This window comes from Enterococcus sp. ZQ21 (assembly GCF_030053755.1).
Taxonomy (GTDB): domain Bacteria; phylum Bacillota; class Bacilli; order Lactobacillales; family Enterococcaceae; genus Enterococcus_B; species Enterococcus_B lactis.
In genome coordinates, this window is sequence record NZ_CP125658.1 from 2,278,187 (window position 1) to 2,325,000 (window position 46,814).

Annotated in this window: 43 protein-coding genes and 1 other RNA gene (2 of these 44 running past the window's edge); 12 read left to right on the forward strand and 32 right to left on the reverse strand. The window is 38.7% G+C overall.

Features of this window, described 5'->3' with window-relative positions; genetic code table 11:
- On the forward strand, window positions 1-162 hold the 3' portion of the coding sequence (locus QK255_RS11050) for an HAD family hydrolase (protein ID WP_002309968.1). It extends 546 nt beyond the left edge of the window; the window shows 162 of its 708 coding nt (coding positions 547-708); its start codon lies off the left edge, out of view; the stop codon is at window positions 160-162.
- Window positions 163-307: 145 nt separating this feature from the next.
- Here QK255_RS11050 and QK255_RS11055 read toward each other — a convergent pair whose 3' ends face one another.
- The 4 genes from QK255_RS11055 to QK255_RS11070 all read right to left on the reverse strand — a co-directional run bounded on the left by QK255_RS11055 (window position 308) and on the right by QK255_RS11070 (window position 8,588).
- Entirely contained in the window at window positions 308-3,502 is a 3,195-nt protein-coding gene (locus tag QK255_RS11055) for a DEAD/DEAH box helicase (protein ID WP_002328911.1), read from the reverse strand.
- 18 nt (window positions 3,503-3,520) lie between these two features.
- On the reverse strand, window positions 3,521-6,649 hold the full coding sequence (locus QK255_RS11060) for an AAA family ATPase (RefSeq protein ID WP_002328910.1): 3,129 nt from the start codon (window positions 6,647-6,649) through the stop codon (window positions 3,521-3,523).
- A 6-nt stretch (window positions 6,650-6,655) separates the two neighbouring features.
- Window positions 6,656-7,777 (reverse strand): exonuclease SbcCD subunit D, encoded by a 1,122-nt coding sequence (locus QK255_RS11065; RefSeq protein WP_002328909.1) that lies wholly within the window; start codon window positions 7,775-7,777, stop codon window positions 6,656-6,658.
- A gap of 187 nt (window positions 7,778-7,964) precedes the next feature.
- Window positions 7,965-8,588 (reverse strand): lysophospholipid acyltransferase family protein, encoded by a 624-nt coding sequence (locus tag QK255_RS11070; RefSeq protein WP_002309961.1) that lies wholly within the window; start codon window positions 8,586-8,588, stop codon window positions 7,965-7,967.
- Between the two features lie 128 nt (window positions 8,589-8,716).
- Here QK255_RS11070 and QK255_RS11075 point away from each other — a divergent pair, with 128 nt between their 5' ends.
- Both QK255_RS11075 and QK255_RS11080 read left to right on the forward strand, forming a co-directional pair.
- The gene (locus QK255_RS11075; protein ID WP_002328908.1) at window positions 8,717-9,451 is read left to right on the forward strand and encodes a tRNA1(Val) (adenine(37)-N6)-methyltransferase; all 735 of its coding nucleotides are present in this window, start codon (window positions 8,717-8,719) and stop codon (window positions 9,449-9,451) included.
- Complete coding sequence (locus QK255_RS11080) at window positions 9,441-9,725, forward strand: GIY-YIG nuclease family protein (protein ID WP_002309959.1); 285 nt, start codon at window positions 9,441-9,443, stop codon at window positions 9,723-9,725. The genes QK255_RS11075 and QK255_RS11080 overlap by 11 nt, the downstream gene beginning before the upstream one ends.
- 67 nt (window positions 9,726-9,792) lie before the next feature.
- Here QK255_RS11080 and QK255_RS11085 read toward each other — a convergent pair whose 3' ends face one another.
- The 4 genes from QK255_RS11085 to hisS all read right to left on the reverse strand — a co-directional run bounded on the left by QK255_RS11085 (window position 9,793) and on the right by hisS (window position 16,002).
- Window positions 9,793-11,676: an acyltransferase family protein gene (locus tag QK255_RS11085; RefSeq protein ID WP_002335455.1), complete on the reverse strand. Its 1,884-nt coding sequence runs from the start codon at window positions 11,674-11,676 to the stop codon at window positions 9,793-9,795.
- Window positions 11,677-11,942: 266 nt separating this feature from the next.
- The gene (locus QK255_RS11090; protein WP_002291388.1) at window positions 11,943-12,818 is read right to left on the reverse strand and encodes a YitT family protein; all 876 of its coding nucleotides are present in this window, start codon (window positions 12,816-12,818) and stop codon (window positions 11,943-11,945) included.
- Window positions 12,819-12,926: 108 nt separating this feature from the next.
- Window positions 12,927-14,696: an aspartate--tRNA ligase gene (gene aspS / locus QK255_RS11095; RefSeq protein ID WP_002291387.1), complete on the reverse strand. Its 1,770-nt coding sequence runs from the start codon at window positions 14,694-14,696 to the stop codon at window positions 12,927-12,929.
- Between the two features lie 13 nt (window positions 14,697-14,709).
- Window positions 14,710-16,002: a histidine--tRNA ligase gene (hisS, locus tag QK255_RS11100; protein ID WP_002291383.1), complete on the reverse strand. Its 1,293-nt coding sequence runs from the start codon at window positions 16,000-16,002 to the stop codon at window positions 14,710-14,712.
- A 395-nt stretch (window positions 16,003-16,397) separates the two neighbouring features.
- On the opposite strand from hisS, the gene QK255_RS11105 reads away from it, so the two are divergent.
- Entirely contained in the window at window positions 16,398-17,345 is a 948-nt protein-coding gene (locus tag QK255_RS11105) for an aldo/keto reductase (RefSeq protein WP_002291381.1), read from the forward strand.
- Between the two features lie 87 nt (window positions 17,346-17,432).
- Here the strand turns inward: QK255_RS11105 and QK255_RS11110 are convergent, their stop codons facing one another.
- The 7 genes from QK255_RS11110 to QK255_RS11140 form a co-directional block, all read right to left on the reverse strand.
- Window positions 17,433-18,692, reverse strand: coding sequence for a cytochrome P450 (locus tag QK255_RS11110; protein ID WP_002291378.1), 1,260 nt, complete (start codon window positions 18,690-18,692; stop codon window positions 17,433-17,435).
- A 170-nt stretch (window positions 18,693-18,862) separates the two neighbouring features.
- Window positions 18,863-19,309 carry a D-aminoacyl-tRNA deacylase gene (dtd, locus tag QK255_RS11115; protein WP_002291377.1) on the reverse strand — a complete coding sequence of 149 codons (447 nt, stop codon included), beginning with the start codon at window positions 19,307-19,309 and terminating at the stop codon, window positions 18,863-18,865.
- An 11-nt stretch (window positions 19,310-19,320) separates the two neighbouring features.
- Entirely contained in the window at window positions 19,321-21,534 is a 2,214-nt protein-coding gene (locus QK255_RS11120; RefSeq protein WP_002315645.1) for a RelA/SpoT family protein, read from the reverse strand.
- Window positions 21,535-21,765: 231 nt separating this feature from the next.
- Window positions 21,766-22,530: a 16S rRNA (uracil(1498)-N(3))-methyltransferase gene (locus tag QK255_RS11125; RefSeq protein WP_002291369.1), complete on the reverse strand. Its 765-nt coding sequence runs from the start codon at window positions 22,528-22,530 to the stop codon at window positions 21,766-21,768.
- Window positions 22,531-23,478 carry a 50S ribosomal protein L11 methyltransferase gene (prmA, locus tag QK255_RS11130; protein WP_002291367.1) on the reverse strand — a complete coding sequence of 316 codons (948 nt, stop codon included), beginning with the start codon at window positions 23,476-23,478 and terminating at the stop codon, window positions 22,531-22,533. It lies immediately after the preceding gene.
- 12 nt (window positions 23,479-23,490) lie between these two features.
- Window positions 23,491-23,979 carry a DUF3013 family protein gene (locus tag QK255_RS11135; RefSeq protein ID WP_002291366.1) on the reverse strand — a complete coding sequence of 163 codons (489 nt, stop codon included), beginning with the start codon at window positions 23,977-23,979 and terminating at the stop codon, window positions 23,491-23,493.
- Window positions 23,945-24,616, reverse strand: a complete 672-nt coding sequence (locus QK255_RS11140) for a DNA-3-methyladenine glycosylase (RefSeq protein WP_002291364.1) — start codon at window positions 24,614-24,616, stop codon at window positions 23,945-23,947. The genes QK255_RS11135 and QK255_RS11140 overlap by 35 nt, the downstream gene beginning before the upstream one ends.
- A gap of 137 nt (window positions 24,617-24,753) precedes the next feature.
- On the opposite strand from QK255_RS11140, the gene QK255_RS11145 reads away from it, so the two are divergent.
- The 4 genes from QK255_RS11145 (at window position 24,754) to QK255_RS11160 (ending at window position 27,211) form a co-directional block, all read left to right on the forward strand.
- Window positions 24,754-26,040: a replication-associated recombination protein A gene (locus tag QK255_RS11145; protein ID WP_002328905.1), complete on the forward strand. Its 1,287-nt coding sequence runs from the start codon at window positions 24,754-24,756 to the stop codon at window positions 26,038-26,040.
- Window positions 26,041-26,111: 71 nt separating this feature from the next.
- Window positions 26,112-26,306: non-coding RNA, 6S RNA (gene ssrS, locus QK255_RS11150), on the forward strand.
- A 77-nt stretch (window positions 26,307-26,383) separates the two neighbouring features.
- Window positions 26,384-26,668 (forward strand): hypothetical protein, encoded by a 285-nt coding sequence (locus QK255_RS11155; protein WP_002291361.1) that lies wholly within the window; start codon window positions 26,384-26,386, stop codon window positions 26,666-26,668.
- 72 nt (window positions 26,669-26,740) lie between these two features.
- A complete protein-coding gene (locus QK255_RS11160) occupies window positions 26,741-27,211 on the forward strand; it encodes a universal stress protein (RefSeq protein ID WP_002291356.1) in 471 nt (156 codons plus the stop codon).
- Window positions 27,212-27,464: 253 nt separating this feature from the next.
- Here the strand turns inward: QK255_RS11160 and QK255_RS11165 are convergent, their stop codons facing one another.
- From QK255_RS11165 to comGA, 9 genes are all read right to left on the reverse strand, one after another.
- Window positions 27,465-28,649, reverse strand: a complete 1,185-nt coding sequence (locus QK255_RS11165) for an acetate/propionate family kinase (RefSeq protein ID WP_002291355.1) — start codon at window positions 28,647-28,649, stop codon at window positions 27,465-27,467.
- Between the two features lie 24 nt (window positions 28,650-28,673).
- Complete coding sequence (locus tag QK255_RS11170) at window positions 28,674-29,681, reverse strand: class I SAM-dependent methyltransferase (RefSeq protein WP_002291354.1); 1,008 nt, start codon at window positions 29,679-29,681, stop codon at window positions 28,674-28,676.
- Between the two features lie 171 nt (window positions 29,682-29,852).
- Complete coding sequence (gene comGG / locus QK255_RS11175; protein ID WP_002291353.1) at window positions 29,853-30,212, reverse strand: competence type IV pilus minor pilin ComGG; 360 nt, start codon at window positions 30,210-30,212, stop codon at window positions 29,853-29,855.
- On the reverse strand, window positions 30,184-30,609 hold the full coding sequence (comGF, locus tag QK255_RS11180) for a competence type IV pilus minor pilin ComGF (RefSeq protein WP_002328904.1): 426 nt from the start codon (window positions 30,607-30,609) through the stop codon (window positions 30,184-30,186). Before comGF ends, comGG begins: the two co-directional genes overlap by 29 nt.
- A complete protein-coding gene (locus QK255_RS11185) occupies window positions 30,572-30,919 on the reverse strand; it encodes a hypothetical protein (protein WP_002291351.1) in 348 nt (115 codons plus the stop codon). Before QK255_RS11185 ends, comGF begins: the two co-directional genes overlap by 38 nt.
- Window positions 30,891-31,361 (reverse strand): competence type IV pilus minor pilin ComGD, encoded by a 471-nt coding sequence (gene comGD / locus QK255_RS11190; protein WP_002291349.1) that lies wholly within the window; start codon window positions 31,359-31,361, stop codon window positions 30,891-30,893. Before comGD ends, QK255_RS11185 begins: the two co-directional genes overlap by 29 nt.
- Complete coding sequence (gene comGC / locus QK255_RS11195; RefSeq protein ID WP_002291348.1) at window positions 31,336-31,614, reverse strand: competence type IV pilus major pilin ComGC; 279 nt, start codon at window positions 31,612-31,614, stop codon at window positions 31,336-31,338. The genes comGD and comGC overlap by 26 nt, the downstream gene beginning before the upstream one ends.
- Window positions 31,611-32,660, reverse strand: a complete 1,050-nt coding sequence (gene comGB / locus QK255_RS11200) for a competence type IV pilus assembly protein ComGB (protein WP_002291347.1) — start codon at window positions 32,658-32,660, stop codon at window positions 31,611-31,613. The genes comGC and comGB overlap by 4 nt, the downstream gene beginning before the upstream one ends.
- Complete coding sequence (gene comGA / locus QK255_RS11205; protein ID WP_002291346.1) at window positions 32,617-33,546, reverse strand: competence type IV pilus ATPase ComGA; 930 nt, start codon at window positions 33,544-33,546, stop codon at window positions 32,617-32,619. The genes comGB and comGA overlap by 44 nt, the downstream gene beginning before the upstream one ends.
- Before the next feature lie 131 nt (window positions 33,547-33,677).
- Between comGA and ade the strand changes: the two genes are divergently transcribed.
- Complete coding sequence (ade, locus tag QK255_RS11210; RefSeq protein WP_002291345.1) at window positions 33,678-35,405, forward strand: adenine deaminase; 1,728 nt, start codon at window positions 33,678-33,680, stop codon at window positions 35,403-35,405.
- Window positions 35,406-35,518: 113 nt separating this feature from the next.
- Here ade and trmB read toward each other — a convergent pair whose 3' ends face one another.
- From trmB to QK255_RS11230, 4 genes are all read right to left on the reverse strand, one after another.
- A complete protein-coding gene (gene trmB, locus QK255_RS11215) occupies window positions 35,519-36,181 on the reverse strand; it encodes a tRNA (guanosine(46)-N7)-methyltransferase TrmB (protein ID WP_002291343.1) in 663 nt (220 codons plus the stop codon).
- 68 nt (window positions 36,182-36,249) lie between these two features.
- Window positions 36,250-37,032 carry a phosphotransferase family protein gene (locus QK255_RS11220; protein WP_002291341.1) on the reverse strand — a complete coding sequence of 261 codons (783 nt, stop codon included), beginning with the start codon at window positions 37,030-37,032 and terminating at the stop codon, window positions 36,250-36,252.
- A 204-nt stretch (window positions 37,033-37,236) separates the two neighbouring features.
- Window positions 37,237-38,448 (reverse strand): ABC transporter permease, encoded by a 1,212-nt coding sequence (locus QK255_RS11225; protein WP_283341549.1) that lies wholly within the window; start codon window positions 38,446-38,448, stop codon window positions 37,237-37,239.
- Window positions 38,441-39,178 carry an ABC transporter ATP-binding protein gene (locus tag QK255_RS11230; RefSeq protein ID WP_002291338.1) on the reverse strand — a complete coding sequence of 246 codons (738 nt, stop codon included), beginning with the start codon at window positions 39,176-39,178 and terminating at the stop codon, window positions 38,441-38,443. The genes QK255_RS11225 and QK255_RS11230 overlap by 8 nt, the downstream gene beginning before the upstream one ends.
- Before the next feature lie 137 nt (window positions 39,179-39,315).
- Here QK255_RS11230 and QK255_RS11235 point away from each other — a divergent pair, with 137 nt between their 5' ends.
- From QK255_RS11235 to QK255_RS11245, 3 genes are all read left to right on the forward strand, one after another.
- On the forward strand, window positions 39,316-39,750 hold the full coding sequence (locus QK255_RS11235; RefSeq protein ID WP_002291337.1) for an HIT family protein: 435 nt from the start codon (window positions 39,316-39,318) through the stop codon (window positions 39,748-39,750).
- A complete protein-coding gene (locus tag QK255_RS11240; protein WP_002291336.1) occupies window positions 39,743-40,090 on the forward strand; it encodes a YtxH domain-containing protein in 348 nt (115 codons plus the stop codon). The genes QK255_RS11235 and QK255_RS11240 overlap by 8 nt, the downstream gene beginning before the upstream one ends.
- A 177-nt stretch (window positions 40,091-40,267) precedes the next feature.
- The gene (locus tag QK255_RS11245; protein WP_002291335.1) at window positions 40,268-41,278 is read left to right on the forward strand and encodes a peptidylprolyl isomerase; all 1,011 of its coding nucleotides are present in this window, start codon (window positions 40,268-40,270) and stop codon (window positions 41,276-41,278) included.
- Between the two features lie 67 nt (window positions 41,279-41,345).
- Here the strand turns inward: QK255_RS11245 and QK255_RS11250 are convergent, their stop codons facing one another.
- From QK255_RS11250 to QK255_RS11265, 4 genes are all read right to left on the reverse strand, one after another.
- A complete protein-coding gene (locus tag QK255_RS11250; RefSeq protein WP_002291331.1) occupies window positions 41,346-42,290 on the reverse strand; it encodes a 3'-5' exoribonuclease YhaM family protein in 945 nt (314 codons plus the stop codon).
- Window positions 42,274-44,994 carry an ATP-binding protein gene (locus QK255_RS11255; RefSeq protein WP_002291330.1) on the reverse strand — a complete coding sequence of 907 codons (2,721 nt, stop codon included), beginning with the start codon at window positions 44,992-44,994 and terminating at the stop codon, window positions 42,274-42,276. The genes QK255_RS11250 and QK255_RS11255 overlap by 17 nt, the downstream gene beginning before the upstream one ends.
- On the reverse strand, window positions 44,991-46,211 hold the full coding sequence (locus QK255_RS11260; RefSeq protein WP_002291329.1) for a metallophosphoesterase family protein: 1,221 nt from the start codon (window positions 46,209-46,211) through the stop codon (window positions 44,991-44,993). The genes QK255_RS11255 and QK255_RS11260 overlap by 4 nt, the downstream gene beginning before the upstream one ends.
- A 197-nt stretch (window positions 46,212-46,408) precedes the next feature.
- Window positions 46,409-46,814, reverse strand: the final stretch of a protein-coding gene (locus tag QK255_RS11265) for a Cof-type HAD-IIB family hydrolase (RefSeq protein ID WP_024635847.1). It continues 440 nt past the right edge of the window; the window shows 406 of its 846 coding nt (coding positions 441-846); its start codon lies beyond the right edge, outside the window; it ends in the stop codon at window positions 46,409-46,411.

Genomic DNA, 46,814 nt, shown 5'->3' on the forward strand with positions numbered 1-46,814 from the left:
GGCGACAATTATGACAATGATGTTTTAGGTGCAAAAAGTGCCGACTGGCAAGCACTTTGGTTCAACCATCGAGAACGCAAAATCGACCAGACCCCTATTTGCGATATCGAAATTTCTTCTTTTGATCAGCTGTTAGAAACAATGAAGACAATCTTTGCTTAACGCCTATAAATAAAAACAAAAAATAATAGCAAGGAAATCGGGATAAAACAGAAACCCAACTTCCTTGCTATTTCTTAAATCAACTAAACACCTGCTTTTTTCGAAAGATCTTCTTATCCATTACTGAACGATTGTTTCGAATCTCTTACTTCTCAATCTCTCCTACACTTAAGATCATGCGGATATCTTCTTCAGTCAGTTTTGTCAGCTGTTCTTCATTTCCTTGGATCACTTTTTGGAACAGTTCGCGTTTTTCTTGTTGGAGCGAATCCATTCGTTCTTCAATCGTTCCTTCAGAAATCATACGCCACACTTCTACCACATTTTTCTGTCCGATTCGATGCGCACGACCAGCAGCTTGTTCTTCAATTGCAGGGTTCCACCAAAGGTCATACAAGATGACCGTATCTGCTCCTGTCAAATTCAGTCCCGTTCCCCCAGCCTTTAAAGAAATCAGGAAAACATCTTTTTCGCCTGCATTAAATGCATCTACCATACTTAATCGATCTTGCGGTTTTGTACTGCCTCTTAAATAAAATGTTGAGATTCCCAGCTCGGCTAACTCTTCTTGTAAGATAGTAAGCATACCTGTAAATTGAGAAAACAGCAGAACTCTGCGTTTGTTCTCTTTGGCAGCGACTAATAGATCTTTTACTTGTTCGAGTTTGCCAGAACCGCCTTGGTAATCTTCAATAAACAGACGAGGATCGCAACAAATTTGACGCAACCTTGTCAGACCTGCTAGTATCCCGATCCGGTTTTTCTTGAATGCTTCAGAATCCATTGACGAGATTTCTTCACGCATTTGACGCAAGTAAGCTAAATAAACGGTCTTTTGTTCTTCTGTCAGTGCAGAATATAGATTCATTTCTGTTTTTTCTGGTAAGTCTTTCAACACAGTTTGTTTATCTCGCCGTAAAATGAACGGTCGGATCATTTGCGCAATTTCTTCTGCGGCAAGTTCTCTGAATTTTGTTTTGGTTGGGAAAAATCCTGGCATGATTGTTGCAAACAATGACCACAATTCTTCTAAATTATTCTCGATTGGTGTCCCACTTAATGCAAATCGCTGAGGCACAGCTAATTCTCTCAATGCTTGAGCAGTTTTCGTACTACTATTTTTGACCATTTGCGCCTCATCAAGGATCAAATAATCAATTTTTTGTGACTGGTAATCAGCTAAATCCTGTCTCAAACTGGCATAAGAGGTCACTCGAATATCTGTGTCTTTAGCCAGCAATTCTTCCCGTTCTTTTTTATTCCCATTGATTACTTGGATATTCAAAGAAGGAGCGAATTTTTTTACCTCTGCCTGCCAGTTGTAGATTAAGCTGGCCGGCGCTACGATCAAAGCAGAAAAGCTTTCCCGTTCTTCTTTTTCCGAAAGTAAAAAGGCAATCGTCTGCAGTGTTTTCCCAAGTCCCATTTCATCGGCTAAGATACCGCCAAACTGATAATGGCCTAACATCTTCAACCATCGGAACCCTTGCTTCTGATACTCTCTCATCTTTGCATTCAATCCTTTGGGAAGTTGCGCCTGATACCCTTCTGGATGAATGAGATCTTGGACCATCGTTTGAAACGATTCGCTAAAAGTAGCATTGCTTTTTTCCAATTGATTTTGAATGATCAGTCCTTGATTCTTAGGTACATGGATCGTCCCTTCTTCTGAACGTATTGACTCCCGTAATTGTTGCAATACTTGGCTTGTTTGTTGGAATTCCTCTGAATCAAAAGAAAGAACCTGTCCATTTTCCAATGTATAAAAAGCATCATTTCGCAACAAGCTTTGCAGTACATGATCAATCTCTTGCTCTTCTATCCCCGATACGTCGAACCGAATATCAAGCCATGAACCAGTCTCGGTTACTTCGATTTGCGGTTGATGTTTATGCGCATCTAAATACAACTCCCGCAACTTTCTGCCAAGTCTGACTTCACCAAACTGACGGAAGACAGATAGTTCTGTACGGAAAAAGGCATATAGTTCCTCCCCGCTTGGCAATGGACGCTCATAGCCAGTTTCATTTTTCTGGTAGCGATACATCCTGAATAAATCAAGGACTCGTTTTTCTTCAGCTCTGTCACGCAGCACCTGAAAGTCCTGATTGGCCGAGACCTCATGTTTTGGATCGGTCGAATAGATGACTTCGCCATAGACGAAATCGACTCGAGCTTGGATTTTTCCTTTGGCTTTTCGAAAAAAGAAAATAAATTCGACTGGAATATCTGCTACTTCCTTTTCTACTTCAGAGGCAACCACTACGTCTCCGATCTCCGAAAGAAGAGGAATGATTTCTTTAAACAAGGCCGGTAGTTCTTTTTTCTTGAATACTACTTCTGGTTTCTCCAATCGGCGAATCAATTGTTTCCAAGTTTGATAAACTGTTTGTTGATGCTTCGTTAGAGAATAGAATACTCCCTGGATAAGCCCCCACTGATAATGCATAAAGAAAAAATCAAAATCATTCAATGCTTGCAATAAATAGTCTTCTCCCTGTTTTTCCACTTTGAATGATAAAGGCTTGTTTTGATCGGAAAATTGGATTCCTTGATCGTTTTGTTCATTTATCTGCAGATGCAAACGTGTCGTCTGATTCATCTGTTCTAGCAGGAAGCGGGCTTGTTCTACTGGGAGAAGCAGGTATCTTTTGTCTAGTTTCCCTTTGACTTGCAAGCCATTCGTGCCTAATAATTGATGCGTTTGGGCACTTCCTGCAAGATGAGCGAGTATTTTTTGATCTTCTTTTTGAAAAGCCCGTTTATCTAGACGAAACTGATACTGCTTATTGACTGTGTAGGTTTCTTTTTCTGTGTAAGCCTGTAAAAAATCATAGATGTTTTTTACGATATATGTTTTTTTCGGCGATGCCAAAGAACCGATACGTAAGTAAAGCGCCAAAATAGAAAGCTCTGGATGATACTGATTTGTCTCAATCGTTTCTACTTGGTATTCAATAATCAAGGGTTGCACCGCTTGAGGATTTTTTTGTATTTTTAGACGAGAAAAACCTTTTGCAATGATTTCTCCTTCACTTGTTGTTTTTACCGGTTCTAACATCGGCTGGTCTTTTTTCATGATACGAGATAGATTTTTCGACCGTAAGTAAAGTTCCACAGCAACTGTATGCTTACAATATTTATGTTCCTCCCAATATGGACATTGGCAGTAATCTATCTCTTTTGCTGTCCCATCCAAATCAACCATATACAATTCACTGCCCAAGACTTCTGCATGCCACACGTTTTCTTCTTGGTCAGGGACAACCGATAACACTCGGCCTTCTTGCAAGTATTGACGCCCACGTGCAATGACTTTTTCCGGAATACTCCATTTCATAGTTACCAATCTCCCTTTTTATCCAAGTTGATAGCGTATTTTGCTTTGTCCGCTACCTTCTGTATCAATTCTTATTTGCTGTAATACTCGTTCTTTCAATTCTCTTACATGGCTAATGATCCCGATCATTCTTCCTTCACTTTCAATCGTTTCTAAAGCTTCCATCGCCATTTCCAAAGCTTCTTCATCTAATGACCCAAAACCTTCATCAATAAACAATGCATCGATTGCTACCCCACCAGCTTGTGTCTGAATCACATCCGCAAGGGCTAATGCTAAAGAAAGTGCTGCAATAAAACTTTCACCGCCAGACAGCGTATGCGCGCTTCGAGACATGCCTGCCTGATCATCATAGATATTGATTTCTAATCCGGTTTTCCCTCGATAACTGCCGATCGTATCCGCTAGTTCAAACTGATAACGATTTTTCGTTAAACGTTGGAGATGATCATTTGCTACTTGTAACACTTCTTGTAGATAAACTTGAAGCACATACCGTTCTAAACTAGTCTTCTTAGGATTTTCTCCGTTGAATGTTTGCGAAAGCTGCTGTAATTGCGTAAGTTCATCTAATTGCGTCTGGCTTGTGTGATAAATCGAAAGACATTCATCGTAGATTTTCTGGTTATTGATTTTTTGTTCTTGTAAACTGTATATCTTTTCTTGCTTTGTTTCGATCATCTCTCTTATCTCTTCCAATTGCTGGCTGATCTCTTTTGTATCTGGAACTATCTCCGTCAGCTGGATATTTTCTAATTGACGTAGTCGGTCAGCTGTCACTAATTGTGCTTCATGATAAGTAGTGATTATGCGCTGGTTCTCTTCGTATTGTGCTTGCTGTTGTGCGAATGCACAGACTTCCTCAGTTGTTGAAAAATACGATTGGCTTTCCAGCTTTTCAGCTATTCTTTGCTGTTCTTTTTCTATTTTTTCATCTATTTTTTCTATTTGTTCCTGTTGAAGATCAAGTTGTGTCCGAAGCATATGCAGATCTTGCAACAATTGCATTCCTGCTTTCTGCTCAGCAGCGAGTTGGTTTGAGTCTTCTTCTAACTGTTTTTCAAGTTGTCGTATCTCTTCTTCTAAACAGTTGCTATCCGTATCTTGTAATTGTTTTTCTAAACTTTTGATTTCGCCTTGCAGTTGTTGAAGCTGATTATTTTTTGCTGTCTGTTGCTGCTTGTAGTCAGCTAATTGCTGCTCAAGCTTTTCTACTTGTTGGCTTATTTCTTCCAGCTCTGCTCTTGCATTGGCTATCTTGCTTTTTCGTTTATCTAAAGATTGTTCGATTACTGTAAGAGCAATTGTTGTTTTTTGTTCTGTTATCGCAGGAAATGCCTGTTGCAAAGCCTGTCGTAAGTGTTTTTCTTGTCCAGCTAGTTGTATATTCGTTTCCATGATTTTTTGTTCTAAATCAGATAATTGCTGTTGAAGATTATTTTCATATGCTTCATTTTTGGCAATGATTTGCTGGGTTCTTTCTACAGCTGACTCAGCTTCTGCCAGTTGTTGCTCTACTTTCAAGATATCTTCTTTATTTGGCTGTTCATGTTTTGATTGTTGTACGGGATGTTCTGTCGACCCACAAACCAGACATGGTTCCCCCGGACGCAAAAAAAGCTGAAGACGAGCAATTTGCTGCTTTGCCCATTGGCTTTTCAGCTGTTCTGCTTGTTCTATCTGTTGTTTCAATCGCTGATTATTTTTTGTTGTTTCTTCGGCTGCTTTTTTGAGCTCTTCTCTTATCTGTTTGAGTGATTCGATGCTTTTTGTTTTTTGTTGTTCTATTTCCTGCTGTTTTTCATCTAGATGTTTTAACTGTCCAAAAGCAAGACGATCTTCCTGCAGTTTTTCCTGATCCAATAAGATTTCTTGAAGAATTCGAGTTCTTTCCTGATAAATAGCCTGTTTTTGATGTAGCTTTTCGGCGTTCGTTTCTTCTTTATCTAATGAATGTTTTAATTGTCCTGCTTCTTGTTTTTTACTACGCAAGGCTTCGACAATCGGTACCATCATCTGTTTGTTTTGCAATTGTTGAGCAGCTTCTTTGATTTTTGTTTGCCGATGTATGCGGTCTGTTTCATTTTTTTGCCACTCTTCATAATGCTGCGTAGTCATCGCTAGTTTCTTTATTTGTTCACTGCTTTTTTGTGACAGTTCTATTTTTTCAGCTTTTATTTCTTTCAGGTGCTGGAGTGGTTCAATTAAACGTTGTGTAAATTCATAATACCCAATCCATCGTTTCTTTTCCTCTATTTCGTCTTTTTGAGCGGCTAATTTCTTTTGCTTATTTAGTAATGTCGCTTTTTCTTCATAGCTTTTTTTCAAGGTTTCAAAACGATAGTAGGAATTTTCTAATTGTTTCTGTTTCTCCTGATAGTCTGCTAAAACTTCTTTTTCTTCAGTGATTTGTTTTTCTAGTATGGCCTGATGGTTTGTCCATTGGGAAAGAACGGCTTCAAACCCTGCTGCTGCTTCTTCTTCTTTGACTAAAACAAATCTTTTTTGCAGAAGATGAAGTTCTTGCTCTAAATGATCTAGTTTTTGTTGCTGTTGCTTTGCTTTTTCCTTTAATCGCTCATTAAACTGTTGGAAAAGCTGAGTACCGAACAAATGACGTAAAACAGTCTCTTTCTCACTGCTTGATGAAACCAAAAAATTACGGAATTCTCCTTGGGGCAGTAAAACGATTTGGGAAAACTGTTTCGCATCGAGATTCATCAGTTCTCTGATCAACTGGTCTGCTTCTGTACGTTTTGTGATTTGTTTTATTTCTTTTCCTTTCCCATCAAAAATGGTCAACGTTACTTTAGCTGCCTGTTTTTTTGTTCCGTTTCCTTTTCGTTTCGCTAAAACTTGTTCTGGTTTTCGTTCGATTTCATAGTTCATCTGCTGATGTTCAAAAGAAAAAGTCACGCTTGTTTCTTCTTCTGGTGTAGCAAACAAGGAACGCATCTCTTTTCCAGAACGAAGTCTTCCGGAAGTTTCACCAAAAAGTGCGAAAGTGATCCCATCAAAAATCGTCGTTTTTCCTGCTCCAGTCTTCCCGCTGATCAAAAAAAGCGGTGCTTCTGTCAATCGTGAAAAATCAACGGTCTCATTGATAAAAGGACCAAAATTTTTAAGTTTTAATTTTTTCGGTTTCATTCTTGATCATTCCATTTCCATGATTTCTTGCAACGTTTCTCCGAGCCATTTTTCTTGGTTTGCCGTTAGCTGTTCTTCCGTCATTTCACTAAAAAATGCTTCTGCTAATTTTTGAGGATCTTTCATTTCTAGTACTTTTCGTTTGCGCTTTGTTTGTTCTGCTCGGCCGTTTGCCCGTTCAATCCCCAAAATACGAGGATATATTTGCCGAAGCTGGTTCATCATATTCGGGATAATCGTTCTGTCCGTGAGATAGATATGGATATAATTTTCCCGATTGATGGACTGATAGAAGGCAGGATCCAACAATTCTTTAAAACTTGCTGTTATTTCTTCAATATCATGCAGTGGTTCGATCTCCCTAAAATTCAACTCTAGGTCTGTTGCCAGATCAACGATCCATACGCCTTTTTTCTGGTTGATCTCAGATAGAGAAAATTTCAACGGCGAGCCACTGTAGCGAGCATTATCTTGCCTTAAAGCAGCTTGATTATGCAAATGTCCTAGTGCTACATAATCAAACGGTGCAAGCAGTTCGCCTGGGATCGAATCCAGACCCCCTACTTCGATTTTCGTTTCCGAATCAGATTTTACACTTCCCATTACAAAAAAATGGCTAATCAGTACGTGTTTTTTCCCTGAATCGAACAGCTCTTCCATTTTATCTATCACTTTTGCTACCGCTTGCTGGATCGTGCGGATACTGTCATCTTCAAAATATAATCTGGCTGCAATTGGTTCAAAGTAAGGAAGAAAGAAAAATTGTATGTTGTTAAACTCGACTGGTTCGAAAGCTTCTGCTAGCTGCGTTCGCAAAAAATAGTTCGAATAACTGAACCATGGCGTACCAGCTGAAAGTCGCGTACTGCTATCGTGATTTCCTGATATAGCAAAAATTGGGATTCTTTCCTTTAAATTCCAATCAACTATCAATTCATTGTATAATGCTACGGCATCGACAGCCGGCACACTCCTATCATATAAGTCTCCTGCAATCACGATTGCCTCTACTTTTTCTTCTTTCGCGATATTCAGTATAGAAGATAATACATGACGTTGGTCTTCAATCAAGTCATAACCTTGTAGTTTTTTTCCGATATGCCAATCGGCTGTATGTAAAAAACGCATCCAATCACCCCAAAAAATGTCCTTCTAATCATTATAACACTTTGATCCATTACATGACACCCGTCTTCTATTTTGCACGTTGGAAAGCAAAAAGAGGGCAGACTTGACGTCTCTCCCTCGTTTTTCATCGAAAAGTCTGAACAGAACAGGAGATTCAAAAAGACCGCCCACTCCTAAACTTATCACTTTATTTTTTTTTGATTTCATATTTGAAATCTGGGTTCACTTCTTTGTCCAATTTATCAAAAGCCGCTTGTGTTCGTCGTTCGATCTCCGCCATTCCTTCTTTATCCGTTTTCTTGATATCTGATAGGTCGATTGGTTCACCGAAACGCACTGTCACTCTCTTACGCTTGAACAAATCCCCAAGTGTCAGCGGACCTTGGTATACGGCTGGCACGATTTTCGCTTTAGACATTCTGGAAATCAACGCCATCCCGCCTTTAAGTTCTGTAGCATGCCTTGTCCCACTGGGGAACATGATTAAACTCAAATTTGTCGATTTTAAAATCTTTACAGGTGTTTTAATGACACTTGGTCCTGGATTCTCTCTTTTAACTGGAAAAGCATTGGATCGAGTTAATATAAATCGCAGAACCGGATTTTTGAACAGTTCTTCTTTTGCCATAAAGCTGAATTCCTTCGGTGCTGCAGCTACCGCTAGATATAATGGGTCCCACCAAGTACGATGGGGGGCAACTAGTATGTAATTCTCATCTTGCGGTAATACTTCTTTATTCTCATAACGGGCATTTCCATTGACTAAAGCTAATAGTACTCGAACTACCCCTCGCATAAATCGATAAAACATAGTCTCTTCCTTTCCCTTCTTATGGTCATAGTATGCATAAAAAACAGAGGTTTGACAAGCCACCTTGGTTCTTTTTAATAAAAATAGTATAATACAAACGACTATTTTTTTCATTTTGGAGGGAATCCATGCTTCACGAAGACGAACGAATCGACCAATTATACGCAGAAGATATCAAAATTATCCAAAGTTCCCAAGTATTTTCTTTTTCTTTAGATGCTGTGCTACTTGCTCATTTCTCTCGTGTGCCTAAAAAAGGACAGATTGTTGACCTTTGCGCAGGTAATGGTGCAGTTGGCCTGTTTTTAAGCAAACGAACTCAAGCAGCTATTGATGCTATCGAACTTCAGCCTCGCCTAGCAGACATGGCAAGACGCAGCATCGCGCTGAACCATCTAGATGAACAGATGACAGTCCACACCATCGATCTGAAAGACAGCTTATCCGTCGTTCGGCATAATTCTTGTGACTTAGTCGTCTGCAATCCACCTTATTTCAAAGGGCTGCCAACAAATAAAACGAACCCTAATAAACACCTAGCAATCGCCCGTCATGAAATCCATACAACATTAGAAGAAGTGATCGACAATTCAAGTAAGTTACTAAAAACAAATGGGCGTTTCGCTATGGTCCATCGACCTGAACGATTCTTAGAGATCATCCAAATTATGCAAAATCATCGGATTGCACCTAAACGGATCCAATTTGTTTACCCAAAAGCTGGAAAAGAGGCAAATATTTTGTTAGTTGAAGGAATCAAAGATGGTAAATTAGATGGATTCAAAGTCGCTCCGCCATTGATCACTTACGATGCAGACGGGGAATACACAGCAGAGATTCGTGAGATGCTCTATGGCAAATAAACATTATTTTTACGTATTATTCTGTAAAGATCAGACATTTTACGGTGGGTACACAACAGACCTTTCTAGGAGACTAGGGGAACATAACAATGGTACTGGCGCTAAATATACACGTCTTCAAAAAAGAAGACCTGTTAAGATGATCCATGCAGAAGTATTTTCTTCAAGAAGCGAAGCAACAAAAGCAGAAGCTGCATTCAAAAAACTCACCCGAAAACAAAAAGAACATTATTTGAAGACACACTCAACCGTTTTGCTTCCTGAAAATAGATGACTGTTAAAAACACGATAAAAAACTTCAGGCAAAAACAACTGTTTTTGCCTGAAGTTTTTTGTAGCTATTATTCTGATACGTTTGTCTCGCTGCTGTTCGTACTTGAACTTCCTCCTAGCAAGGCTTCGCTGACTAAGTGAATGTAATGTGTCATCCCTTCAGGATTTGGATGGACTTGATCATCATAAAACCAGTCACTGTGGTCATTACTGTAGCTATACCAATCAATCAGCGTCATATTGTCGTATTTTTTCGTCATCTGTTCAAGCATCGCATTCACGTCATTTTGCCAACGTTTCGTCGGTACTCGGACATTGACCCAGTATACTTTTCGATCACCGATTGCATCCATCACGCTATCAAACTGAGCTTCAGAGAATGAGCCATTCGTTCCTAATCCAATTAGAACAGTGTCTTTCAATAAATCTTGTTCCTTTAATTTTTCAATATACGGTACACTGGCGTATAATTGTCGCCCCACATCGCCATCTACCACTACTTTTGGATAAAGCTCTTGTAGATCAGTTGCAGCATCTAGCATAACTGAATCACCAAATGCCGTTAGCTCTAATTTTTGTGCCTTGTTTCCTTGGGCCTTAGACAACTCATACTTATCAAGAACCGCTTGGTCAACTGAACTAGTGGTATTTTCTGAATTGTTTCTGGTTTCTTCTGCTAATTTTTTACTTTCAGCGATCTTTGCCTGCAATTGTTTTTGATCGGCCGTTACAGCATTTTTCGGTGCCGTAACGAAACCAACGAATGCAATTGCTACAAGTAATGTGCCTGGAACGACCCATGGTTTGCTCTTACTGATGATCGGTTTGCTGAACCATCCTTTCATCACTTGGAATGTACGACCATAGTCAAAACGTGCTAGCGGACGTTCCACATATCGATAAGAAAGTTCACTGATGATTAAAATCAATGTAATTTCCACTAAAGTATGGAACAGAACATGATCAGCAATATCAGTCACTTTTGCTTCATAAAAAATCATAACTGGAAACTGATACAGATAAATCCCGTAGCTTCGTTTGCCAATCCAAGTAAATACTGGATTTGTCAGCCAACGATTCAAGCTTGCTCCAGGATGTGCTGTCACTGCAACTAGTACTACGCATAACAGACTCACTAGGAGCATCCCTCCATAATAGATGAAATTGTAATGATCATCTAAAAAGAAGAAGCAAAGAATCAGTGCCAACAGTGAGATTCCTCCAGCGATATTCAGGATACTTTTTGCTTGTTTCGGGATGTTTTTCTTCAAACGAGTACTTGGCCAAACAAAAGCGAGCGCACTTCCCAACCATATAGAAAACAGCCGGGTGTCCGTTCCATAATAAACACGAGTTGGATCGCCCCCTGGTGTATACAAAATCATCATCAAAATCGCAGAGAGGAAAGATGTACCTAACACGGTATAAAAGATCCATTTTCTTTTACGAACAAATACCATCAACAATACAAACAAGATTGGCCAAACCAAATAGTTTTGACCTTCTACCGCTAAAGACCAGATATGCGTAAACGGTGATTCATTAGCAAATCGGTCGAAATAAGATAAACCGTTATTGATTTGCCACCAATTGTTGACATACAGTAAGCTGCTGACGACAACTCCTCGAAGATTATTCAACAATCCTCGCTGGAACAAGGTGATATAAGCCGAAGCTGTAACAAGCATAAAAACGAGTGCCGGATAGAGTCTCTTCATTCTTCTGACATAAAATTGCCAAATATTGATTTTTCCATTTTGTTCCCATTCCTGCCTTAGCAGATCCGTGATCAGATAACCAGATACGACGAAAAAAATCGGAACGCCCAAATAGCCGCCTTTCATATTAGTTGGCAGAAGGTGATAGAAGATAACACCAACCACAGCTAATGAACGGAGCCCATCAAACCCAGTGATGTAGCGGCTGTTTTTTAACCTTTTTTGTTTTTCCATTCAATATTCCAACTTTTCATAAACTTTTTTCATTCGTAATATACGGGTATTAAGTGAAAATAGCAAGTAGAATCGTGTCCTTTCTCTACTATTTTTTTCTATCATCCCATAAATTTTAAAAAATAAACATGCTTTTTTTCAACTTTAAGAAAATTTCAAATAAAAAAGTAATTTCTATTTGCTGATCCGTCCTTTGGTAGAAAAAAACTGCAGACAAACGAATGTCTGTCTACAGTAGTATTTCATGAATTTTTGTCAAACTCGATCTAAATGCCATCCTCGTAGAAACGCCCAAGTATCTGGACATTTTCCGCGATACTTACAAAAGCTTGCGGATCAGAAGCTTTCATCGCTTCTCTGAGTAGAGGCAGTTCGTAACGTGTAACGATCGTCATCAATACTGTCTGCTTATCATGTTTATAAGCACCTTCTGCTTCATTGATGATCGTGATTCCTCTACGCATACAGTTTTGAATTTCATTCACTACTTTTTCTGGATGTTTCGTTACGATCATTACCTGCATTTTCTTTTGTTTAGTATAAACGACATCAGTTACTTTTCCACTGACGAAAATAGACAACGTACTGTAAAACATATATTGCCAGCCAAATAGAATCCCAGCAACAAAAACGATCAATGCATTGAAGTAGATCGAGATAGAACCAATCGACTTTCCTGTTTTTTTACGAATCGTGATACTCACGATATCTAGACCACCCGATGATAGGCCATTTCTCAACGCTAGCCCAATCCCTAGTCCCATCACAGCCCCACCAAACAACGCACAAATGATTGGATCGGTAGATAAGACTGTTTCCGGTAAAATATGGATACAAAGGGAGGTCAAAGTGACTGTGATAAAAGTGAAAATTGTAAACTTCTTCCCGATTTTGAACCACGCCAAGACGAACAAAGGTATATTCAGTAAATACAAAGTGGTTGATACCGGCACCTCGAACCCTATGAGTGATTTTGACAAAGTCGTCAAAATCTGAGCCAGGCCAGTAATACCACTTGAATAAATATGTCCTGGTTGATAAAAGAAATTCAATGCGACAGATGCGATCAACGCATAAACGATTGATACCGAAAGTTTGGTCGTGTAATCATGGTAAGCCCAATTTTCGAATGTTTTTTTCATGGAAAAGCCCCGCTTTATATGTTATGGCTTCATTATAAAGTGTTTTTCAATTAAATCAAGGTTGCCAAAAGAAGCAGATTCGACAAATCCTTTTTGCCTTTTTATCGGCTATTCTTCTATATTGGTTACATCAATATTCAATTCGAACAATTGTAAAGGTGAAACCATACTTGGTGCATCACTCATCACATCGGCTGCTTTTCCGTTTTTAGGAAAGGCAATGACTTCACGAATATTGTCTTCCCCTGCTAATAACATTGCAAAACGATCCAATCCTAATGCAATGCCGCCATGTGGAGGGAATCCGTAATCTAAAGCTGTTAGCAAGAAACCAAATTGTTCTTCCATTTGTTCTTTTGTAAAGCCTAAAGTTTTCAACACTTTTTCTTGAAGTTCCCGAGTATGGATCCGGATAGAACCTCCACCTAGTTCATAACCGTTCAAGACGATATCATAAGCTTCTGCATAGACTTTTGCAGGGTCTTCAGCTAGTAATGGGATATCTTCTGCTTTTGGCATCGTGAATGGATGGTGAGCAGAGACATATCGACCTTCTTCTTCTGAAAATTCAAATTGAGGCCAATCAGTTACCCATAAAAAATTGAATTTGGATTCATCGATTAGTCCTAATTCTTTTCCTAAACGTGTTCGGATAGCCCCTAATGCAGCAGCGACGATTTCACTTTTATCTGCGCCAAACATCAGCAAGTCACCTGGTTCTGCATCTGTTGCTTTGATGATTGCTTCTGTTGCTTCTACCATGAATTTAGCAATCGGGCCTTTCAAACCGTCTTCTTCCACTTTCAGCCATGCAAGTCCCTTAGCTCCGAATTGCCCTACATATTGTCCTAACTGATCCATATCTTTTCGTGAGTAGCGATCTGCAGCGCCCTTCGCATTCAATGCTTTCACGACTCCGCCGTTTTCAAGAGCCATTTGGAAGACTTTGAATTCTACTTCTTTGACTGTTTCGCTTAGATCGATCAATTCCATTTCAAAACGTGTATCCGGTTTGTCGCTGCCGTAGCGAGCCATTGCTTCATCATAGGTCATACGGGGAAATGGCAATGCGACTTCGATGCCGCGAACTTCTTTCATTACCTTCGCAATCAATCCCTCTGTGTAGGTTTGGATTTCTTCTGCTGTTAGGAACGTTGTTTCAATATCTACTTGCGTAAATTCAGGCTGACGATCTCCACGTAAATCTTCGTCACGGAAACAACGAACGATTTGATAATAACGGTCGAACCCAGCATTCATCAGCAATTGTTTGAACAGTTGAGGAGATTGCGGCAACGCATAGAAATGTCCAGCATGGACACGTGAAGGAACTAAATAGTCTCTTGCGCCTTCTGGTGTAGATTTTCCTAGGTAAGGTGTTTCAATATCTAGAAAGTCATTATCGTCTAAATAATGACGAATCGCTTTTGTTGTCGCATTTCTCAATTTGATGTTTTTAGTCATTTTGGGACGTCGCAGATCCAAATAACGATATTTCAAACGTATTTCGTCACTGATTGCTTGATCATCTTCAATTTGAAATGGCGGTGTTTTTGCTTGATTCAAAATCACGATTTCACTTGCAATCACTTCAAATTCACCAGTGGCCATTTTAGGATTTACTGCATTTTCACCGCGTCTTCTGACTATCCCAGTTACTTCGATCACGTATTCACTGCGGCATTTATCTGCGATTTCCCATGCTTCTTTGTTGATTTCAGGATTGAAGACGATTTGAACGATTCCTTCGCGATCACGTAGATCGATAAAGATTACTCCCCCAAGGTCTCGTCTTTTTTGTACCCATCCTTTTAATGTAACTGTTTGTTCTAATTGTTGTTCGGAAACTAATCCGCAATAAATCGTTCTTTGTGCCATTTCTTTTTTCCTCCTACTCGAATAAAGTCATTTCATCATAGACTTCATCAAAATGCTCATATATTTCTTCTAATGGAAAACTTTTTTCTTTTCGGCTTGCCATTGCTTTGACATTGATCGTTTGGCTAGCAAGCTCATCTTCACCGATCACCAATACTAATTTGGCATTCGCTTTATCTGCTGTCTTAAATTGTGCTTTTGCTTTACGGTTCATGAAGTCGCGGTCAGCTGAAAAACCGAAGTTTCGAATCGCTTGGACCACTTTCAATGCTTCGATATTTGTTTCGTCTCCGAGTGCGACCACATAAGCATCTAACTCATTAAATGCAGGGATAACTACTTCCTCTGCCTCCATAGTCAAGAGTAATCGCTCGATACCCATTGCAAATCCAAAGCCAGGTGTTGAAGGACCACCCAGTTCTTCCACTAGATTGTCATAACGTCCGCCTGCGCAAATCGTTGCTTGTGCCCCCATTTTCGGTGCGTCACTCATGATTTCAAAAATCGTATGCGTATAGTAATCTAATCCGCGAACCATGTTACTGTCGATTTCATAAGGAACAGCCAATGCATCCAGCATGGAAACAACGGTATCAAAATGTTTTTGAGCAGGTTCGCTTAAATAATCTAAGATAGATGGCGCATCTGCTACAAATTTTTGATCTCGTTTGTCCTTACTATCCAACACACGCAATGGATTTTCGTGAAGACGGCGTTTAGAGTCTTCACTCAACTCTGCTTCAAAAGGTAAAAGATAATCGATTAATGCTTGACGATAGGCTTGACGTGTGTCTTTATCACCCAATGAATTGATGACTAGACGGATTTGCGTGATTCCCAACTGTTTGAAGAAATCGAGTGCCATCACCATGCTCTCCACATCTGTTGCAGGATTCTCTGATCCAAATGCTTCTACTCCGATCTGATGGAATTGACGTAACCGTCCTTTTTGCGGACGTTCGTAGCGAAACATTGGTCCCATATAAAAAGTTTTGAACGGTTTTGCATACTCTGGACCGAACAATTTATGCTCAACAAAAGAACGAACGATTGGCGCTGTACCTTCTGGTCGAAGCGTCACATGACGTTCCCCTTTGTCATAAAAATCATACATTTCTTTTGAAACGATATCCGTCGTATCACCTACACTGCGGGATATCACTTCATAATGTTCAAAAATCGGTGTACGCATTTCATTATACTGATAATCTCTGAACAATAAACGTGCTGTTTCTTCGACAAACTGCCATTTTTCTGATTCGCCTGGCAAAATATCATTTGTTCCTTTTGGTCTTTGGAAACTCATAGTTTTCTCTCCCTTTCTTAGCTATGTAAATAAAAAAATCACCCTTGTTCATCATGAACAAGGGTGAATGAAATTCATACACGGTACCACCTAATTTTGAAAGATTTCTCTTTCCTCTTACGAATAACGCTCGTACGCGGGACGGCTTTTCACTCGTCCATCTCCAGAGTGTCTTTGGGCTAATGAAACTTTGGATCATTTTCAGCCTTGATGATCCTCTCTTGTAAAGTTTCAAAAACTTACTCGCTCTTTCATTGACATTTCGATATTACTTATAACCTACTAAAAACCAATCTCAAAGTCAAGAGTTATCTGACTATTTTCCCTCACAAAAACGTTTTAGTTCAGCTTTTTGTTCTTTTGTTTTAGACTAGATAAAAAAGGAGGAATCAGCTATGGCAGAAATAAGAATCGGACATTCACAAGTCTACGCAGAACAGCTTGGACTAGGAGCAAATGCCGTTGGGGGACACAATCTTTTTGACGGTTTGGAAGACGAAACAGGAAAACAAGTGGTTCGTACAGCTTTGAATAGCGGAATCAATTTGATCGATACCGCCTATGCTTATGGAAACGGCCGTTCTGAAGAACTGATCGGTGAGGTATTGAAGGAAAAAGAATATGATCGTTCACGTATCGTCATTGCTACAAAAGCTGCTCATGTGCCAAATAAAGGACGAACATTTGACAATTCACCCGAGTTTCTCAAACAATCGGTGGAAGACGCACTGAAACGTCTGCAAACTGATTACATTGACATTTTTTATATCCACTTTCCGGATAAAAGCACACCAAAAAATGAAGCAGTTGCTGCATTGCACGAATTGAAAGAAGCAGGAAAAATCCGAGCAGTTGGTGTATCGAACTTCACGTTAGAACAATTGAAAGAAGCGAATACAGATGGATATGTCGATGTAGTAGAAGATAAATACAGTTTGATCCATCGGCAGGCTGAAAAAGAATTATTTCCTTATCTTGAAAAAAACAAAATCAGCTTTGTCCCCTATTTTCCTCTTGCTTCCGGTTTACTGACAGGAAAATATGAACGTGGTCAGGAAAAACAATTCAGCGAAGGAGATCCTCGAAAAAGCAATCCGGATTTTCAAGGAGAACGTTTCAAAGAAATTTTAGCCGCTGTCGACATACTTCGCCCCATTGCTAAAAGATACCAAGCTACCCCTGCGCAACTTGTTCTAGCCTGGTATATGAAGAATCCGAGAGTGTCTGTAGTCATACCCGGAGCTAAACGTCCAGAGCAAGTCTCTGACAATGTCCAAGCTTTAGATTTGCATTTATCCAGTGAGGATTATCAAACCATTGATGAAGCATTTCACAGATTTTGAGCAATTGACCTTATCCACTTATAGTAGTATGAAAAAAGGAAGATCAAACAGTGCTGATCTTCCTTTTTTCGATAAGTTTATACTAATCTAATTCTTATAAAGTAGCGCTCGGCTGTTTGGATAAGTCGGAAACTGATTGAATGGGATCGTCCAGTCTTGTTCAGGTACAGAGAATTCAAACTTGTTTACTAACTGATCGGAAAACACACGTAGGCTGTGGAGAGTGATCCATTCTCCTGCGCAGCGATGCATTTGTCGAAAATCTCCTCCACCTTGTGCAATCATCTCATATTCTTCTTTATATGAAATATCTTTTGCTTTTCCTAAATATCGTTTGATCATAAAGGAATCTGGTGCTTCAATCGTTCGTTCATCATGATCTGTTCCATATAAATCTAGAATGACCCAACTATCTTCTGGTATACGATAACCATCGACTTCTACTTCTTTCAGAGAAATCGCAGGTAACATCGGAAAGAACGGATAATAGCGTCTCATTTCTTGAATGAACGGATCTTGCAACGTAGAAAAGTCGTTTTTCAATTGTTGGTACAAATCAGGTCTGCTGAAAAGCGCGTGTCCCATCAACGCCGCCCATACAGTCAAAGCAACTGTCGGACGGATGATATTCAATAATTCAACAGCTGCTACTTCCAGAGGCAAAAGCTGTCCGTCTAGATCTGTGGCATTGGCAAATGCATACAATGCCACATTTTCTTTTCCAGCCACAGGATTTTTCCGAGCTTCCTCAATCAAACTTTGCGCCCATTTCTCTGATTTCTTGCGATTTTCGACACCTTTTATGTGATCAATCGGAGAAGTAAACGTTCCGCTGATCATGGAGATTTGATATTCTGCTAATTTTTCGACTTCATCCTTAGAAAGCAAAGATAAATTGATACCTGCCCACTCACAAATCGATGTAAAGAAAACCATCTTGCTTAAATCAAATAATTCAAATTGACCATGCTGTGTTTCAAGTGCTTGCGTCAGGTTCTTATCTAAGATACGATGATAATCTTCCATTCTTTCGGGGGTCATCAGATCCATAAAAATATTTTTCCGATGATGATGGGCAGCTCCATCCAAAGTCTGTACTCCACCTTGACCAAAAAGTGTCTTCAACACTAATTTTGGCATAGCACCTTTTCGTTTGAAATTTCTTGGGTCATAAAATATTTTTGCCGCTGACGATCCGTAGATCACAATAGCTTCTTTATTGAAAATCTTTGCTTTGACAACGGGAGCGTCTGCTTCATGACGTAACTCCTCCAACATGTTGTATCCCTTTTGATACAATCTTTTTAGATCCGTGATTTTGACATCTACTACTGGTACTTCTTTCATCTTCAGCAACCTCCTAAAAATAACTTGTATAATTTAAGCTTAACTTTTTTTCTGACTGCTGACAAAAGAAGCGCTTTTTGTAGACGAGAAAAAAGTCGCTTAAGTTAGAGTTTTTCAGTCTAACTTAAACGACTTGATTTATATTTCTTATTGATGAAAACTAACTGACTTTATTTGTTTTTAGAATCAATAATAATCGTTACAGGTCCATCATTGACGAGAGAAATCGACATATCTGCTCCGAATTGTCCGGTAGCGACTGTGATGCCGCGACTTCTGATTCCTTCATTGAACGATTCGTATAAAGGAATAGCTATTTCTGGTCGTGCGGCTTCCACAAAACTTGGTCGATTTCCTTTTTTCGTATCCGCAAATAGTGTGAATTGAGAGACACTTAAAATTTGTCCTCCTACGTCTTCTACACTAATATTCATTTTTCCTTGATCATCTTCAAAAATACGCATTTGTGCGATTTTTTTTACTAGATATTCCACATCTTTTGGCGTATCTGTTTCATGGATACCTAATAAAACGAGTAGGCCACAGCCAATTTTTCCAATCTCTTGCTGATCAACTGACACTGCCGCTTGACTCACCCGTTGAATGACTGCTCTCATATCTGGCCCTCCTATCCATTCGTCCGGCGTACACTGTAGACATCAGGTACTGCTTTGATTTTATCCACGATACTTTTTAGGTGGGACAAATTCTGGATACCAACCGTCAAATGGATTGTCGCCATTTTATCTTTATTCGTCCGAGCTTCGACGCTGTTGAGATTTTTCGTCAGCGCATTGACTGTTTGAAGTACATCATTCAATAAGCCTGAACGGTTATAGCCGTAGATTTCCAAGTCTGCATCATACTCTTTTCGTGTATTCGATGTATCTTCCCATTCGACTTCAATCAAACGTTCTGCTACATTTGGTTTATCAGGCTGAACATTCGGACAATCTCGACGATGGATGGATATCCCTCTGCCTTTAGTGATGTAGCCAACGATATCATCACCAGGAATCGGATTACAGCATCGGCTGATACGAATCAGTAAGTTTTCTACCCCTTGAATGACAACGCCACCTTCATGACGTACTTTCATTTTCTCAGGTTCTTTTTTCGGCTGATTCATGATTTCTTCTGCTTCTTGCTTTTGCTGCTCGATTTTTTGTTCTTTCCGTTCTTTTTCTGTCAGACGATTGGCCATCGTCAAAGGACTGACTTCCCCATATCCTACAGCTGCATATAAATCATCTTCTGATTGATAGTTAAAACGATCAAGTGCTTCTTGAAGTTTGTTTTTTGTCAAAATATCTTTAGGTGTAAACCCTAAATCTGTAATACACTTGACCACAGACTCGTGACCTTTGATCACATTTTCTTCCCGATCTTGTGCTTTGAAGAAACGCTTGATCTTATTTCTTGCTTTGCTAGTTGCCACCAATTTCAACCAGTCACGACTTGGACCAAATGAATTTGGAGAAGTCATGATTTCTATGATATCCCCGTTTTTTAATTTGTAATCAAGTTGCACCATTTTGCCATTTACTTTTGCACCAGTGGTTTTATTACCGATATCTGTATGGATACTGTATGCAAAGTCCAGTGGTCCAGATCCTTTTGGCAGCTCAGTAACGTCTCCTTTGGGCGTGAAGACATAGACTTTATCACTAAAGATATCTCCTTTTACACCTTCCATAAATTCAGAGGCATCATAGCTTTCATCTTGGAGTTCAAGTATCTCATGGAACCAGCTTAATTGTTTCGTCATACCATCTGGTTCTACTTTTTCATTTTTTCCTTCTTTATACGCCCAGTGCGCAGCCACCCCAAATTCAGCAATTTCATGCATTTCCTGTGTACGGATTTGGATTTCTACTGGATTTCCTGCCGGACCAATCACTGTAGTATGCAAAGATTGGTACATATTAGCTTTCGGCATGGCAATATAGTCCTTGAATCTGCCAGGCATTGGTTTCCATTTTGTGTGGATCGCACCTAATACAGCATAACAATCCTTGATTGAGTCTACGATTACTCGAATAGCTAGCAAGTCATAGATTTCGTTGAACTGCTTTTTCTGGTCTTTCATTTTACGATAGATCGAATAAATATGTTTTGGCCGTCCATAGATCTCTGCAAAAATCCCCAGCTCTTCTGTTGCTACTCGAATATCCTCAACAGTACCATTCACGTATTTTTCACGTTCTTCTCGCTTCGTCTGCATCAAATGAACGATACGGTAATACTGTTTTGGATTAAGATAACGAAGTGCTGTATCTTCTAATTCCCATTTGATTCGGCTGATACCTAAACGATGTGCAAGAGGTGCATAGATTTCTAAAGTTTCTTGAGCAATCCTTCTTTGCTTATCTTCCCGCAGATGTTTCAACGTACGCATGTTATGTAGTCTATCAGCTAATTTGACCATGATAACGCGTAAATCTTGAGCCATTGCCAGCAGCATCTTTCGATGGTTTTCTGCTAGCTGCTCTTCGTGGGATTTGTATTTTATTTTCCCTAATTTGGTTACTCCGTCTACTAACATAGCGACATCATCGCCAAATTCTTCTCTCAGATCTTCTAAGGTGACTTCTGTATCTTCAACAACATCATGCAAGAAGCCAGTAGCCACTGTGTGGGGGTCCATTTTTAAATCTGCTAATATACCTGCGACTTGGATAGGATGGATAATGTAGGGTTCTCCTGATTTTCTAAACTGTCCGTCATGTGCAGCAGTCGCATATTCGCATGCTTTCTCAACAAATGCTACATGTTCGGGCCCCATATATTGACTAACGAGCTTTATGACACCGGGACCCGTTAAAATTTCTTCTTTTGGCACAGGAATCGATCCCCCTTTCTTTTTCGGTAAAACAGGAATCGGGACAAATATCTGTTTGATAGTTGCCCCAAAATCCGTGAAGTTATACATTTTTTTACGGAAATGTTCGCTTTTAAAAAGCTTTTTCAAACAATTTTTCGTATTCATTGTACAAATAATTGTTTCTATTATACAAATTGTTCCCTATTTTTTCAATTCTTTCCGTCGATACTCTTTTATTGTTGAAAAACGTTAGCTATGAGAGGGATCCATTAACTCCCATTGATAGCTAGCAGCACTTAATAAATAAAGAGGCGCTGTTTCTGTACGGAGGATTCTTGGTCCTAATCCACATAGTATCCCTTTGTGTTCTACGAAATAATTGATTTCCTCGTGGGATAAGCCGCCTTCTGGTCCAAAGACAGCTAAGATTCGACTGCCCGGTTTTGTTTCACTAAGAATTTTGGCTACATTTGATTTTTCGCCTTGCTTTGCTGATTCCTCATAAGCAACCAAGACCACGTCATAATCATCTAGCCGTTCAAATAAGTCACGTTTCGTTTCCAGTAACTCTACTGAGGGCACGATTTGCCGATGGGATTGTTCTGCTGCCTCTTGAGCAATCTTTTCAAGCCTTTGTTGTCGCTTCATGCGTTTCTTTGCATCCCATTTAACCACAGAGGCTGATGCCGGAAACCCAAGAAAAGCTTGTGCGCCTAATTCAGTGGATTTCTGAATAATCCAATCCAACTTCTCTCCTTTAGGATAGCCGCTCGCTATGGTTATCGAACTTGGCAATTCCTTTTGGTTTTCTTCTTTTTTAATTTCTTTCAGATAAACAGCATCTTCGGTGATTTTTGTGATTTCTGCAACAACGGCTATCTGATCATTGAATGCCAAAAAAACTTCATCTTTCGGTTCCATTCTCATAACCCGTACAATGTGATGATAGGTTTCCCCTTTTAAAATAAAATTGTCTTTTGGTTCATACGATTCTTTCAAAAAATATCGCTGCATCTATTCCACCTCTGGTTTTTTCAAAATAATTGCATACCAGTCTTTTTGTTGGAAAATTTGATCCACGATGAATCCTTGTTCTATCATAGCATCTAGAACCATTTGCTTCTTCTCTTCAATGATTCCTGAAACGATCAATGTCCCTGTTTGTTTTAGTAAACGCCAAGCATCCGGGATCATCAATAAGATGATATTTGCTAAAATGTTCGCAACGATTACATCACTTTCAATCTCGATTCCTTTCAAAAGATCATTAGCTGATACGTGGACATCTTTGGCTACTTCATTCATATCCATATTTTCTTTCGCTGAACGAACGGCTACTTCGTCTAAATCAAAGGCATAGACATCTTTCGCACCAAGATATTTTGCTGCAATACTTAGTACACCCGAACCAGTTCCAACATCTAACAATGTTTCGCCACCACGCAATACTGTTTCTAGTGCTGTCAATGTCAAAGAAGTCGTCGGATGGGTGCCTGTTCCAAACGCCATACCTGGATCTAATGTGATGATTTTTTCTAGAGGATCTTCTGTCTGATAGTTTTCCCAGCTTGGCGCAACCGTCAGCATTCGCGTAATACGCACCGGATGATAATATTTCTTCCATGCTGTTGCCCAATTGCTTTCCTCTACTTCGCTAACAGTTACTTTGTTTTTTCCAATCGCTAGACCAAACTCAGGCAATTGCGTGATACGATCTTTGATAAAAGGCAAGATTTCCGGTAAAAAAGTCGTTTCTGGAAAATAAGCCATGACTAGCGCGCCTTCTTTCAACGATGTAAAATCATTTTTATCTAAAATTTCACCATATTGATCCGATTTAAAATGTTCAACATCTAAAGAGTCTTCAATCGCAACACCACTCGCTCCTGCCTCCATCAAAATATTAGCGACCGCTTCGACTGCTTCACTTTCGGTTTCTACTTTTACTTCATTCCATTTCATGTCTGTCACTCCTTAATAACTTGGGTACGGTAAATAAGTCTCTGTTTCATTTTGCTGTTTTGCTTCTACTAACTCTGCTAGTTTCTGATTATCCCAATGGAGTTCGAATACAGCTTCGTCATCATCTTCATCTAAAAAATCAAGCAAATCACTTTGCCCTTGTGCTAATACTTCATTCAAATATTCCACTAAAGAATCAGCTACTGATTTTGCCAACCCTTTTTTTCCTTCATAGGGGATTGCTGCTAGATAATTTTGTTCATCAAAAACAGATTTCTGAGGATTAAAAAGGAGTACGCCATCTTCAAATTCGATAATTGGTTCTTGCGAAACAATCCCTTCTGCATCATCAATCTCAAATTGTGCTTTATTTTCCGCAAACAAACGAACAACGATTTCGATCGTATGATTTTTTGTATCCCAATCTAAAGCCACATCATAGTCCGTCACTTGTTTTTCGATTATTTCATCTAAGTATGTTAATAGATCCTTCTTTTTCATTTTCTTTCCTCCAACCCCAATCTTCCTCGATTTGGTTTTTTCTTTGTAAAGAGATATATGGATTGCCAGACACAACAAAACGCAACGGCTTTTCTGTCCATTCCCCTTTGTTCGGGATACCGATCCTAGGCAAAGCATCGATTTTTTTTGGTATCTTCTTTTTCTCAAAAACTAAACGTAATGAACTATCTGCTATAGACTGACCGTAGAGTTCTTGAGGAATTGCTAATGCTTCCACTAATTTTCCAGGACCGTTGCTGATATCTGGACCAGTTTTTCCACCACGATTTTTACTCATTTGTTCAATCATTGCAGCTGGTTCGATTGCACGTATCATTACTCCTTGAGGAATCCCTTCTGGCTGAGTGATGATGTTCAAAATCCGATGAGTATGCATCGTGTAAAGGTAGATCGTACCTGGTTTTTCATACATTGCCCGCACACGTGGTGTTCTTCTTAAACCATAGCTATGGGCGGCCTCGTCTTCTGGACCTAGGTATGCTTCCGCGTCTACAATATATCCAGCTAATCTTCCTTCTGGTGTTTCATGCTCCAAATACATCCCCAATAAATCCCGCGCTACTTCCGGCGTCGTTTTATTCCAAAAAAATTCATCTATCTTTTGTTTATCCGTCATTTTTCTCACCTACTTTATCATACACAATATTAGTTGGATAAGCTATGAAAACAAAACAACAGAAGGCTGTTCTTTCTAGCTATATTACTAAATATGTTATAATTAAGGAACGTAAAAACAAGAAGGAGGAAAATCCTATGCAACAGCCATTGGCTTATCGCATGCGACCTCGAACGATCGATGAAGTCGTTGGTCAGCAGCATCTAGTCGGTGAAGGAAAAATCATACGCCGCATGGTCGATGCTCGCATGCTCTCTTCCATGATTTTATATGGGCCTCCTGGTACTGGAAAAACGAGTATCGCAAGTGCGATTGCCGGTTCTACTAATTATGCATTTCGCATGCTGAACGCTGCTACAGATTCAAAAAAAGATCTGCAGGTTGTAGCGGAAGAAGCTAAAATGAGTGGTACTGTGATCCTCTTATTGGATGAAGTACACCGATTAGATAAAACAAAACAGGATTTTCTGCTTCCTCATTTAGAAAGTGGCCGAATCATCTTGATCGGAGCGACTACTGAAAATCCTTATATTACTATCAATCCAGCGATCCGCAGCCGCACACAGATTTTTGAAGTCAAGCCATTAATAGAGCAAGACATCCAGTTGGCAGTGGAACATGCCTTAAAGGATAAGGAACGCGGTCTTAGTCAACAAGCAATTCAGTTAGATGAAGAGGCTCTTCTTCACCTTTCGCGTGCAACGAATGGCGATTTGCGTAGTGCATTGAATGGATTGGAACTGGCTGCACGATCGACTCCTCCAGATAAAGAAGGAAAGATTCATCTTACTCTGTCGATTATCGAAGAATGTGTCCAAAGAAAAGCTCTTACCCATGACAAAAATGGAGATGCTCATTATGACGTTATTTCAGCGTTTCAAAAATCGATTCGCGGAAGTGATGTGGATGCTGCCCTTCATTATCTCGCCCGTCTAGTTGAAGCAGGTGATCTGGCAAGTATTTGTCGTCGCCTGATGGTTATCGGTTATGAAGATATAGGTTTAGGCAATCCTGCTGCTGCTGCGCGTACAGTAAACGCTGTATTAGCTGCTGAACGATTAGGGTTACCTGAGGCACGTATCCCGCTAGCAGATGTCGTCGTTGATCTTTGCTTGTCGCCCAAATCCAATTCTGCCTATATGGCATTAGATGCAGCACTTGCTGATATTCGAGAGGGTAAAGCTGGAGATGTTCCCGACCACTTGAGAGATAGCCATTACAAAGGTGCGAAATCCCTCAACCGCGGTGTGGGTTATCAGTATCCTCATCATTTCGATCATGCTTGGGTCGATCAGCAATATTTACCAGATAGGCTAAAAAATGTTCAATATTACCAGCCAAAGGATACAGGAAAATATGAACAGGCGCTAGGTCAACAGTATTACCGCATAAAAGAGTGGAAAAAACATCCCCCAAAAAATTAAACAAGAAAACGGTTCTATTTCTGCGAGCTCTCTCATTGCTCTTTTTAAATTCATATGCTACTATAGAGATGGGAAATCTGTGATGTTCGAATTGTCCTCTTTGTGTGTTGACCGAACATTTTTATTGATATCTTGGGACCCGTCTTGTGTCACTGCTGGTAACATGCCTTATCATTTGGTAGTTCGAAGCTACGACCATGGGACCCACCTGCTTGAATTCGCGGGATCAATACTACAGGACAAATAACGGCATTAACGGAGATTACCATCTTTTAAAGAATAAAGCAATTTGCTCTTGGCAAATTGCTTTTTCTATTTGTTGCTTATTTTGGAGGATTTGTTCATGATTAGGATTTTGATGATTATCGCCACTTTACTATTATTATTCGTTAGCTATTATTTATTTAATAAACAGGATATCTTTTTTGTATTGATCAAGAAAAATGACAAAAATCAAGGATTCCTACAATTTTATGGAGCTGCGTATGCTGTTTTAGGCGTTATGGGTATTTTAGCCGCTTTTTTCAATCAACGCTTCATCGCTTTGATCTTTTTATTGATCGTGATTCTCGTTTCTGCCACCTTCAGTATCCGCTTTGCAAAAAAAATTGCTGAACCAAAGCAGTAAATAATTCTCTTTTTCCACAAAGTGTTCTACAATAAAAGAGTACAACACGATTGACTTAAGGAGTGAATGCTTATGTTACAACAATACAAAAAAATCATGGTTGCCGTGGATGGTTCTGATGAAGCTGAATTAGCTTTTAAAAAGGCGGTCAATGTAGCTATCCGAAATAACGGAGAACTTCTATTAGCACATGTCATTGACACACGTTCTTTCCAAACCGTTTCATCATTTGATGGAATGTTGGCAGAACAAGCTACTGAAATGGCAAAGCAAACATTGGCAGATTATGAAAGCAACGCAAAGAAAGCTGGCTTGAATAATGTAACCTCTGTCGTAGAATATGGCTCACCAAAACAACTGATTGCGAAAGAAATCCCAGAAGATAATCAAGTAGATTTGATTATGTTAGGAGCTACAGGATTGAATGCTGTAGAACGTTTATTTATTGGTTCTGTTTCTGAATATGTTATTAGAAACGCGGCTTGCGATGTGCTTGTTGTTCGAACTGATTTAGAAAACCAATTGCCTCCTAAAAAAGACTAATTGATGAAAAGCTGTGTTTCAGAGGGGATCTCAAAAGTAAAACTTTTGAAGATCACTTGTCTGGACACAGCTTTTTTTGTTCTTCAAAAAATAAATTCGCTTATTGAGCGTCTTTCCTCTCACGATTCAAAGAATACTTGGATTCACTCACTTCTTTATATTCAGATCCTTCTGTGTAAAAAATAAAAAAGCATGTCCTCTTAGAAAACGGATATAAAATTATCCATTTTCTAAAGAGAACACGCGTGTATTTTTAGCCGCGCAAACGCTCCACGTCACGGGCAATCATTAGTTCTTCATCTGTTGGAATCACTAATACTCTTACTTTTGATTCTTTTGTAGAGATATCTACTTCTTCACCATGCAATTCATTCAACGCTGGATCGATTTCACAGCCAAACCAAGACATACCTTTAATGATTTCATTGCGTACATGTCCGTCATTTTCGCCGATACCAGCAGTAAAGACGATTGCATCGACACCATTCATCGTTGTCACGTATCCGCCGATATATTTTCGGATGCGATCCACGAAGATATCATAAGCTAAACGAATGTGTTCTTTTTCATAGTTTTTTTCAAGATCACGCATATCGCTAGACAATCCTGTTAGGCCTAGCAAACCAGATTTTTTATTCAAAACATTGATCATTTCATCAATATCAATCTCTAATTTTTCCATTAAGTATGGAAGAACAGCTGGATCGATATCGCCTGAACGCGTACCCATTGTCACACCAGCTAATGGCGTGAATCCCATAGAAGTATCCATGGATTTACCACCATTTACAGCTGTGATTGATACTCCGTTTCCTAAGTGGCAAGTAATGATTTTTAGCTCTTCAATCGGTTTGTTCAATAATTTTGCTGCACGTTCCGATACATAACGATGACTTGTGCCATGGAAGCCATATTTTCTTACTTTGAAATCTTCGTAATAAGACACTGGCAAGCTGTATAAATAATTTTGCTTTGGCATTGTTGAGTGAAAAGATGTATCGAATACAGCTACGCTCAAAATGTCAGGTAAAATCTTTTTAAAGGCTTTGATTCCCATCAGGTTAGCAGGGTTATGCAAAGGAGCAAATTCTGCTAATTCAGCAATGCGGTCCATTACTCCCTCATCGATCACTACTGAATCCCCATAAGTTTCTCCTCCGTGAACAACACGGTGCCCTACACCGGTGATTTCATCATAAGAACTTAAAATTTGCAGTTCAATCAACTGATCTAACAGCATTTTTACTGCTACTTCGTGGTTTTCGATATCCATGATTTGTTCGAATTTTTGACTATCGCCGTACTTGATCGTAAAAATAGAATCTTGTAAACCGATACGTTCGACGATCCCTTTCGCAACTACGGTTTCTTCTGGCATTTGATATAATTGCCACTTCAAACTTGAACTCCCAGCATTGATTGCAATTGTTTTAGACATATGACTCTCCTTCTCGTTGAATGATTACAGAGCAGATGATTTCCAGTTTTTAAACTCGTTGAAAAATTCCGTCACCTTCTCTGGTTCTTTTAGTGAAGCAAGTTTCACAAGCAGTACTTCTTTTACTTGTTTTGCTTGTGGTCCTTTTTTCTGTAAGATCAAAATACTTTTTTGTGATTGTTTGTTGCGGAACAACTCATCTGGCAATTGAATCATTCCTTGAAGATAGCCTTCTTCTTTAAACCATTTTTTGATTTCTTCGCTTTGATCCGTTTCTAAAAAACCGCTTGGCATCAAAAACAAACCAAAACCATCCGGCTTCACGTATTTCATTGATTGCTCCAGCAATAAATGATGTGCATAACTGTGGCCTTCTTCGGTACTTGTTAAAAATTCTTTTGCTTTTTCGTCATTCGGATAATAACCGATCGGCAAATCGCTGATTGCAAAATCGACAGGATCGATTAATAAATCCTGCAACCCGTCTTGATGGAAGTATTGAACATTTGCTTGTGTCAAATCACTTGTAGAAGCTGCCACAGCCAACAATGTATCATCAATATCCACACCAAATCCTTCTGTTTGATACCCCGCATTCGATAGGTTTAAAAGAACTGTTAATAACAAGTTGCCCATTCCTGCCGCAATATCCAGAATCTTAACTGGTTCCTTTTTATTTGTGTATAGTTGTTCAATAAGAAAAACAAATAAAAAACCGATACTATCAGGAGTGAGTTGATGGTTCGCCTGCAGATGTTCTGTCTGGTTGCCCTTCAATAAAAGCAGTTGAGACAATCTGCGCCATTCTTCTGGCTCGAAAGAAAGTTTTTTCAACTCTTCATAAAGAGCTGTGATCCGTTGTGCTGTCTCTTTTGTCGGCACTCCATCCACCACACGTACTTGATAATCATCTATTAGATTTTCTGCATTTTCGACATAGGCTTCTAAAAAGGAAGTTCCCAATGCATTCTGTAAAAGCTGAATAGCTTCCAGGTTCTGATTGAACCCTTGTTCCATTTTTTCTGGTAACATGGTGCACCTCATTTCTAGATATATTATAACAATTTTTTCACCTGTTTAATTCTATCGAACAATTGACAAAATTTCAATCGTTTTCACTGTTTTTTATTTGTGAAACGGCAAACATTTTTTTATTAAAAACAGTGTTATAACAGAAAAGAGGGCGTTTTCACGAACAATTCCTCATTCTGTACCAGTATCTGTATCATTTTTTACTTCTTCTATGAATCGAAAGATAAACGGCGAGACTTCTACCTCCAAGAATAGAGACTGTTGTACCCATTGATATGTTACAGATCCCGTTGTGTAGTAAAAAATCCCTTCCGACTTCTCAGCAAGTATAGACTGTTCCGATAGAGCCATCTGTTTCATTATTTTTGCTATATAATAATTTTTTATTCGTATATTCAGATCCATTGACAAACGATAGCTTTCTAATGCTGCCGTTAATAAAAACGTACATAAAAGAAATAAAAGCAACACAGAAAATAAAATAGAGCCCTTACAACATTTTCTATTGATCATTTTTTGTCCATATGGCATATCCATCTTCTCCATTTTCAAAGTGTACATAAAAAGAAATTGTGTGTTCTTTTTCCAATAATTGAAGCTCAGTGATACTTGTTAACATAGGTTGATGTCCGCCGGAAGTTCTTCTTTTACGTATCATCGTCTGATATCTTTCGATGATGTACTGTTTATCCTCTACAGTGTAATGCAATTGCTGATTTTTCACGGAAACATTGTGACTGCTGTTAAGTTCCTCTTCTAATTGTGCTAAAAATATCAGCCACTCTTTTTGATCTTTACGCTGCAGAAAGTCACTTACTTGGATGGTTTGCTGGATCAAAAGATTGAATGACAGCAATATACTGCTTACTATCATTAGTCCGATTAGACATTCAATCAGCGTAAATGCCGGGATTTCTTGTTTTTTCAATATTGATCGCTTCTTTCTCCATATTGACAAGCACTTTTTCGATTACTCCATTATTTTCGATAATTTGGATATCGTACATAATCATTTCTTCACTTCGCTCTGGTCTTTTGTGATATATCCGCTGTGTCTTGGTATCTTCGTAAACCATTCGAATAAGTAGCATTTCCTCCCCGCTGTTCTTTTCTGCCTGAAGTAAAAAAAGCTGACCAAAACTCACTAAGTACACACAGACGGAAGCAATCATCAGCGCTGTAAGGGACTCTAATAAAATAAACCCTTTTCTATTCAATTCTTTTTGTATAGCGTCCACTCCCCATCTGGAATTGATACGTAATCGTTTGCCCTTTTTCTTCCCAATAAAATTGATACGCTTTTAGTGAACTTTCATTTCCTGTTCCAGCAGCAAAAGTGATGGAAGCATGGCGTTTCAAGGTAATCTCATCAGGAATATCTAATACTTTCCAGCTCGCTTCATCGGGTTGGGACATACGAAAAATGATCTGATTTTCGTCATTGTTCCAATAAAAACCTGTTTGGATTTGGTTCACAATAGCGATTTTTTGAGTGGTATAGATTCGTTTTTCAAACTGGCTGAAAAATTGATAGACTGCCAATTCATTCTTCCATGCAGAAAATGCGAGAACTGGAAAAGAAAGAATTGTTGTAAGCAATAAAATCAGTAAGAGTGACTCAAACAACGTATATCCTGATGCTAATGTTTTACCTTCAAGGTCGCTGGTAGATGTCTGCATGTTCTCGTTTGATATAGCCTTCATTCAATAATTCCTCCACGGTAGGGATTCTTCCATTGTTTTGAAGCGCGTAGAGCTCTTTTTGTGTGTCTACCAACTGAATGATTGCTTCACGACTTTCTTGGTCTACATGATTCCTATAACGTGACAAATTGAGGACAAACAACAGTACTAGTACACTGATGATCAGTAAAACGATCAGCATTTCGATTAATGTAAAACCGCTATAATAAGGTGTTCTTTTCTTTTTCATGGCAAGACCTCCTCGATACTTCCATAAACAGGTAATAAAACAGCAGCATAAACCAGTAAAATCAAAACCGCTACGCCCAAAAAAATGATTGGCTGAATAAAATGCAGCCAGTGCTGAAGTCGTTTGAAAAGCTGTTTTCTTGTCCATTCGCTGTAAAATATCAGCTCTTTCCCTAAATTTCCCTTTGCCTCTCCCTGCAAAATAATCTTGCTGAATTCTTCAGATAGAAAACGGTAATTCTGGAACTGATCAGCTAATGGTATACCGGCCTCCAATCCTTGTATCATCTTGGAAGCAAGGTGTTGAAGGAGACTTTCTTGTTTCGTCTCCTTCAAGCAAACGATGATTTGCCTTAATTCGAAACCTTCATGAAAAAGTTTGCCAATCTCTAGCGACAAATAAGCAGATTGATACAAGGAATATATCGGCCCAATCACCAATTGTCTGCTGATCCATTCACTCCGATCAATAGGAGACAATTTCATCAGCCGATACCTTACTAGAAAAGTCAATAAAGCAACCACGAGGATAAATAGTAGAACGTACCAGTGAAAGACTTGTATCAGCTGAATCCCCCAATGCTCTTCCATAACCATCCCTGAACCAATAAGCTGAGGTAAAACGAGCAAACGCATACTAAATAAGATACCTAGCAAAAAGGTGAGCAATAGCATCGGATAGGCAAGCAGCTTTTTCAAATCATTGCGAAATCCTTCGACCAGACGAAACTGTTTGGCAATTTCCAACAAAGTTGCCGGCAGATTCCCGTGAAGTTCAGCTAATTCGATCTGTACCAGTTGTTCTGCTCCATACCCTGTTTGCGAAAGTACTTCACTAAACGGTTGTCCTTCCTTTAGCTGATGTTGGATGTTTGCCAAAATAGCAGGCTGGAACGAACGGATCGTGAGTAATAAATAAAGGGATTCTTGCAAACTAAAACCAGTTAAAAGCAGTTCTCCCATGGTTTGTGCAAACTGGTTTTGCTGGCTTCTTGTCAGTCCTTTAGAATAGTTCTGACTGCCAAGTTTTTTTCTGAGCTTCTTCATAGCTTTCCTCCCATGATTTTTTTACTGGTTCTTCCTCCATAAATTGATAACTCCACAAGACAGAAGGATGATGATCGGCATCTTCCAAAAGTTCTTGATAAATGACTCCAGCTAGACATTCAGATAGCTCTTCTTTTTTCTTTGTTAGTTCATGGATTCTGATCAATGTACCTTCAAGATTGCGTGCATGTACGGTTGCGAATACCCGATGTCCCGTTAGTGCAGCTCTTACCGCAGCATGTGCAGTTGATTCATCTCTTATTTCGCCAATGATCAACAAATCAGGGCGATGCCGTAATGCGAGCTTCAAAAGTGTGTCATAAGTCTGTGCTATTTTGGGATTGATCTGCAATTGCAGAAAGAATGGTTCTTCGATCTCTACAGGATCTTCAATCGTGATTACTTGCCGTTTTTCTTTCAAAGCTAACCGATACATCAATGACGTCTTTCCTGACCCGACTGGTCCGCTGAATAGATATAATCCACGTCTAAAGGTTTTCTGCAAAATAGTTTCAAAATCTAGAGAATTAAAGCAACGATGAGGTGTTTCAGAAATACCGTATAATAGCCGAATCACTAAGCTTTCTCGTTGAAGGTAATCTCCTACAGAAGACAGTCGTAACCGAACCTTCTGTTTTTCTAAAGAATAGGTCAATGCACCTAATTGAGCTTTTCTTTTTTCTCCGATATCCATTTGTCCCAAATACTTAAGTCTTGAAATCAATTGCTGGCCATCTGCCGAAGATACTTCCTTCCAGAATGTTCGTTTTTTGCCATAGCGAAAATAGATGTAAAATACTTCTGAAGCTGGCAAGACATATACGTCTTGGGCATGTTTGGCGAAACTTTCACTTATCATTTGATCGGATAATCGTTTTATTTCCATTATTCTCCCCTCCACAAAAAACATACGTCTTTTTGAACTTTTTGTTTCAAATAAAATGAATTTATTAAAAAACATTGGCAAAAAACGAATTTATGTTATACTTATAAAAATTTATCTTGGGAGGCATTCCATTGGAATCAACATTAAAGAGATACATCGAAGTAGCAAGTAAAAAAAAGCCCGCTGATCTAGTGATCAAACAGGCTAAGATCGTCAATGTCTTTACGAAAGAGATCATGGAAAAAGATGTAGCGATTTACGAAGGAATGATCGTAGGGATTGGTGAATATGAAGGAAAAAGCGTACATAATGCTAATGGGCAATATCTAGTACCAGGATTCATTGATGGCCATGTGCATATTGAAAGCTCACTTTTATCACCAAGTGAATTTTCAAAAGTATCCTTGCTTCATGGAGTCACTACTGTAGTAACAGATCCCCACGAAATAGGAAACATCGCTGGGAGTACTGGTCTTCAATTTATGATAGAAGACGCAAGACAAACGCTTATGAATATTTTCTTTATGCTCCCTTCTTGTGTACCTGTCACCCCATTTGAGACAAATGGTGCAAATCTAAATGCCAAAAATCTGGCACCTTTTTTACAAAATCCCGAAGTTTTAGGTTTAGCTGAAGTCATGAACTATCAAGCAGTAGCAAATAATGAAGCAGATATCCTAGAAAAGATCCAGTTGATGCACCAGCATAAGAAAAAGATTGACGGACATGCAGCTGGTATCGGCATGGAAGAATTAAATGTTTATCCCGCAGCAGGTATTCGGACGGATCATGAAGCTACAACTGCAAAAGAGGCTAAAGAACGTTTGGATCTTGGTATGTATTTAATGGTTCGAGAAGGGACCGTTGCAAAAGATCTGGCCTCGCTACTACCGGCGATCACGCCTGATAATTCAAGAAGATGCTTCTTTGTCACCGATGATAAACTCATCAATGATTTAGTTAAAGAAGGATCAATTGACCATATCGTCCGTCAAGCTATTTCAATGGGAATTGATCCATTACAGGCAATCCAGATGGCAACATTGAATGCAGCAGAATGTTTTGATTTGAAAACACTAGGTGCGATTGCTCCTGGGTATCAAGCTGATTTCTTCTTAACAGACGATCTTACCAAGCTGCCAATTCATGAAGTTTTCTATAAGGGAACATTGGTCGTCCAATCTGGTCAACTCGAAGACCATTTATTTGCTGATCATTCAAATCCATATACATGCTGTCTACCAAACCTAAATGCTCAACCATTGCACCCTCGTTCGTTAGAGCTGCTTCTCCCTTCTTCGCAAGCCCATGTGATCGAAATTATCCCGAATAGTCTCGTCACGAACGATTTGGTAGAAAAAGTGGACCGACAAGGCGAACGATTCATTCCTTCAATCGAAAAAGACCAATTAAAGATTGCGGTGATCGAGCGTCACCATCAAACCGGAAATATTGGGTTAGGCATCGTAAAAGGATTTCAGCTGAAACAAGGGGCGATAGCGACAACGATTGCTCATGACTCTCATAATCTAGTTGTCGTGGGGACAAATGATGAGGATATGCTGTATGCTGCTAATCTTTTGATTCAAAAAGGTGGCGGGATGACTGTTGTCAACAAACAGAAGGAAATAGCTTGTCTTCCTCTACCGATAGGCGGCATCATGACACAGGAACCTTTTTTGGTCGTCAATGAACAGCTGAATGAATTAATAGCTGAAACACATCAACTAGGGGCAGCTAAAACCTTTGATCCTTTTTTGACACTTTCTTTCTTAACCTTATCTGTCATACCCGAATTGAAGATCACCGACAAAGGATTATTTTCATTCTCTCGATTCCAATTGATTCCACCCTGTTGAAAACCGAGGAAATAGGTATATCTTAAATCAAAAAAGTCCCAGAAAATGCACATGACAGATGTAATGTGTTTTCTGGGATTTGATTTATATTTTTATGAAAGTAAAAAGTTCATTCACAGACTTTTCTTTTTGGCCTTATCTTGAAATCGAGCTTCTACTCGATAAATACGTTGACCTTTCGAAGAAAATTTTTCTTCATACTCCGTCATAATATTGCCTTCAAATTGACTTTGATGCAAATCCAACCATACCTGTTTGAGGATCATGCCATATTGAGAAAAACTTGCCAGCGAATACTCAAACAATCCTTGATTATCTGTTTTGAAATGGATTTCTCCATTTGGGCGAAGGATCTGTTCATCTACAGCAAGAAAAGTTTTGTATGTCAAGCGCCGTTTTTCATGTCGTTTTTTCGGCCATGGATCAGAAAAATTCAGATAGATCTGATCTACTTCGCTGTCAGCGAAATATTCTGTCAATGCTGATCCATCCACATGCAGAAGCTTCAGGTTAGGAAGCGGTTGTTCGATCAACTTGTCTAATGCTATAGAAACAACACTTACTTGCATTTCTACTCCAATATAATTGATTTCAGGATGGGCTTTTGCCATTCCAGTAATGAACTGGCCTTTCCCCATTCCAATCTCAATGTGGATTGGATGATCGTTTCCAAACAATTCATTCCATTTTCCCTTCCACAATGTTGGATCACTAATTACAAAATTCGGGTGAGCCGCTAGCATTTCCGCTGCTCCCGGACGATTTCGGACACGCATTATTTATCTCCATTCCTTTCTCTAATTAAAAAGGTCTGGCCAAATCTCCGCAGAGTTTGGGCCAAACCTCAGCCACTGAAAATTCGTTTTAATTGTAAAATTTCTTCGTTCATTCGTCGATGATCTTCACGTTTGCAGTATCTAGTGATTTCTTGGAGCAAATTCATGGCCGCATACCAGTGAAACTTTTCAAGCATTTCGTCAGTCGGACGTATGCCATAACTGATCAGCCATTGATTCCAACTGGATAGAGGCACATAATTTCCTAAAATCGTTGCAATATCTACCGCAGGGTCTGCAAACATGATTGAATCCCAATCCACGAGATATAAATAATTTTTACATACTAACCAATTTCGATGATTTACATCTCCATGCACTACTGATAGATTTTCCTTATCTATCGGCGGGATCTGCTCACGAAGAAATCGATGGACGATTTGCAGAAATTGATTTTTCTGGAGTTCTTCTGGTAATTCTTTTTCATATTTTTGCAACATCTTCTCCGGCGTCATAACACGTCCGCCGATACGGGTCAGCATGGTTTTAAGAGAATTTGAATGATGTAAATGGTACAAAACATCAATTACGTCATTTCTTTGACCAATCTCATTAGGAGTTAGCAAGCGGCCTTCTAGCCATTCTTGTGCTGTCAAGGTATCGCCATTCCCCGTTCGTTTTGTCCAAACAAGTTTTGGTGTAATTCCTTCCCTTGAAAGAGCAGCCAACATCGGAGTCGTGTTTCGTTTAATAAAGACTTTGTCTTCATCACGCATGCCTATGTATGTTTTTCCTGTATCGCCTTTGATGGGACGTAACCGCCACTCTTGGTCTAACTGAAACTCCATCATGCATTCTCCCGTCCTCTTACTCTTTGTTTTGCAGTACTTATTATTCTAGTCGCCTGATCACTACACGTCAAGCACATATACGTTCTTTTTCATTTATTTGCCATTCAAAAAACCGACTTTTCTCAAAAAAAAAATAGAACGAACAGCATTCTTACTGTCAACGCTCTATTTTTCAGTTCATTTTTAACCTACACAGCTTTGTTTTCAGTCTGACATCTTCTTCAAACGAGTTGGTACATATAGTTTAACAAAGAGACCCGTAACAATCAAATAAGCCGCTAGCGGAACCCATCGCTGCTGACCATCCAATACGACTGCAGCAATCAACCCAAAGATAACCGATGCGATAACTAATACCCATGTGAGCAGATACTGGATCGCCTGCTTCTTCTGATTCTCATGGATCGGATAAAGCTGAACGAGCACCATATAGCGGAACTGGCTCGCTAAAGGCAACAATTGGAACCCGATCAAATATAAAAATAAAGAACCGATTATCAGACTAAAATAAAAGTCGATCACTCCGAAAATCAATAGCCCACCTATAATTACTAACCGGAAATAAAGACCACTAAAATCAGAACCTCTTGCCAATCTTCTTGCAAACAAGTAAAGATAAGTGTTTTTTGATTCTCTCTTAATATGAGTCAATAGAGGATCCAAGTAGCGTCTTCTTTTTACCTTTGCCGTAATTTCAGGAACATCGGTGAATAAATTAATAAATTGATAGATTTGATGCAACCTTTGTTCTTCTACGTGCACCATTTTCTCCCAATCCAATCCTTTTTCCTGTTGCTTCCACAAAAACCAGTAATATAGACTTGCCTGTACCAATGCACCTGCTACCCCTGCCCAGACCAGCCAATAAAATGAAAGAAGCAAAATGAGCATAGAAGAAAGTAACCAACCTGTTTTCCAATAACGAATGACCTGTTGATCTAGCCGAAACAATTCTGCTCGCTTGATTTGCAGATGACTGAATTTCAAACTCCATAATATGATCAGATAGACGAAAAACATCGAAAAGACATGCTGAGTACTAACCACCACTAATGGCATAGCAAATCCGCATGCCAATATCAAAAGGATCATCGGAAAAATGCAAGAATAGCGAAAAGCTCGTTCCAAATAGGTCTGCATTTCTTTTTCTTTCGGAAGTAAAAAAACAATATCTGCTGCCTCCGCAAAAGTAGCCATCTTGCCTACAAATAAACAGAGCATCCAAAATACAGAGATTATCATCCCCCCAAGTGCAAAAGGCGGATGCAAGGTTTTCAACCAGCTAGAATAGTACAATCCCACGCCACCAATTAAGAAAAGACAAACTAAAACAAAATGATCGTTCAACACATAGCGCATATATTTCATCATTTTCTTTTGATGCCTTGCTAAACGTTTTTGAAAAAAACTACTCATGTGCCTGCTCCTTTGTTAAAGCGATATAGATTTCGTCCAAAGAAGAATCCGGCAGATGAAATTCTTTTCTCAACATCTCAAGGGTCCCATCTGCTCGTATCTCTCCGTTATGTAAGACCACAAAACGGTCACAGTATTTTTCTGCAGTAGCTAAAATATGCGTAGACATCAAAATACCGGCTCCTTCTTTTTTCATCTCTACCATCAATTCAAGCAGCGCATTGATAGCTAGTGGGTCCAATCCTAAGAATGGTTCATCAATGATATATAAAGAAGGCTCGATCAAAAAGGCGCATAAGATCATCACTTTCTGCTTCATCCCTTTTGAAAAATTAGCCGGAAACCAGTCAAGGCGATTAGACAAACGGAAAGTCTCCAACAGCTTTTCAGCTCTTTTCATTGCTGTATCCATAGGTATATCATAGGCCATCGCAGTGACTTCGATATGTTCCCTCAAAGTCAATTCTTCATATAAAGAAGGCGTCTCTGGAATATACCCAATTTGTTTACGATATTCTTCTGTATTTTTCTTTAAAGATAGATGATTGATTTCTATCGTTCCCTTTGAAGGTTCCAACAGACCGATAATGTGCTTGATGGTTGTACTTTTCCCTGCTCCGTTCAGCCCGATCAATCCTACTATCTCTCCAGGCTGTACGTTGAAACTGATGTCTTTTAACACAGGGAGATGGCCATACCCTCCTGTGACATGATCGATAATTAAACTCATTCTTTTTCCTCCGCCATTTATTTTTATTTATTATACCACGAAGAAAATGACGGTATTTTGTTTTTTTCCTTACAATGGCTTTAACTTATGGTAAAGTTAAGCTGAAGTATTTATTCTTTATGGAAAGGATGTTTTTTATGGAAAACTGTATTTTTTGCAAAATCATCAATCAAGAAATCCCAAGCTATAAAATTTATGAAGACGACAAAGTCTATGCTTTTTTAGACATTTCTCAAGCAACGAAAGGACACACGTTAGTTGTCCCTAAACGTCATGTAGCAGATATTTTTGAATATGATCCTGAACTTGCAGGAGAAGTTTTTTCACGTGTGCCTAAGATTGCTCAAGCATTAGAAAAAGCTTTTCCAGAAATGAAAGGTCTTAATATCTTGAATAACAACCGTGAATTAGCTTATCAATCTGTTTTTCATTCACATATCCATTTAGTTCCTCGCTATAGCAAAGAGGACGATTTTTCTATCCACTTTGGCAACCATCAAGACAGTTATGGACCAGAAGAACTAAAAGCTATTCAAGAAACAATCGTAAAGCAGGTGCACAGCGATGATTAAAAACTTTTTCAAAGGACTGTTATTCGGAGCTGCTGCTGGAACTGTCGGAGGTCTGTTATTTGCACCTAGGAGTGGGAACGAAACAAGAAAAAAACTGATTGAAGAACTGGAAGAAGCAACCACTCTGACAAACGATTTAAATAACAGCTTGGATCATTTTAAAAGCGCATTGATTGAGACAAAAGAAACAGCTGAATCTGTGATTCCCGCTTTCCAAGAAGCCATCAAAAAAGATATCGAAGATTTTAAATTCCAGGCCGAACCACGTATCGCCCAAATCAATGAACAAGTAGAAAAACTAACAGCTGATCTGCCTGAGTATCCTGATCAAATACAATAATGATCATTTTCTCAACAGATACGACTCTCTAATAGAGGAATAATTGCACATTTCCTAGGAATGTGATGAAATTTTGAATTTTGTTTGAAACTATCACGAGAACGCTTTTAAAGGGCATGGGATATGGTATAGTTAATATATAAAAAATAATAACTAATTACAGGAGTGCAAACATTAATGAAAAAAAAATCAATTATTTTGGCAGCTACTAGTGCGTTGGCTGTTTTAACTCTAGCGGCTTGTTCAGGCGATACCAATAAAGATATCGCAACGATGAAAGGCGGAACGATCACTGTATCTGATTTCTACGATGAAGCAAAGCTCGAATCATCGAACCAATCATTAGTACAACGGATGATCATCTATAAAGTATTCAATAACAAATACGGCGATAAAGTAACAGATAAACAAGTGGATGCAGAATACGACAAACAAGCGAAATCTTTAGGTGATACTTTTGAATCACAATTAGAAACTGCTGGGTATACGAAAGATTCTTATAAAGAATATATCCGTAATAATCTAGCTTTTGAAGCTGGTTTGAAGGCTCATGTAGATATTACAGATGATGATTTGAAAACTGCTTGGGAATCTTTCCATCCAGAAGTAGAAGCACAAATCATCAAATTATCAAGTGAAGATGAAGCCAAAGATGTAAAAAAATCAGCGGACGATGGGGATGATTTCTCTAAATTAGCCAAAGACAAATCGACTGATTCAGAGACAAAAGAAGATGGCGGTAAAGTCAAATTCGACTCGACGACAACAACCATTCCTGCAGAAGTAAAAGAAGCAGCTTTCAAATTGAAAGACGGCGAAGTCTCTGACGTTATTACTGCAACAAATACTACTTCTTATGCAACAGAATACTATGTTGTCAAAATGGTGAAAAACCAAAATAAAGGCAACGACATGGATAAATACAAAGATCAATTAAAAGAAATCGCTACTGAAACAAAATTAAGTGATAATACATTCACGACTAAAGTAATCGGTGAAGAATTAAAAGATGCAAATGTAAAAATCAAAGATGATGCCTTTGAAAATGTGTTGAGTGCATTCACAACAACTTCATCAAGTACGAAAGACTCAAGTGAAGCCACATCTTCAACAAAGAGCTCTGACACAAAATCAACTGATTCAACAAAAGAATCTTCAACTGAAGAAACAACTGATTCATCAAAATAAAAGAAAACAAAAAAAGCGAAGACTTATGTCTCGCTTTTTTGTTTTGAATGAAAAAAATAAATTTTTGCTATAAATCTTTTGGTACATAGAAACTTCGGTTGTCCATACCGAAAATCCGATCTGTGTATTTTCCTGGTTCTGTTTGACGAATCGAAGTCAACATCATCTGCATGGAAGCATCAATATTGTCGATTTGATGTAATATTTCTGCTTCCATTATTCTTGGACGTACAGGTGAACCATATTCTAATAGGCCGTGATGTGCTAAAACCATATGTCGTAATACGAGAACGTCTTCGTCAGCTTCGCTGATTTTCAGCGCAAGACAGGCTTTAGTTATTTCTTCGTCAATCAATACCAAATGACCGATTAAATTCCCTGCAAGCGTATATTCTGTCGACATAGGACCGGAAAGTTCGATCACCTTTCCTAAATCATGCAAAATGATACCCGCATATAATAATGGTCGATTCAACTCAGGATATTCATCGGCAATTGATTTTCCTAAGTGAAGCATTGTCAAAGTATGATAAGCTAATCCACTGGCAAATGCATGATGGTTTCTTTTGGCTGCCGGAAACTCAAAAAATTGTTTTTGGTATTTATTGAGTAGATAGCGAACGATCCGATTCCAATGTGCATTTGTGATTTCAAATAATAATTGATTGATTTCTTCTTCCATTTCTTCTTTCTTCAAAGGGGCTCTTTCCATGTATAAACTAGGTTCCCCTGGCTCATCCATCCTTGTTAAACGCATGTGAAGAATCTTTACTTGCGGGTTCCCTTGATAAACCTCTCTTTTACCGTTTAGAAAAACAACTGTGCCAGCTGTAAATTTATTGATTTCCTCTTCCGAAGCATCCCAGTACTTGCCATCGATGGTACCTGAAGTATCTTGGAAAGTAAAAGCAATAAATTTTTTTCCGTTTTTAGCGATTCTTACATCTGCACTTTTGATCAGGACAAATTGCTCAAACTGCTCATCGATTACTAAATCACGAATTTTTTTCATTATTTGCTCCTTCTAATTGTTTTACGGTTTGGTTCATCTCATGGTAATAGCTTACCATTTCTTTATCAGAAGAAAAACAAATTATTTGATACTTTTCTCCAAATTTAGCTAAAAGTTCAGCTAATTGATACTTTCGCTGATGATCATAATGAAGCCAGCCATCATCTATGATGATCGGGCATATCGAACGATTGGCTTCTAACGAGAGGTAAGCAAACCTCATCGCCATAATCAGCTGATCTTTCGTACCTGTAGACAACTCATAGATTGGAAAGTCTGTATATCCGTCTGTTAAAGTCAGTGTATCGTTTTTCAGTAATATCTTCTGATAATTTCCTTTTGTTAAAATACCTAAATAATCACCCGCTGCTTTTAACAACTGAGGTAATTGTCTCTCACTCATCTCTGTTGAAAGATCGCCTAAGAATGTCCCTGCGATTTCAAATGCGCCCCATTCCTCCAGCAATTCCTGCAATTTTGCTTTTTGTCGGCTAGCTTGTTGATAGAGTTCGTCCAATGTGCCGTCTCTTTGCAGCTCTTCTACTTGAAGTTGGAGTCGTTGCCGATTTTCACTTGCTTCTTTTTCTTCTTGCTGTAGTTGGCCTTGTTTTTCTTTCAGTTGCCGCAGTCTTACAGATAATTTCTCTTTCGTCAGTTCTTCAGGAAACAGTGGACGAAGCATTTCTGACAGTTCATTGTACCTTTTCATCTGCTGTTCGGCTTGTTTGGCTTTTTGTAAAAAGACAGGTACTTCCGAAGGATAAGATAATCCAGCTTGGCTCAATTGTTCGCTGTATTCTTGTATCCATACTTTTTGTTTCTTTTTCAATTGATTGATTTCTTGCTTCAATAAAGTATTTTGCTGATAGCTTCTGGCAAATTTCATCTGTTCCATTTCTTGGATAAAACGGGAAAGCATAGCCATTTTTTCTGAGATCGTCTTATCTTGTATGGGTAGCCATTCTTTAACAAACTCAAATTTCTGATCGATCTGTTGTAGTTTTTCTTGGATTTCCTGCTCTCTTTTATGTTTCCGCACAAATACGCCATACAATTTCTGATAATCTATGACTTCTTGCCCATATTCTTTCATGAGTTTGAGTGTATCCATCTTTCCTAAGTGCCGATGATCAGCAAAACGATATACTTCTTGCTGAAGAATCTGTTTTTCTTCTTCGATTCTCTTTTGTTTTTCTTCTGCTTCTGCTAATTGGGCTAAAGCTAAATCAAGCTGACCTAGTTTTTCTTGCCACATTCCTTTTATTTCTGAGAAATCATTTTTAGGTTTGACCTTTGGTTGCTGTTTGTAGAAGAAATAGCCCACCATGCCTGCACCAATCAATAAAAAGACCACTTTTAAGGGCATTGGTACAAATATACCTGCAATGATTATTGCTCCGCCAGCAATTAGCATATAGGGTTTAGATGAAGGGGTTGGTGCTATCTCTGACTGATTTTGTAATAATGCTGGATAAGTCTCTTCCAACTCATTCACTTCTGCTTCGATCATTTTTTGCTGTTCTTTAGCTATCTGGAGACGCACAGAAATCTGGCTTTCTAGATCAGCAATCCTTCTTTCTTCAGCCAGAAGATTCTTCCACTCTTCTTCATATAAAAATTCTTCCGGTAACGGATTTTTCTGCCACTGCCATCTTTGTTCCAAAATCTTCAATTCTGAATTTGTTTCTCTAGTCTCTATTTGAAGTCTTTGCCATTCTTCGCTTAATTGTTCCGTTGTAAACTGGAGTTGTTGGAGGTCTTTTAGTTCTTGCTCCTGCTCTAAATAAAAATAATATCTAGCTGACTGCTGATCCATCCCGCTATGCTTTTCCAGAGTTGCTTCTAATTCTTCTAAACGCTCATTTGTTTGCTGATACCGTTTGGAAAAAGACTCCAGATCAAGAAGAAGTTGTTCATCAGGAAGACCTGTGGCGATGTTTTTTTTGAGGGATTGCCATTCTTCATATAAAGAAAAATTGAGTTCTTGCTGTCTGGCTAGTGCAAATTGTTTATTCGCCTCATGTAGTTGTTCCAGTAACTGTTGCTGTTGCGACTCGTATTCCTGTTCTTGTTGGATCAACTTGCCAAAATAAGCTTCCTGTTCTTGTTTTAGATGGATTTTTTCTTGAAGCTCTTTCCATTCATTTAATTTTTGATTGATCAGCAGTTTTTGGCCTTTTTTCTTGAATAACTGTTGTGCTTTCTGATAATATTCTTGTCTTTTTTGGAATACTTGAGAACTGCCCGTAATCCCTAAAGAAATCAGTGCATCATGTAGCTCTTTTTCTCTCAAGTGATCTAGTTCCATCAACTGTTCTTGCTGGAAAGTAAATACCTGCTGGAATAACTCTTTCGTCAAAGGTGCAATCAGTTTTTCTAGTAATTCATCACTTCCAACTTGGTTCCCCAGCCATACCTTCGATTTTCCACGATTTTGCTGTTTACAGCGCTCGACAGCAAACTCACCGTATACAGGATGTATAAGCCATATTTTGCCGCCATAGGCTGAGCCGTCTTTTGGTGTATAATCCTTTTTTTTACGGCCTTTTGAAGGGAATCCAAATAAGATGGCTTGGATAAATTGATAAATCGTTGATTTTCCTGCTTCGTTTCCCCCATAGATCAGCTGATTGCCTGAATAAAAATCAAAACTTTTTTGACGCCATTTTCCAAAAGCAGCAATCTCGATCCTTAAAATCTTCATTCCTGATCCTCCTCAAATAAAAAATCTTGATTAAGTAGCTGCTTGGCTTTTTCAAGTGTTTCTTCTTGATATTCCGGCAGTTCGCTCAATATTTTAGCCGCTTCTTGGTGACTATATACTTCATTTAAAATTTGTTGGAAATCTTGAGGTGTCTGATAGTATTGAAATAGCTGTTCCATCAATTTAGCAGAAGCAGCAAGTGGAATCTTCGCATAAAAAGTATCCTCCATGAGAGAAATACGCCAAATAAATAAATCCCTTATCCTATCTGAAAATTCCTCTAACAGATAATCTAATAACTCTCCTGATTGTATTCTCTCTAGAACATCTGTATTGAGATGGTCATAATCTTTTAATTTTATCTCAATTAAACTAAACCCATCTTCTACTTTTGAAAGTTGCTGACGAATATGAACAATGACCTCTTTTGTCGTTTTCGCTTGCCTCAATGATATTTCCTTTGTCTTCCAATAGACCTCTGCTACTTTAATCGGATGTATTTGACAACTGCCTTTACTTAATTCAACAAGTAGAATGGACGTAGAAGTTTGTTCTTTTTTAGTGTGTCCTTGAGGCGCACCTGGATAAACGATGGTTTGCTTTTCATTTAAAACTGTTGGCACATGGATATGCCCCAAAGCCCAATAATCGTATCCTTTTTCTTGCATTTTTGAAGGTTGGAAAGGGGCATAGTTCCCTTTTTGCGAGGTACCAGGTTCCCCATGATACAAACCAATATGGTAATCTGTGAGTTCTCTAGAAGGAAATTCCATCACTTTGTCTTTTTGAATCCATGGTTGTCGATAACTGAATCCACTGAGAGAGACAGTTTCGCCACTTTTTATCGTTATTTTTTTTGTCTCTACCGTTTCGGATGTAAATAAATGGACATTTTTAGGAAAGGAGAACCAATACCGCTCTTTTTGATAGAAATCATGATTTCCGAATATTATAAATACAGGTATATGGTTTTTTTCTAACCGTTTCATCTGTTCTGAAAAATGTTTCTGTATTTTTAATGAAGGACGATTTTGATGAAAATTATCTCCTGCAAGTAAAACAAAATCAACGTTATTTATTATTGCCTGTTCAATGATATTTGATAAAACGGTCAGATTCGTCTTCAATAGTTTTTCCTGTACAGTTTTATCTAGAGTTGTCAGTCCTTCAAATGACCGATCCATATGTAAATCTGCCGCATGGATAAATTTCACCATTAAAAATTCCCTCCTCTTTTTCTTTTATCATACCATTTTCAATGTTTTTTTTCATCAATAACCGAAAATTTGTTCGTATTATGCAAAGAAATTACGATAAATGGCTGGCTTCAAAAAATGAGTTTATTCGAAAAAAGATTGTGACATGATTTTTGTCACAATCCTAAATATTTATATTCTATACTCCCTAAATTAGTTTATATGGTAAGAATTCTTTCAAAAGCTTGAGATACTCCGTCTTTATCGTTTGAAACGGTAATATAATCAGCTTTTTTCATGATCTCTTGATGACTATTTCCCATTGCAAAACTAATATCTGCACTCTCAAACATAGATAAGTCATTTAAACTATCTCCGATCGCGATTCTCAAAGGTTTTTTTAAATTGTAGATTGATTCCAAACGATCAAACACCGTGCCTTTCGATACATTTTGAGGCACGATTTCAATGTTTACAGGTGCTGATTCAGTAACAGTCACATTTAGCATCTTTTTCAAACGGTTAAATATATTCGCTTTCAATTGACGATTGGGAATAAAAATAAAAAATTTGTAAATGCTGATATCATCCTTTTCTATAATTTCTTCAATATTATTATAAGGA

Coding starts and splice junctions, on each gene's coding strand:
- hisS (WP_002291383.1), bottom strand. CDS start 16,002: ATGAGTTTCCAAAGACCAAAAGGAACAAATGATATTTTGCCAGGCGAA.
- QK255_RS11245 (WP_002291335.1), top strand. CDS start 40,268: ATGAAAAAAAAATCAATTATTTTGGCAGCTACTAGTGCGTTGGCTGTT.
- QK255_RS11225 (WP_283341549.1), bottom strand. CDS start 38,448: ATGAGTAGTTTTTTTCAAAAACGTTTAGCAAGGCATCAAAAGAAAATG.
- QK255_RS11145 (WP_002328905.1), top strand. CDS start 24,754: ATGCAACAGCCATTGGCTTATCGCATGCGACCTCGAACGATCGATGAA.
- QK255_RS11070 (WP_002309961.1), bottom strand. CDS start 8,588: ATGTTTTATCGATTTATGCGAGGGGTAGTTCGAGTACTATTAGCTTTA.
- comGG (WP_002291353.1), bottom strand. CDS start 30,212: ATGCCATATGGACAAAAAATGATCAATAGAAAATGTTGTAAGGGCTCT.
- QK255_RS11255 (WP_002291330.1), bottom strand. CDS start 44,994: ATGAAGATTTTAAGGATCGAGATTGCTGCTTTTGGAAAATGGCGTCAA.
- QK255_RS11235 (WP_002291337.1), top strand. CDS start 39,316: ATGGAAAACTGTATTTTTTGCAAAATCATCAATCAAGAAATCCCAAGC.
- QK255_RS11125 (WP_002291369.1), bottom strand. CDS start 22,530: ATGCAGCGATATTTTTTGAAAGAATCGTATGAACCAAAAGACAATTTT.
- trmB (WP_002291343.1), bottom strand. CDS start 36,181: ATGCGTGTCCGAAATCGTCCGGGAGCAGCGGAAATGCTAGCGGCTCAC.
- QK255_RS11230 (WP_002291338.1), bottom strand. CDS start 39,178: ATGAGTTTAATTATCGATCATGTCACAGGAGGGTATGGCCATCTCCCT.
- QK255_RS11155 (WP_002291361.1), top strand. CDS start 26,384: ATGATTAGGATTTTGATGATTATCGCCACTTTACTATTATTATTCGTT.
- QK255_RS11160 (WP_002291356.1), top strand. CDS start 26,741: ATGTTACAACAATACAAAAAAATCATGGTTGCCGTGGATGGTTCTGAT.
- QK255_RS11260 (WP_002291329.1), bottom strand. CDS start 46,211: ATGGTGAAATTTATCCATGCGGCAGATTTACATATGGATCGGTCATTT.
- QK255_RS11090 (WP_002291388.1), bottom strand. CDS start 12,818: ATGAAAAAAACATTCGAAAATTGGGCTTACCATGATTACACGACCAAA.
- QK255_RS11170 (WP_002291354.1), bottom strand. CDS start 29,681: ATGTTACCAGAAAAAATGGAACAAGGGTTCAATCAGAACCTGGAAGCT.
- QK255_RS11085 (WP_002335455.1), bottom strand. CDS start 11,676: ATGGAAAAACAAAAAAGGTTAAAAAACAGCCGCTACATCACTGGGTTT.
- aspS (WP_002291387.1), bottom strand. CDS start 14,696: ATGGCACAAAGAACGATTTATTGCGGATTAGTTTCCGAACAACAATTA.
- QK255_RS11240 (WP_002291336.1), top strand. CDS start 39,743: ATGATTAAAAACTTTTTCAAAGGACTGTTATTCGGAGCTGCTGCTGGA.
- QK255_RS11075 (WP_002328908.1), top strand. CDS start 8,717: ATGCTTCACGAAGACGAACGAATCGACCAATTATACGCAGAAGATATC.
- comGB (WP_002291347.1), bottom strand. CDS start 32,660: ATGAAGAAGCTCAGAAAAAAACTTGGCAGTCAGAACTATTCTAAAGGA.
- QK255_RS11055 (WP_002328911.1), bottom strand. CDS start 3,502: ATGAAATGGAGTATTCCGGAAAAAGTCATTGCACGTGGGCGTCAATAC.
- QK255_RS11135 (WP_002291366.1), bottom strand. CDS start 23,979: ATGAAAAAGAAGGATCTATTAACATACTTAGATGAAATAATCGAAAAA.
- QK255_RS11110 (WP_002291378.1), bottom strand. CDS start 18,692: ATGAAAGAAGTACCAGTAGTAGATGTCAAAATCACGGATCTAAAAAGA.
- QK255_RS11080 (WP_002309959.1), top strand. CDS start 9,441: ATGGCAAATAAACATTATTTTTACGTATTATTCTGTAAAGATCAGACA.
- QK255_RS11105 (WP_002291381.1), top strand. CDS start 16,398: ATGGCAGAAATAAGAATCGGACATTCACAAGTCTACGCAGAACAGCTT.
- prmA (WP_002291367.1), bottom strand. CDS start 23,478: ATGAAATGGAATGAAGTAAAAGTAGAAACCGAAAGTGAAGCAGTCGAA.
- comGA (WP_002291346.1), bottom strand. CDS start 33,546: ATGGAAATAAAACGATTATCCGATCAAATGATAAGTGAAAGTTTCGCC.
- QK255_RS11250 (WP_002291331.1), bottom strand. CDS start 42,290: ATGAAAAAAATTCGTGATTTAGTAATCGATGAGCAGTTTGAGCAATTT.
- QK255_RS11065 (WP_002328909.1), bottom strand. CDS start 7,777: ATGCGTTTTTTACATACAGCCGATTGGCATATCGGAAAAAAACTACAA.
- QK255_RS11165 (WP_002291355.1), bottom strand. CDS start 28,649: ATGTCTAAAACAATTGCAATCAATGCTGGGAGTTCAAGTTTGAAGTGG.
- QK255_RS11220 (WP_002291341.1), bottom strand. CDS start 37,032: ATGATGGAGTTTCAGTTAGACCAAGAGTGGCGGTTACGTCCCATCAAA.
- QK255_RS11140 (WP_002291364.1), bottom strand. CDS start 24,616: ATGACGGATAAACAAAAGATAGATGAATTTTTTTGGAATAAAACGACG.
- dtd (WP_002291377.1), bottom strand. CDS start 19,309: ATGAGAGCAGTCATTCAACGGGTGAGTCAAGCGGCAGTGTCAGTTGAT.
- comGC (WP_002291348.1), bottom strand. CDS start 31,614: ATGAAAAAGAAAAGAACACCTTATTATAGCGGTTTTACATTAATCGAA.
- comGD (WP_002291349.1), bottom strand. CDS start 31,361: ATGCAGACATCTACCAGCGACCTTGAAGGTAAAACATTAGCATCAGGA.
- QK255_RS11060 (WP_002328910.1), bottom strand. CDS start 6,649: ATGAAACCGAAAAAATTAAAACTTAAAAATTTTGGTCCTTTTATCAAT.